This is a genomic window from Sphingomonas sp. AP4-R1 (genome assembly GCF_013113735.1).
GTDB lineage: Bacteria > Pseudomonadota > Alphaproteobacteria > Sphingomonadales > Sphingomonadaceae > Sphingomonas_I.
Genome location: NZ_CP053346.1, coordinates 2330484 through 2385528 on the forward strand (window position 1 = coordinate 2330484; position 55045 = coordinate 2385528).

Consider the following 55045-nt stretch of genomic DNA (forward strand, 5'->3'; position numbering starts at 1 on the left):
TCGCCGATGAAATCGCTGCGCAGCTCCAGTCGGGTTAGATACGTTCGGAAATCGTGCGCGACCGCACCGATGATGCGTGTCCGTTCTTCCATGGAGGCATGCAGCCGCGTGCGCATCTCACGAAAGGCTTCGCCCAACTCGACGAACTCGCGCGCTCCGCCATGCTTGAGAAGGGACAAGTCGTCGTGCCGCACCGCGCGCGCGAGCCGCTCGACCGGCGCCGTGGATTGCGCTGCGAGCCAGAGGATCACGATCAGGTCGAGGATGACGATTGTAAGCCCGAACCACCGGAACCGCGTAATGAAGCGGGTGACGGGTGCGATCGTGTAGCGGGTCACCTCGACGGCGCGGCCATTCGGAAGCGCCACTATCACGCGAACGGGTTCGCGTGAGAAATAGGGTTGCCGGTCCAGGGCTAGGAGCACGTCGTGTCCTTGCGCGTCGATGCGAAAAAGGCGTCCCGCGAGCGCCCGCCGGTATGGGATAGCGGCACGGTTCGCCTCTTGGCTTTCGCTGCTATCGACCGCCATTGGCGAGGGCAGTGACGTCAAGAGCCGCACACCTTGCCTTTCATCCTCGAATGCTCGGGTCAGATCGCCGTAAGTGTCGGGCGGCGCACGCTCGAAGGCCAAGACGATCGCTGCCACCTTGTCCGGTGGCGGGAGGATGTAGAGCCTATCGTTCTCGAGTTGGCCGCTCCGGGTGATCAGCAAGAAGGTCGCATAGACCAATAGAGCGTGAATGATGACGATCGCGCCGATCCGCGCGCGCAGGCTGCTCAATGATCGGGACAGCGTCCTTAGCATCGCACCACCGTCGGCGAGAAAAGATATCCGTCGCCGCGCACGGTGCGGATCAGCAATGGCTCACGCGGGTCATCGCCCAACTTGCGCCGGAGCCTGCCGATCTGGACGTCTATCGCCCGATCGATCAGATCGGCGCCCCGCCCGCGAGTGGCATCGATGAGAAATTCGCGGGACAAAATCCGCTGGGCATGCAGCACGAGCACTTGGAGCAGGTCGAACTCGCTTGTGGTGAGTGTCACCGGCCGCCCCTCCGGATTTAAAAGGGCTCGCGCGCTACCTCTCAGGAGCCAGCCGTTGAAGCGGAAGTTTTCTTCACCCTGATCGTTCGCTGAGGTTGCAAGCTCCCTCGTGCGACGGATGACGGAGCGTAAGCGCGCCAGCAGCTCCCGGGAATTAAAAGGCTTGGCAAGATAATCGTCGGCGCCGAGCTCCAGACCGATCACGCGATCAATGGAATCACTTCTGGCGGTGACGATCAGGATGGGTAGGCGAGGATATCTCGCCCGCAGGGCCCGGCAGATATCGAGGCCGTCTTCCCCGGGCAGCATCAGATCGAGGATAAGACAGTCGAGCCGCTCGAACTCGACCGCGGCGAACAAGCCGGCCGAGCCCTCAAACGCAAGCACCTCGAAGCCTTCCCGCCGCAGCAGCATCGTGACAAGGTCCCGGATCTCCGGGTCGTCTTCCACGATAGCGATGGTGCCTGTCCCCCGTAGGACCGGTTTCGGGTGATCTCGCGCCTGCATCATTCCTCAATCGTATCAAACTCGCCCGATCGCGGTTCGATCAGTTCGAGGCGCCGGATGGTGAAAGGCTTACGACCGGGGCGCTCGTCACCTGCTTTGCCTGTATGCCGCGACCGCTGCCCTGATCTCGGCGGGCGTGACCTTGCCGTTCTTGTCGGCGTCGATGAACTTGAAACCTTCCTCGCGGCGCCCAATTGCCTTCCATTCGGAAAGGCTGAGGGTGCCATCCTTATCCTGGTCGGCCCTTGCGAACATTTGCCGCGCTCGCTCGGCATTGTCACCGGAGGACTCTGCGTTTTGCGCATAGACGCTTGTGGCCGAAAGGCTGGCAATGGCTAGGCCAATTTGCAAAATTTGCCGTAACATAGAAGCTCCAGATGAAGTTGGCTAGCACCGGCATAGAGTTCGGGCTCAATCAGGATGCGCGAGATATATGGCGCTTTGTGTCGGATTGTAACAGTAGTTCCATTTAGCGCTGGCGAGTAACGCCCGCTGCCTTATCGCGGCGGAAGCAGCCTCTGTGCTGCCTAACCGTCGCTTAAGTAGCTTTTTGTGGAAGCTGTGCGGATGACACCCGATCGCACACTGCACATCCAGTATTGTACTTCACCGGGCAGCTACCGCGATTAGTGACCGCAATCGGAGGAATGCTACGGCCGGCTTTTCAGAAACGCGACAAATGCGCGTAGTGCAGCGGATTGGTGACGGCGACTTGGAAAATAAATGTAAAGCGCTTCAATCGGGCAGGACCAAGAAGGCAGAACATGCATTAGTTCTCCGCGATCGACGAGGTCGGTCACCATTGCACTCGGGACGCTGACGATCCCAAGTCCGCGCACTGCGAGATCGATCTGCGAGACGAGGTCGTGGACGATCGTCGTGTCAGAGGGCAAGATCTGTATCGTCTCATCGCCGCTCGCAAGCGTCCAGGGAATGATCGTTCCAGTGATCTGGCTACGGCAAACAACGGCGCGATGTTGCAGCAAAGCGCTCGGGCTGTCGGGCACCGGACGTCTCGCCAGATAGGAAGGTGCGGCAACCAGGATCGCCGTCGAGCGAGGTGCGATCTGGACAGCAACCATGTCCTTCTCGAGGTGGTTGCCGAAGCGCAAACCGGCATCGTAGCCTTGCTTGACGATGTCGACCAGGCGCGCTTCGACGGCAATCTCCAGTTCGATCTCTGGAAAAGCATCCTTAAAGTCGACCAACGCGCTGGCCATGATCAGATCGAAGGGCGCCCGTGGCATGGTGAGGCGCAAGGCGCCGGTCGGACGACCACCTCGGCCAGTTGCGTTCTCAGCAGCCTGCCTGAGTTGTTCGACTGCTGGAGCGGCCGCACGCAGATAGTCGCTGCCGACGTCCGTCAGGCTGATGCTGCGCGTAGAGCGGCGAAAGAGAGGCGTGCCGAGGCGTTCCTCAAGGCTTCGGATCGCCTGACTGACCGCGGACGGGGAAACGCCCAGGCGCCTGGCCGCTTCAGAGAAGCTGCCTGCTTCAGCCACTGTGACGAACATGGCCACGCCATCAAGAGTGTCTCTGTGTCGCAAGCTCGTACCTTGAAGTTCTGCTTACAGCCTCATGCGGGATTACCGCGCTTATCGCGAGTAACTGCTAACCCTATTTGTAGGGCATGCGCAAGAACGAGAGCCCAAGCCGTACGAAATCGCCGACGTCCAATGTCGGCGGCGGACCTGCACTGGATCGAAGGATGATCCTGATGGGACTGGGGGCGGCAGCGACTTTTCCGAAGGGAACATGGGCAGCATCTTCCGCTGCCGTTGTCTCGCGGACGTTCGGCACTGCCCGCCATAAGACCCATTATCTGGAATGCGGGCCGGCCGACGGGCCTTTGATGATCTTTCTCCACGGCTGGCCTGAACTCAGTCTGATCTGGCGTGCGCAGATGGAGTCTTTCGCCGCCGAGGGATGGCGATGCGTTGCACCCGACATGCGGGGCTATGGCGGCTCGTCAGCGCCCGCCTCCAGCGAAGCCTATGCGAACGAGCAGGTCGTCAGCGATATGGCGGAGCTGCACGACCATCTTGGTGGCAAGCCTGCCATCTGGGTGGGCCATGATTGGGGTAGCGTCATCGCCGCATCATTGGCCGCGCACGAGCCGGCTCGCAGCCGCGGCGTTGTGCTGATCTCGGTTCCCTATTTTCCCGACGCGAACGCCCTGCCGACTTTGGTGCCGCTGGTCGATCGCCGGATCTACCCGGCGGATCAATATCCGGACGGACAGTGGGATTATTACCGCTACTACACCACGCACTTTGACGCAGCGGTCTCGGACCTGGACGCGGACAAGGCAGCATCGCTTGCATCGATCTACCGCTCTGGCGATCCCTCAAGCATCGGCAAGCCTTCGGCAAATTCGCTGGTCACCCGCAAGGGCGGCCGCTTCGGTGACGCGCATCGCGCCCCGCCGACCACGCCTGATCCAGCGCTTTGGCCAGCGACAGATTTCGCCGCTCTGGTTGAGGCCTTCGACGACCACGGCTTTCGCTCGCCATGCGCGTGGTATCTGAACGACACGGCCAACATTGCTTATGCCCGCCGCGCGCCGAACGGTGGCCGGATTTCGCTGCCCGTCCTGTTCGTGAATGGCGAGTACGACCAGATCAACAGTATCAAAGGTAATCGCTACGGCGATCCGATGCGAGCGGCCTGCGCCGACCTCACGACGGCAAACCTGCTCGGAGCGCATTGGCTGCCGCTCGAGTGTAAACAGGAGTTGGTTCAGGCGATCCGAGCATGGGTTCAGACCAAAGGCCTGTCTGCGGCGCGGCTTTGAGGATGCAGGCGTGGGTTTGCCGAATCAAGAGATCGGGGGTTTGAAGGCGCGCGGGGGTTGGGCGCAAAGCCGCGTGCTCGTCCTTCTGGCGGTCGGATATCAATGGTTCTACAACGGCGCGAACTTCGTCGCCTTCAAGGTCGGCGGCGATGCGGTTAATCCGCTTCTTCTCGCCGCTCTGCGCTTTGCCATCGCCGCGCTGATCATCCTGCCCTTCGGACTCTGGCGCTGGCATCGGCGGCCAGCCGAACTGTCGGAACTGGCGAATGCAGCGGGGCTGGGTGTGGCGATGCTGGTGGGTAGCCAGTCGGTTGCCATCATCGGAACCCACCTGTTGCCGGCGGGCGTGGCGTCAGTGTTTGGGTCGGCGGCACCCATCTTCCTTGCGCTATTCGCCGGGGTCGCATTGCGCGAGCCGCTTGGCGTCAGGCAGGTTTATGGAATCGGGCTTGGCTTCTTCGGCCTCGTGCTCATGGCCTGGTTCGCCTCGGACAACGGCGGGTTTTCCCTACTGGGCGCTGGGCTGACGCTGGCTGCTTCGGCATGCTGGGCCGCCGGATCTCTGTGGGCACGACGACTGCGCCTCCCGGCTGACCCGGTGGTGGCGCTGACGACGCAACTGGTGGCTGCGGCCGGAGTCCTTGTGCTGGGAGTGGGAGCAAGCGGTATCGCCGGCCGGACCGGCATGACCATTCTGCCGGCTACCGCGTTGTTAGCGCTGGCGTTTCTGATCATCGCCAGCACGCTTGTCGGCTATGCGGTGTTTCTCGCCGTGAACGCCGACGTTTCACCAACGATTGCCAACACTTTCAACTACGCCTCGCCGGTGGTCGCGCTGCTGCTATCGGCCGTTCTGCTGGGGGAATATCTGAACTTATCGAAGCTGTTTGCCGCCGGGGTAGCACTATCCGGCGTGGCGCTCATGGTCCGTGGCTCTCCTTCCCGGCAAGAGGGCCACTCCCAGTGAAAGTGAACATATGGTCGGTGAGCCTTTTCCCGTTGGTCCGACCGATTTCTTGCCCGCGAAATATTGAGTAGGAGCGACATGAAAAACGAGGACACAACTACTCCCAGCGCCGTCGTCAATGCCCTGTATGACGGATTTGAGCGGGCCGACGCTACGGCGATCATGGAACTGCTCGCTGATGAACTCGACTGGCGCGAGTCCGATAATTTTATGCTGGCGGATCGCAATCCGTACCGCACGCCGCAGGCAGTTGCCGACGGTGTATTCGGTCGGCTCGCGGGGCAGTTTCGCGACTACGAGGCCGCCCCCACCGAGATCTTTCCGGTTGGCGAGGTCGTGATCGCAATCGGTCGCTCGAAGGGTGTGGTCGCCGCGACAGGAAAGACGTTCGACGCGCAATACGCCCATGTCTGGCGGGTGCGCGAAGGCAAGATCGTGGGCTTTCGGCAAATCATCGATACGCTGGAGATCTTTCGCGCGCAGCAGGCCGGATGACCAATCGAGAGGCGCTACCGTCGTGGCAGAGCTCGCCACGCAAGAAACGTGAACGAAAGCAATAATGGAGGCGAAGATGGCGTCACCCTATAAGATCAGCATCTCCGACTGCCGGCTATCGATCATCATGGCCAAGGTCGAGGCATATGACTGGAGCCTGCTTCCCGATGCGGGAGGATGGACGGCGGGCGTCGGGATCGAGGACCTGAAGCGCCTCGTCGCTTACTGGAGCGACCGTTTCGACTGGCGCGCCGTCGAGCGCCGCCTGAATGAATTGCCGCACTTCATTTACGATGTGGAAGGCGAGCGACTTCACTTCCTGCACGTTGCCGGCAACGGCGCCAAGCCGCCCGTCCTTCTGCTGCACGGTTGGCCAGGTTCGTTCATCGAGTTCGAAAGACTGATGGCCCCGCTGGCAGCCGACGGACATGACGTCGTCGTACCGTCACTTCCCGGGTTCGGCTTTTCCAGCCCCATAACGCGGCCGATCGGTCCCCGGCGTGCCGCCGACCTGATGCAGGAGCTGATGGGCCAACTCTTTGGAGACGCTCGTTACGTCGTTCAGGGCGGCGACTGGGGACATGGGATAGCGGCGTGGATGGCGAACGACTATCCGAACGCGCTGCTCGGCATTCATCTCAACATGGTCGACCTTCTCGCCAAGGATATTCAACCCAGCACCGAGGAGGAGAAGGCGTTCATCGCCGAGCGGGCCGTGATCCGCGACTGGGAGACTGGTTATAATCACCAACAGGAAACGCGCCCTCAGACGTTGGGCGTGGCGATGGCCGATAGCCCGGTCGGAGCTGCCGCATGGATCCTCGAGAAGTTCGGCAAGTGGGCCGATCTCCCTTCGCGTGCCGATGGCAGCCCCGATCTCTGGAGCAAGTTCAGCGAGGAGCAGCTTCTCACGAACATCATGCTCTACCTTGCGCCGGCCTCATTCGTGACCTCGACCTGGATGTATCACGGCAAAAGGCTCGAGGGCTCACAGGAATTCCCTGCCGGTACACGTATTCACGCGCCGACCGGCGTTGCCGCCTTTCCCGATCCGGTGTTCGTCCCGCCGCCCCGCTCTTACGTCGAGAAAACGTACAACATCGTGCATTGGACGGACATGCCCAGGGGTGGTCACTTCGCGGCGCTTGAAGAGCCAGACCTGATGCTGGCCGACCTGCGGGCTTTTATCGCGAAGGTGTCTGGAGAGGCGTCCTGAGAGCCGAGCTTTCCTTATCCGAGGCGACCCGCATCGCCTTGACCGCACAGGGCTTCAACAGGATGCGTCGGGATGGCGATGTCACACCCTCCCAGCTGAAGAGCGCGCTCCTACGACTTGGGGTCCTCCAGATCGACAGCGTCAACGTCCTTGTGCGGGCGCATTACATGCCCCACTTTTCGCGGCTCGGGAAATATGACTCCCGTTATCTCGATGCCTTGATAGGCCGGCAGCCACAGCGTTTCTTTGAATATTGGGGCCACGAGGCCTCGATACTCCCGATCGAGCTGCAGCCGCTGCTTCGCTGGCGCATGGCCCGGGCACGTCGCGGCGTGGGAATCTGGAAGCAGCTTGAGCGATTTGCGGGCGAGAGCCGCCCGGAAGCGGATGCGATGCTGAGGCGCATCAGGGAGGAAGGTCCTTTATCGGCCTCCAGCGTCTCGGGCAGCAGAGCTGCGAAGGGCATGTGGGTTTGGAGCGAGGCGAAGCATGCGCTCGAATGGTTGTTCTGGGCAGGTCTCGTCGCGGCGGTGGGCCGGCGCGGCAACTTCGAGCGCCTATACGATCTGCCTGAGCGGGTTCTGCCGAAAGACGTCCTCGATGCCCCTACACCAAGCGGGGTCGATGCGCGGCGCTCGCTTCTGTCGCGGGCGGCTAAAGCGCTCGGAGTTGCGACGGCGGATGACCTGCGCGACTATTACCGGATCCCCGCCTCGGACGTACGAGAGCCGCTCAAGCAGCTGGTCGAGGACGGGACCGTCATTCCCGTGCGCGTGCGGGGATGGCGTCAGCAGGCGTATCTTCAAGCGGATGCCAGCGCCGGCCGCAGGCTCGAAGGGGCAGCGCTGCTCTCCCCGTTCGATCCGCTCATCTTCCACCGGCCTCGGACGGAGCGGCTGTTCGGTTTCCGCTATCGTCTCGAAATCTACACGCCGGCGCACAAGAGAGAGCATGGCTATTATGTGCTTCCCTTCTTGATGGACGGCGCGATCGTTGCTCGCGTCGACCTCAAGGCCGATCGCAAGGCGCTGTCGTTGATCGTTCAGCGTCTGCACGTGCAAGCCGGGGCGCCGACAAACTGGGTGGAAAGGCTGCTCTGCGAACTGCGCCTCACGGCTTCATGGCTTGGCATGTCCCGCCTCATGATCGCGCCGGAAGCTGCGGCCGGCGCGTTGCTGGCCATTCTGCCCGGCGGTCGAGAGGAACTCGACGTCGTCGAGCCAGCATCTTCCTTATTCATTCTTAAGGGGGGGACGTAAATGGCTGAGACCACGGTTAAGTATGCCGAGACGTCCGACCTTCGCATCGCCTACGTCGATCGAGGGCCGAGAAATGGCACGCCGGTGATCCTCTCGCACGGCTTCCCTTACGACATCCATGCCTATGACGAGGTGACGCCGATCCTCGTGGAGGCGGGTTTGAGAGTAATCGTGCCCTATGCCCGAGGGTTCGGCCCGACACGCTTCCTGTCGAACGACGCCAAGCGGACCGGCCAGCAGGCGGCTCGCGGCTTGGACATCATTCAGTTCGCTGATGCTTTGGGATTGCAGCGGCCCATACTCGGCGGGTTCGACTGGGGTGGGAATGCGTCCTGCGTCGCGGCGGCACTTTGGCCTGAACGTGTCAGCGGCCTCGTGTCTTACGCAGGCTACGATATCATCGACGTGGCGGCGCAGCGAAGACCTGCCGAACCGGCGTTGGAACGGGTGTGCTGGTATCAGCATCTGTTCCAGAGCGCGCGCGGTCGCGATTGCCTGGACCGGGCCCGTGATGACCTCTGCCGCATGCTATGGCAGGAATGGTCGCCCGGTGGGGCGTTCGACGAACGCATATTTGCACGCTCGGCGGCCGCCTTCGCGAACCCTGACTTCGTCAACGTCGTGATCCATTGCTATCGTTGGATGTCCGGGTTGGAGCCAGGCGATCCTTCTCTTGCGCCGCTCGAAGATCGTCTGGCGCAGCGGCCCAGGATCGCGGTGCCAGCGGTGACGCTGGATGGAGCGCGAGACCCGCTCAAGCCGGGCGGGACCGCAGACCATGCCGCCATGTTCATCGGCCGGCACGAGCATCAGCTGTTCGATACCGGCCACAATCTGCCGCAGGAGCGTCCAGACGCATTCGCCGGAGCCGTGCTGAATGTCTGCGCATGGTCGCAATAAACGACTGACGGCCGACCTTGGCGTCCGATGATGGAAATTACCTGATCTTAAGCCACGAACCGGCCTGGCCCGGGAACTGCGGCAGCGCGGTTGGAGAGTCGGCGGCGCTCTCTATGGACTTCGTTAGCCGTGCACGATGTGCGGCCGTTCTCGCCGGCGGAAAGTATCGTCGCGACGACAAACAGCATGACCGGATAGTCGATACCGCGGTCTCGTCAGGTGCCGCCACGGCTGCGCGCTTTTCTTGACTGGGTCACTCCACTGTTCCGTACATGAACCGGTTCGATCACTCTGCATCGAAGTCACTGTTGCCGACGGATTTGCCGCTCGACCGGCGAGTAGAAATAACGAACCGGCAACGGCATTCCGGACGCCGTGGGCGATGCGCTCTGCGGTTGCGTAGGCGAGCCTTAAGTCCGCGCCATGACTTCGCGGCAGACCCGTCGCCCAACCGTCTAGCACGGCGGGGGCTTATCCTACCCTAAGTCATTTTTGTGCCAGCCGGTCCGCTCGGCTAAAACCCGCGCGACCTCTTCCATGTTTTCGTTCCCCCAGTCACATAACGGTATAAGTGCTTGTGCAAGGGTTTGCCCTCTTGGCGACAATGCATATTCGACGCGTGGAGGTATTTCCTTGAAGTCTTCGCGTGATACGATCCCATCACTCTGCAACTCCTTGAGCTGCTGGATAAGGACCTTTTCGCTGACGCCTTGGACCGCTCGTTTGAGTTCACCGTAGCGGACAGCTCCACGCTGATACAGACCGTAGAGGATAAGCGGCTTCCATTTACCCGCCAGCACACGGAGCGTGGCATCCAGTCCGCAGGAAAAGCTCTTGCTGGGCGGAAAATGCTGAGACCTCATTAGGTTCCTACTTACAAATTAGTGGGTACTTGTCATTAGGTATGGACCGGTGCGAGAAAAAGCACAATCTTTTGAGGAGATGTGCGGATGTCGGACAAGCTAGTTGCGCTCGTCACCGGTGCGAACAAGGGTATCGGACACCAGATCGGAAAGGATCTGGCGGCCAAGGGTTACAAGGTGCTGGTCGGGTCCCGAGACTTGGCAGCGGGGGAAGAAGCCGCCAGCGCTATTGGCGGCGATGCCGAGGCAATTCAGATCGATGTCGCCGATCGGGCATCGATCGCAGCGGCGGCGGCTTCGATTGCTGATCGGATCGGACGGCTCGACGTCCTGGTGAACAATGCAGGCATCGCTCAAGCAGGACCGTCCGATCGTCGGCGAGAAGATGTATTGCCCAAAACACGTATCTCGGCGGTCGACCTTGATGAGCTGCGCCGGGTGTTCGACACGAACGCGTTCGGAACTCTCTCTGTAACGCAAGCTATGCTGCCGCTTCTTCGTGCGGCACCCGCCGGCAGGATCGTCAACATCTCGTCGGGCAACGCGTCGCTTACCTGGAATGCTCACCCGTCAAGTCCGCACCGGGCTTATGTCGGTGCCTACACCGTCTCGAAGGTTGCCTTAAATGCCATGACCCAGGCGCTCGCGTTCGATTTGAAGGATACGGCCATCAAGGTGAACGCTGTTTGCCCAGGATTCACTGCAACCGCGATAAACGGGTTTGCCGGGACCGGGACCGTCGAAGAGGCAGCACGAGAACCGGTGCGACTTGCCACGCTAGGCCCTGATGGCCCGTCCGGCGGGTTCACGAATTCCGACGGCACCATCCCTTGGTAACCGACTCTCCGACGACGGTTGCGGCAGAGGTGGCGGCGGCTGAATGCGATCGCGCCGTTCAACCCCGGGCATCCGGCCGGCGTGTCATGCACGACATCGCATTGGCGCTAGAGTGACTTCAACCACTTGGATGCCGAGCGTTCAGTGGTCGTAGGCACGAGTCCGATAGGGAGGTTTGAGGTTAACGCGGTAGTGGTCACCGCCGCCGCAGCGGCATTGGCAGTTACCGCCAAGAGGTTCGCCGCAACCGAGATGATGGCCTCTCGTGCCGTCTCGACCTCGACCGAGAGCAGCTTCGTCACCAGCAGCGAATTGTATTTCGATGACGGTGGCGCGCAGGTCCGACCGGGCTTCGCTTGATCGCCATGCTGGCAATCGGCGTCATCCGGCTCGCGACAGATGCGTTCAGTCGCGGTGATGGTCAGGACTCCCTCGCGCTGCTGCTTGATGAGGGCTTCGATGCACTCAGGAAAGAGTTCTCGGCGTCGCCATAACCGGGTCGCTCATGGAGGTCTGGCGTAGTTGTGTCTCGTTGCACAGTGGCAGGCACATTCTGGCCGCTGAGCCGACGCATCCCGCAGAACCAAATTCGGCGCAGCGAGGGGCTGCGACCTCTACGTATATTGAGGCGGGACCTTGGACCTTACTCCGGCACCTGAAGAGAGACTCTTCCCCTCGGTTCCCGAGCGGTGGTGCAGACATTTCGTCAAGGAGGAGTATATGATCAAGAAGTCCCTGTTCGCCGCGATTGCCGGCATCTCGATGTTCGCCGCTTCTGTGCCTACGATGGCCCAGGGCATCGGGCACAGCTTTTTCATGCGCGGCTCGATCGTCGATACGGGCAGCACCGGCACCGTGGTCTGCATCGGCAAGGCCGATGGCGCCGAGGTCGGCCAGAAGCTCGAAGTCTATCGCGTCGTCACCCATCCCGGGCCGTCGAAGGGCGTGGCGCCGACCTTCCATCGCCAGCTCATCGGCCATGTGACGATCGACCACATCTTCGATGACCATTTCGCGCATGTGACGATCACCGACGGCACCCCTACCAAACACGATCTCGTCGAGCTTCGCAAGAATTGACCGTGCTCCCGGCACTGGACCGGCAAAGACTGCCCTGACGGCAAGGACGTCGGGGCAGCAGCCGGCCGGTGCGGCGCTTGCGGCGTGACCAGGATCGTTCGGGATCGCAGCAAAACCGCTTGACCCGGGATCATGGTCCAACCGGCATGATCGAGTGGATGTCATGGGCAATTTCAAGATCGGCGAACTGGCAGCAGCCGCGGGCGTGGGCCGCGACACAATCCGTTATTATGAGCGGATGGGGCTGCTCCGCGCGCCTGAGCGCACGGCAGCAGGCTACCGGATCTACGACCAGACGGATCTCGAGCGCGTCAACTTCATCCGCTCGGCACAGGATCTCGGCTTTACGCTGGAACAGGCCAGGCAGCTGCTGGAACTCAGAGCCTCCGACACCGCCAATGCGCAGGCGGTGCTCGACATCACACGGGCCAAGATCGCCGACGCTGAGGCGCGTCTCCAGCGCTTGTCCGACATTCGCGACATGCTTCGGATGCTTGCGGACGAATGCCCGGGCGAGGTGCCGGTGTCCGACTGCCCGATCCTCGCTTTCCTGAGCGCCAGGCGGTCGGCGCGAAGGCGACAACCAGAAAACGAGCAGACGCAGGAAGAACGACCACAGGAAAAGAAAGGGGTCTTATCATGAAGAAATTCGGTTTCGTGACCGCAGTCATTCCGACGCTGCTCTTGACGGCCTGCGTCACGACGCGGCCCACGGCTGCGCAGATCGAAAGCTGCCGGGCCATGGAAGACAATATGGGTCTTCAGACGCCGCACGATCACGGCGAGATGAAGGGGCAGGGGCGCAATCCAATGAGTCTCTCGCACGACCGGTGCCTCCAGATTTTGCGCAACGCGCAATAATCCCATCCGGACGGTGTCATGCCGTCTGGACACCTTCAAAAAGAGGGAAGAAGCCATGTTCGAACATGCGAAAAAGACCCTCCCGCTTGTCGGGGGAAGCCTGTTGCTGGCGCTCACGTTTTCCGGCTGCGACCGCAAGAGCGACCAGACGGTGCCGCCCGCGGCGAACAGCGTCGCGGTCACGCCCGTCGCGACCGCCACGGCGGGTGACGCCGATGCGAACGCCATGGATGCGATGAGCAACCAAGCGGCGATGGAGCAGCATCATCGCCAGGCCATGGATCACGACGCCATGCGCGCGGGCGCTGGCAACCAGAGCGCTCCCGCGCCGGATCCGGCACCGTCCAATTCGGCGATGCCGATGACGGACATGTAGGAGCTCAAGGGGAAACGGGGATGCGGAGCGGGACAGGCCTTGGTCGCTACAGCCTGTTGATAATGCTCGCACTGGGCCTCGCCACGAGTGTGCGGGCACAGGAGGGTGAGGATCATGCGGCTCATCATGGCGGCGGTAGCAGCGCCGCGATGCCGGCGGATGGGAGTATGATCGCCTCGTCGACGCCGAGCGCGTCCGAAATGGCCAAGATGATGAAGCCCATGATGGACCGCATGATCAATGGTGCGGGCGAGAATGAACATGGCCACGATTCACGGCGCGCTGCCTTTTATGCGCAGCTCCTTGCCTTCCCGAGCCTCGACGAGGCGGCCCGGCGACGCGTGGCATCACAAGCCAGCGAGCGGGTTGCCAGCGGTCTCGCGATGGTCGACGCCGCGTCGGCCGAAGGTGCACGCGCGACCACGATCGCGGCTCGCCTGGACGCTGCTCGTCGCCTGCGCGAAGGTACCGACCTGTTTCGCGCGGGTTCCGCCGCGCAGGGCGCGCTCGGTGGGCTGCAGCCGCCCCGCGACGTGGGTCTCACCTGGTTCCGGGACCAGATGGATATCGACGAGGCAGCGTCCGGGCATGCCGGCCATTGGTTCGGCATCTCGCCTTCGCATCTTCTCCTCATGGTGTTCCTGGCGCTCGTCAGCGCCACGCTGATCGCGCTGCAGATGCTGCGCCTGCGGCGGATCGGCGCCATCGTCGCAGGGGTCAAACCGGCGGTTCCGGCGGCGCCTGTTGCGGTCCCGGCAAGCGCTAAAGTGGCGACGCCGCCCGGGCCCGACGTTGACACGCTCGCGCCCAGTGGCACTGCCGCTCCGGCGGGCGCGTCGCTGCGCAAACCGAAAAGCTGGGCGGGACAGCTGCGGGTCGTCCAGATCGTCCGTGAAACGCCGACAGCCCTGACCTTCCGCCTCGCCGATCCCGCCGCCGATCGGCTGCCGTTTGACTTCCTGCCGGGCCAGTTCCTGCAGGTCGAAGTAGGACCCGAGGAAGGGAAGACCGCGCGCCGATCCTACACGATCGCCTCCTCGCCGACCCAGCGCGCGTATGTCGAGCTGACGGTCAAGCGCGAGGAGCAGGGTGTCGTCTCGCGCCATCTGCACGACAAGGTCGCCGCCGGTGATCTGCTGAAAGTGAGCGGACCGTTTGGAGCGTTCACCTTTACGGGTACTGACGCGGAAAGCATCGTGCTCATCGCCGGCGGGGTCGGCATCACGCCGATGATGTCGGTGCTGCGCTACCTGACCGACACCGCCTGGAAGGGCGAAATCTTCTTCCTTTACGGCGCCCGATCGACCGATGAGTTCATTTTCCGCGAAGAGATCGAGCGGCTGGAGCGGCGTTTCGCCAACCTCCACGTCATCGCAACCATGGGGCGCTCGCCCGGGACGGTCTGGATGGGACCGGAAGGGCCGATCACCAAGGAAATGATCCTTGTCGCAGTGCCCGATATCGCGAGCAGGCGAATCCATATGTGCGGGCCGCCGGCGATGATGGGGGCGATGCGGGCCGAGCTTGCCGCGCTCGGCGTTCCCGAGGCACAGCTGCATACCGAAGCCTTCGGCCCGGCCTCACTGCCGGCGCATCCCGAAGACCTCGAAGTGGTGCCTACATCCTCTCCGGCGAAGCCGCACGCTGCGGCACCAGCCGTTGCGCCAGGGACCGTGACCTTTTCAGTGTCCGGCGTGTCCGCGGCATTGCCGGCAGACCAGACCGTGCTTGATGCGGCCGAGGGAGCGGGCGTCGAAATCCCTTATGCCTGCCGGTCGGGTCAGTGTGGTGTCTGCGTCGTCAAGTTACTCAAGGGGGAGGTGACGATGGAGGTCGAGACCGGCCTCGCGCCCGCCGACAAGGCGCAAGGGTATGTCCTCGCCTGTCAGGCCAAGGGAACGGGTACGCCGCTCGTCGTCGAAGCCTGATGCGCGAGCGCGGCGATCTCATCGTCGGACTGCTGGTCGCGTTTCTGCTGCTGTTCCCGCTCGGCTATCTCGTTCATGTGTCGCCGCGGTTTCCCGGTAGCCTTGCGGGCGGGATCATCGGGATCACCGCTCTGGTGCTGATGCTGCTGACGCTCCCCTATGTCGCAGCCAAGCAAATTCCATGGGTCGACAAGAGACTTTCACGGTTTGTCAGCAAGCCGACCCTGCTCGCCATCCATATCTATGCCGGCGTGCTGGCGCCAATCCTCGGGCTGCTCCACGCCGCGCATACGTTCGAAAGCCCGGTCGGGCTGCTCCTCACCGTAATCCTCCTGATGACGGTCATCACCGGCTTCGTCGGCCGCTATCTCCTGGCACAGATCGCAAGAGCGCTGAGGGGGCGCACGTCGGAACTGGCCTCGCTTCGCTCCGCCTTCCTCGACGAGCCGGCCACGGCGGTTGCTCCGGCGGCGCCGAGAGCACCGCTCTCCAACTGGAGGCGTTTTCTGTTTGTCACAGCTGATGCGCCGGGCGGCGATCTACCGGCCGACAAGGATATGTTGGCCGCCGCGCTTGCCGACACCGAATTCGCGGTCCGCGCCGAAGAGGCAACCAACGCGCTGTTCGCCAAATGGAGGCTGCTGCACATCCTGTCGACTTGCCTCATCTTTGCGCTGCTCGCGCTTCACATCGGTGCGGCGATCTATTTCGGGCTGCGCTGGCTATGAGGTGGCAACGCCTTTCCTATGCGATCTTCATCGCGGCCTTGCTGATCATGGTCGCTGCGGTAGCGGTGCGAATGCGATCGGACGCGTCGTGGGATGCCGGGATGGTCGCGCAGCTCGTCGTGCCGGGTCCGCTTTCGAGCGCGCACCAGGCGTTCGCCAGCGAATGCACGGCCTGTCACACACCGGGCAAGGGTGTCGAGACGAAGACGTGTCTGACCTGCCATGCCGGGACGGACTTCGGATTCAAGCAGTCGACGCAGTTCCATGCCCGGGTGACGCAATGCACCTCCTGCCATGTCGAGCATGAAGGCGATCGCGGCATTATCCGCATGGATCATGCGGCGCTTCTCGACCCCATGATATTCCGACAGCCGGCCGATGCCAGCGTCGTCGACCCACATCGCCTCAAACCCGAAGCCGGATTGAATTGCGCCAGCTGCCATTCGTACCGCGATCCCCATCAGGGACTGTTCGGCACCGATTGCGCGAGCTGCCACCAGACCGGCAGCTGGGCGATCGCCAACTACCGGCATCCATCGGTCAATTCGACCGAATGCTCCGAATGCCACAAGGCGCCGCCCAGCCACTTCATGGAGCATTTCAGCATGGTGTCGCAGCGCGCGGCCGGCTCCAAGGCGCGTGTCGACCAATGCTATGCCTGTCACACGACCGACAGCTTCAATAATATCCGCCGCCGAGGCTGGTATGATCACCATTGACGCCAATTGGCTGGGCGGCTTCTTCCGGGCCGCCGTCATCGGCCTCGAGCTCGCGGGGACGCTGACTATCCTGGTCGGCGCGCCGCAAGCAGCTTTCCAGTTCGCAAGGCGACCCAGGGCCAGCGATCAGACGGAAGCCTATAGCGCGTTCCGTTTGGAACTGGGCCGCAGCATCTCGCTCGGGGTCGAGATCAACGGCTACCGGCCCTGGGAGAAAACCGGATGGCGCGGGAGAAAGCGCGCGTGGCCACCAATGGCTCGCCGCCAGGAGGCGACCGGACAATCCGAGCTGAAGCGCGGGTTTAGATGACGGGAGTGGCAAGATGATCGAGAGACGCGAATTGCTGACGGCGGGTGCCGGGCTGGTAGTGGCGGCCACGCTGGCCGCACCGGCAGCGGCGCAGCACCATCGGATGGAGGGGATGGTGATGTCCCTGGCGGAGTGCGTAGACGAATGTGTCGCATCGCACCGTATGTGCTTGGAGACGGCCGCCTATGTCACAAGGCGGGGCGGCGCGCTGGCCATCGCGCCGCTGATCGCCATGCTGACAGACTGTGCGGAACTGTGCCAGACGACGGCAAATTCCATGCTGCGAGAATCTGCCCTCCACCGCATCATCTGCGGTGCCTGCGCGGAGGCTTGCGAGCGATGCGCGCAAGAATGTCTTGCTCGCGGCAAGGACGAGCAGATCGAGCGTTGCTCGGCGACCTGCAGGCGTTGCGCGGCAGGCTGCCGGATGATGGCAGACACGGCGAGCTGAACGCGCCCCTCTTCGCACATTACGTATTCGCCTGGTTCAAAGGCGACACCATCTCATGGGCAAGCTTCGTGAGGAGCGACAATCGATCGGGCCTTCGCGCGGTCGAAAGGAAAACCTCACACCATAAGGATTGGATATTTGCGTAATAAGACGGCAATTATCGCGTCGCTCTCGGCCCTCGGCATCCTTGCCGTCAGCGCCGCGCCTGTTCTCGCCGACGGGATGCCGCCGGGCATGCCGGATCTCGAGGAGCCTCTCAAGGCACGGCCCGCGCCTGCCCCGTTGAACACCGCGCACATGGAGGGCATGCGGCACGGAAAGGAGCAGATGCATAGCCAGATGGTGTAGGGTCATCGGAGGGGAATGCGAGTTTCGGACGGCAGGTCGCGCATGGCGGCTGCCGACTGCTGACCGAACACGTTCCGAAACGCGACGAGTGTTCGACCGATCGGCTCATGGCCGCCGTTGAATGAGCTGACCAATCGAACCGGGCGTTGGCCCGCCGTCCCTACGGCGGGCCGACTGTATTCTACGGGAAGCGAAGACCACCCTTGTGAATTTCGCTTGACCCTGGACCGCGGTCCATCCCGCAGGATCACCTGCGAGCCGGTGCGGAAACACCGGAGATTCGTAACTTACGTATTCAGACCAGAGGCCGAGAGCAGCATGCAGGTGTCGGAAATGCCGGGTTCGAAGCACACGATCCGGCAAGAATTCAATGTTCGGAGATCTTCGATGCCAAAGACGCCTTTTCTGACCGCTACTGTCAGCTGCCTGGCGGCGTTGGCTTTCGCCAGCGCCAGTTTGGCGCAGTCGACGCCAGCAAGCCCGCAATCGACACCCGCACCCGCGCAGCCGGCCCCGACGGACGGTCACGCCCATCAGATGGGCATGGATCATGGCGGGCAACAGATGCACGACCAGATGATGCAGGATCATCAGGCCGGCATGCAGAAGCAGCAGGGTCAACCGGACCAGCAGGGCATGTCGGGAATGGCCGGTATGTCCGGTGGTGCGGCCGCATCGAACGGATCCGGCATGGCCGACAAGCCGATGAGCGGCTGCTGCAAGATGCCGATGAAGAAGGCGAAGCCGGCTCCCAAGAAGAAAGCCGCCAAGCCCATGGCCGACAAGCCGATGAGCGACATGTGAAGTTTCCAGCCCCGAGAACAAACCGCCGGGGCCGAGGGCCCGCCGCCGCCCCCCCCCCGCGGCGGGCCAGTTTTTTTGACGATGAAGCTCGGCCGCCGGGCTCCCCCGGTAACGATTGCCGGGAAACGGGCGCCCGGCGCGAGGTAGGAGACGGTGATGCGGAGATATCCGGGTTTCGGCGCCACGATAGGCCTTTTGCTGTTTGGAAGCACGCCGCTCCTCGCGCAGGGCATCGGTCATACGTTCTTCATGCGAGGCAAAATCGTCCGCATGGATGCGGGCGGATCGGTCGCCTGTCTCGGCAAGGCCGATGGCGCGCAGGTCGGCCAGATCCTCGAAGTCTACCATGCCACGCCGCGCCATCGCCGACTGGTTGGCCGTGTCCAGGTCGACCAGATCTTCGATGACCATTTCGCGCATTTTCAGGTCACGGATGGCACGCCGCAGAAGGGCGACTGGGTCCGGCTGAAGCGGAGCCACTCATAGCGAGCGGGACGACCTCCGTGCGCGGTCGGCTCGAACCGGCAAGAACCCCGACCGCAGCGTGGGCGCGGCGCCAAGTCGTTTGTCTGCGCGGTAGAATATCTTTCCGCGTCCGCCAATGAAAATCCATCCGCTCTTCGACCGCAATGGGTCGCTCATCTTGTGAAGAAGATCTGTTCGACTGGGGAAGCCGGCTGCTGCGGAAGTTACTTATAGGCCCACACCGCACAGAGTTTACCCGTCAAGCGCCAGTGGAGATGGAGTCAGGCTATGTTCGAGAAAGCAATCGGGACCATCAACGCCGCACCGGCTTTCCGGCACCGCTATGACAATTTCATCGGTGGCCGCTGGAGCGCTCCCGCCGGCGGCGAATATTTCACCGACACCAGCCCGATCAACGGCGCCCCGATCGCCGAGTTCGCCTTGTCGACGCCGGAAGATGTCGAGCGCGCGCTCGATGCGGCCCACGCCGCCAGGGATCAATGGGCGAGGGTCTCGCCGGCCGAACGCGCCCGACTGCTCAACCGGATCGCCGATCGGCTCGAGGATAATCTGGAGCTGCTGGCGCTCGCCGAGACGATCGACAATGGCAAGCCGATCCGCGAGACGCGCGCCGCCGACGTGCCGCTCGCGATCGATCATTTCCGCTATTTCGCCGGCTGCATCCGCGCCGAGGAAGGCGCGATCTCGACGATCGACGCCAATACCATCGCCTATCATTTCCGCGAGCCGCTGGGTGTGGTCGGCCAGATCATCCCGTGGAATTTCCCGCTGCTGATGGCGGCCTGGAAGATCGCTCCCGCGCTGGCCGCCGGCAACTGCACCGTCATCAAGCCCGCGTCGCAGACGCCGCTCACGCTGATGATGCTTGCCGAGCTCACCGCCGATATCCTCCCGCCGGGCGTGCTCAACGTCGTGACCGGCCCCGGGCGGACGGTTGGCCAGGCGATCGCCGCCAATCCCCGCATCGCCAAGGTCTCCTTCACCGGCGAGACCGTCACCGGCAAGCAGATCATGCACGCCGCCGCCGACCATCTCATCCCCCAGACGATGGAGCTGGGCGGCAAGTCGCCCAACATCTTCATGGCGGACGTGCTCGACGAGGACGACGCCTTCTTCGACAAGGCGCTCGAGGGCTTCACGCTGTTCGCCTTCAACAAGGGCGAGGTCTGCACCTGTCCTTCGCGCGCGCTGATCCATGACTCGATCTTCGACCGCTTCATGGAGCGCGCCGTGGCGCGGGTCGCGGCGATCCGTCAGGGCGACCCGCTCGATCCCTCGGTCCAGGTCGGTGCCCAGGCGTCCGAGGACCAACTTCACAAGATCCTCGGCTATATCGAGATCGGCAAGGCCGAAGGCGCGCAGTGCCTGGCCGGTGGCGCCCGCGCGCTTCCCGGCGGCGAACTCGACCAGGGCTATTTCGTGCAGCCGACCGTGTTCGTCGGCGAGAACCGCATGCGGATCTTCCAGGAGGAGATCTTCGGGCCGGTCCTGTCGGTGACGCGGTTCAAGACGGTCGAGGAGGCGATCGGACTCGCCAACGATACGGCCTATGGCCTCGGCGCGGGCGTCTGGACCCGGAACGGCAACACCGCCTACCGCCTCGGCCGCGCGATCCAGGCCGGCCGGGTCTGGACGAACTGCTATCATCAATATCCCGCCCATGCCGCGTTCGGCGGCTACAAGGCGTCGGGGTTCGGGCGCGAGAACCACAAGATGATGCTCGACCATTACCAGCAGACCAAGAACCTGCTTGTCTCCTATGACGAGCACGCGCTCGGCCTGTTCTGACACTCTCATAGAAGGAGAAGCAGACATGGCGAAAACCATGAAGGCGGCCGTCGTCCGCGAGTTCGGCAAGCCGCTCGTGATCGAGGAGGCGCCGGTCCCGGAGGTCGGCCCCGGCCAGATCCTAGTCAAGATCGCGGCGACCGGCGTCTGCCACACCGACCTGCACGCGGCCGAGGGCGATTGGCCGGTGAAGCCGAACCCGCCGTTCATTCCGGGCCACGAAGGCGTCGGCCATGTCGCCGCGGTCGGGTCCGGGGTCACCCAGGTCAAGGAAGGCGACCGGGTCGGCGTGCCCTGGCTCTACACCGCCTGCGGTCATTGCGTGCACTGCCTGGGCGGCTGGGAGACCCTCTGCGACCTCCAGCAGAACACCGGCTATTCGGTGAATGGCAGCTTCGCCGACTATGTCCTCGCCGATCCCAACTATGTCGGCCATCTGCCCGACAATGTCGGCTTCATCGACATCGCGCCGATCCTCTGCGCGGGCGTCACGGTCTATAAGGGGCTGAAGGCCACCGCGACGAAGCCGGGCGACTGGGTGGTGGTCTCCGGGATCGGCGGGCTCGGGCACATGGCGGTGCAATATGCCCGCGCCATGGGCCTCAACGTCGCCGCGGTCGACATCGACGATCGCAAACTCGATCTTGCGACACGCCTTGGCGCGGCGCTGACGATCAATGCGCGCAAGGAGGATCCGTCGGCCGCGATCAAGAAGGCCATCGATGGGGCGCAGGGCGTGCTTGTGACGGCGGTCTCGCCCAAGGCGTTCCAGCAGGCGCTCGGCATGGTGCGGCGCGGCGGTACTGTCGCGCTCAACGGTCTGCCGCCCGGCGACTTCCCGCTGTCGATCTTCGACACCGTCCTCAACGGCATCACCGTGCGCGGCTCGATCGTCGGCACGCGGCTCGACCTGGTCGAGGCGCTTGCCTTCGCCGGCGAAGGCAAGGTCCACGCGACGGTGCACACCGAGAAGCTCGAAGCCATCAACGATGTCTTCGCGCGCATGCACCATGGCGACATCGAGGGACGGATCGTCCTCGATCTGGCCTGACCATCCATGGCGAAAGCACCGGTCATGCCTCCGTTTCACAGCCTGCCGGTCGCGCGGCGCCGCTTCGTCCAGGGTCTGGCGATCGGCGGAACCGTTGCCGGCTTCGCTCCCGCGCTATTCGCCAAATCGTTTTCCGTGCCGGCCGCCGAGCTGCGCGGAACCGAGTTCGACCTCGAGATCGCCGAGCTGCCGGTCAACTACACCGGCAAGCGCCGCGTCGCGACGGCGGTGAACGGTGCCGTGCCCGCGCCGGTCCTGCGCCTGCGCGAGGGCGACACCGTCACGCTGCGGGTTCGCAACAACCTCAAGGAGATGTCGAGCATCCACTGGCACGGGATCATTTTGCCGGCCGAAATGGACGGCGTGCCCGGCATCAGCTTCGCCGGCATCGCGCCCGGCGAGACCTTCACCTATCGCTTCGAGGTGCGCCAGGTCGGCACCTACTGGTATCACGCCCACACGCTCGCCGAGCAGACCGGGCTCTACGGCGCGATCATCGTCGAGCCCAAGGCGCCGACAGGGCCGGTTCCCGACCGCGACTACACCATCATGCTGAGCGACTGGTCGGATGAGCCGCCGCTCCAGATCTTCATGAACCTCAAGAAGTCGAGCAGTTATTATAATTTCGCGCAGCCGACCGCCGGCGACTTTCTCAACGATGTCGGCGCGATGGGGCTCGGCAAGGCCCTCAAGCGGCGGCGGATGTGGAACACGTCGCGGATGAATCCGACCGACTACAGCGATATTTCCGCGGCGACCTACACCTATCTCATGAATGGCACGACGCCGGCGGGCAACTGGACCGCGATCGCCGCGCCGGGCGAGCATGTTCGTCTGCGCTTCGTGGGCGCCGGGACGGCGACCTTCTTCGACGTGCGGATTCCCGGCGTCGCGCTCACCATCGTCTCGACCGACGGCCAGCCGGTGGTGCCGGTGACGGTCGACGAATTCCGGATCGGGCCGGGTGAGACCTATGACGTCGAATTGACCATGCCCGAAGGCGGTGCGCGCACGATCTTCGCCCAATCAATGGATCGAACCGGTTTTGCCCGCGGCACGATCGCGCCCCTGCCTGGCATGTCGGCGCCGGTGCCGGCCCTCGACGCGCGGCCCTGGCTCGAGCCGGTCGACATGATGGGTGCGATGACGACCATGGGCAGCATGGGCGGCGAACATGCCGGGCACGGCATGACCGAGATGCCGCCCAAGTCGCGCCATGCCCGCACCGAATATGGCGCTAACACTGACATGCGCGTCGACTATCCCCGCACCAATCTCGACGATCCCGGCGCCGGCCTGCGCGGCCGCTCGTGGCGCGTCCTGACCATGGCGAACCTGCGCACGCCGGACGGCGACCCCGACCCGCGCGAACCCGAACGCGACATAGAGTTGCATCTGACCGGCAATATGGAGAGGTTCATCTGGTCTCTCGATGGGATCAAGCTCAACGATTCCCGGCCGCTGCACTTCAGGCCGAACGAGCGGCTGCGCATCGCCTTCGTCAACGACACGATGATGTCTCATCCGATGCATCTTCACGGGATGTGGAGTGACGTCGAAGGGCCTGACGGTGCCTTCCAGGTCCGCAAACATACCGTGGTCGTACAGCCCGCCCAGCGGGTCAGTTTCCGTGTCACGGCCGATGCGATGGGCCGGTGGGTGTTTCACTGCCATCTGCTCTATCACATGGCGGCCGGTATGTTCCGGGAGGTGGTGGTCGCATGATCCGGCTCGCTTCCCCGCGCACCGCTACGCTCGCCCTCGCCATGCTCGCCTCGACCGAGATGGCGGCACCGGCCCTTGCCCAGGAGCCATCGCCCCAGCAGGCCTCGCCGCCTCCCCAAGCCTCACAGAACACCCCGCCAGAACAACACGTCCATCCCGCGCAACAAGCCGAGGATCATGGAGCGATGAACATGCCCGGCATGGATATGCCCGGCATGGACATGTCGGGCGGGAGCGCGAAGATGGACATGGGCCGCATGCAGGGCGGCAAGGCTCCCCCGGACGCGCGCGACTCCAACAACTATTCGGACGGCTACCGCAATTCGACGCTGCCGGGCTACGAAATGGCCGACAAGCTCTCGATCCCCAGGATCCTGGTCGACGAACTGGAATTCGTCACCGGCAATGAGGGGCAGGGCTTCGGCTGGACGGTGCAGGCCACGAGCGGCCAGGACAATGACAAGCTCTGGTTGCGCAGCCAGGGGCTGAAGAACTCGCGCGACCGGCTCGATCCCGAGAGCAGCGTCGAGGCGCTCTGGTGGCACAGCAAAAGCCCGTTCTGGGGAACATCGCTGGGCGTTCGGCAGGATCTGGGCAAGGGTGCGACGACCTGGCTCGCAGCGGGCATCAAGGGACTGGCGCCCTATTGGTTCGACGTCCAGTTGACCGGCTATGTGGGTGACGATGGCCGCGTTGCGGCGCGCGCGAAGGCGTCTTACGATGTCCTCTTCACCAATTGGCTGATCCTGACGCCGCAGGTCGAGACCAACATTTACAGCAAGCGCTCGACCGACCGCGAGCTTGGCGGTGGCTTCAGCAACGTCGAGCTGAGCGGACGCCTGCGCTACGAATTCTCGCGCAAGTTCGCGCCCTATGTCGGCTTCGTCTGGGAGCGCGCGCTGGGCGGCACCGCCGATTTTCGGCGTGCCGATCGCGAGCTGATCACCGAGCATCGCGTGGTGGTCGGCCTGCGCTTGTGGTGGTGAACCGCGATGTGGCATCGGCACGATCACGGAATGAACCCAAGCCTCGCAAGGAAGGGGCCAACCAGCGGGAGAGGCCGTCCCGCTCGTCCATGATGCTGCTTTTCGCGGTCGCCGCTGCGTCCGCGGGCCAGACCGCCATCCTTGCCTTCCTGCCATCGCTTGTTGACGACGGACAGGTTCCTCTTTCGCTGCGCGCCCATGACTCCCATGTCGCGAGCCTGAGCGTGGCGCATCCCCTCGCGGCGTTGCTCTTCGCACCGCTCTGGGGCTGGCTCGCGGCCAGACGGACTATCGGATCATTTTGCGCGCCGCACTCATCGTTCTCGCGCTGGCGCCGGTCGGGGTCGTAGCGCTACCGACGCGTCGATGATCGCGATCGCCGGCCTCATCGTCGTGGCCGGCTGGAGTTCGGCGAGCCTTCGTCTCGTCACCAGCTTCTGGATCAGCGGCCCCGCGCTCCCGTCTGGCTGGAAGCTCGGGCTGCAGCATGCGGCGGCCAGCATCGGTCAGGCTCTTGCCCCGATGGCGATCGCCGTTGCCGCGCCGGGCGAACAATCGGTCATATTCGTCGGCATCGGCTGGGCTTCGATCCTTCTGCTTGCGGCGCTGCCGCTCCTCTGCCGACCAGATCGGGCACGACAAAAGCCGCTGCCTGATGAGGGGGAGCGGCCGCCGGTGCGTATTGAACGATGTGGGCAAGCGCCTGCCGCTATTCGTCACTGTTTCAGGAACCGGACCATGAAGACCCACCTGCCTGCCGTCTTGCTGTTGCTCGCCGTGCCGGCCGTCGCCTTTGCAGCGAGTGACGTGGTCGTGCACCGGGATCCGGGATGCGGATGCTGTGAGAAGTGGGCACAGGCCGTCCAGGCCAGGCTGGCCCGGAAAGTGGTCATCACCGACGATCCGTCGCGGGCTGGGTTCCAACGTCGAGCCGGCGTTCCGCCCAGTCTTTCCTCCTGTCACACTGCGGTCGTCGACGGCTATGTATTCGAACGGCATGTGCCGGTCGCCGACATGAAGCGACTGCTGGCAACCCATCCGGCCGGCATCAAAGGCCTGGCGGTCGCAGGCATGCCGCTTGGTTCGGAAGGCATGGAGGTGCCCGGCGCGACGCCCCATCCTTATGAGGTGATCGCGTTCGGCAGCGCCGGCCAGCGCGTTTTTGCGCGCCACTGATACGAATATCCTGCCGGGGGCCGTCGCGACAGCGTGACCTAGCCCTCGAAGCCGATCTGCGCACGGTGTCGCCGGATCACATCGAGCAAGGCCCGGCCGATGAGCGGCTTGGCGAGGACGTGATCGAAGCCGGCCTCCCGCGCGCGCTGCGCGAGCGCGAGATCATGAAAGCCGGAGATCATGATCGCGCTTCCCGTCCAGCCCTTTTCGCGGAGCTGCCCCAGAATGGCGAACCCGTCAATGTCGGGCATGCGATAATCGACGATCACGCAATTGGCAGCGAGCGCCTCCGGGTCTGAGACGAGCGCCCGGCCCGTCGTATAGCCGCTCACGTGGTAACCACGCGAGCGCAGCATGAGGTGAAGGCCGCGACGTATCGCGGGATCGTCATCGGAAATCAGAACCCTGTAGAGCCGGTTGCGCGATCGGGAACTGGGGAAAGACATTTCGCGTGACGCACTGCCGAGAAAAAATGGACTGCTCCTTAGCGTCTCACTCCAGCGGCAACCCGTCGCTACGTAGTTCACGCATCATTTGCTCCTGCGGCCCAACCCGGCGGCGAAGGCGATCCGCAGGGCCTCGGAGAGATTGCGGACTTCGAGCTTCGTCATGACGTTTGCGCGATGGACCTCCACGGTTCGCGACGAGCAGCCGAGATCATAGGCGATCGTCTTGTTCGGGAGGCCGTTGGCCATTCCTTCCAACACCTCCTGCTCGCGCGGCGTCAGTGCGGAGATCCTCACCAGGGCTTCGGATTCTTCCAGCGCGCGGATATCGACGTCATTGATGCGCGCGAAGGCGCGATTGATGGCGTCGAGAAGGGCGGCCTTCTCGAACGGCTTCTCTAGGAAATCGACCGCGCCGCCCTTCATGGCCTGGACTGCGACCGACACGTCGCCATGCCCGGTGAGGACGATGACGGGCATGTTGATGCCGCGCTCCGCCATCGCCGCCTGGACGTCGAGGCCGTCCATTTCGGGCATCCGCACGTCGAGCAGCACGCAGCCGGTTTCGGCCGTCCTCGCCGTTTTCAGGAACTCGATCCCGGATGAAAAGGTAGTGACCGCAAAGCCGGCTGTCTTGAGCGTGAAGCTCGCCGCCTTCCGGATCGCCTCTTCATCGTCGACCAGATAGATGATGCGCCTATCCCCCATGATTATCCTCCGCCCGCGCATGGATCAGCGTGAAATGAAATCGCGTGCCGCCCCCGGCAGGATCTTCAACCCAGATCCGGCCACCATGGGCCTCGACGATCGTCCGGCAGATCGAGAGCCCGAGGCCCATGCCGCCTGCCTTGGTGGAGACGAAGGCCTCGAACAGCCTGGCGCGAACCTCTTCCAAAATGCCGGGGCCGCTATCCTCGATGGTCACCTCGATGAAGCCGTCGGGGCACAGATGCGTGGCCACCCTGAGATCGCGGATCGGCGATGACGCCATCGCCTCGACGGCGTTCCGGATGAGGTTGACGAGCACCTGCTGGATCTGGACGCGGTCGACGAGAACGGGCGTCGCGGCCGGATCATAGGTGAAGAAGCTGCGGACACCCCGTTCCCGCGCGCCGACCAACGCGAGCTGGCCCGCTTCCTCGATAAGGCCGGGCACCGCCACCAGGTTCTTGTCGACCTCGCCCCGGGCCACGAAATCGCGAAGCCGTCGCACGATATGACCTGCGCGCAGCGTTTCCTGCGCCGCATCGTTCATGACGGCGCGAAGATCGGCAAATCGCTCGTCCTCCAATTCCTCGAACAAATCCCGGACGGTCTCGAGATAGAGCGCGACGGCCGCGAGAGGCTGGTTCAGCTCATGGGCCAGCGTCGAGGCCATGGTGCCCATCGCGCTCAGGCGCGAGACATGGACGAGTTCGGCCTGCAGCTCCTTGAGCTTGAGTTCGTCCTCCTCCTTGGCGGTCAGGTCGCGGATGAAACCGGTGAACACCCGGTGGCCGTCCTCGCCGGCTTCGCCGACCGACAGCTCCATGGGGAAAGTGGTGCCGTCCTTGCGCTCTCCGACGACAACGCGACCGATGCCGATGATTCGGCGCTCGCCCGTGTGCAGGTAGTGGCTGATATATTCGTCGTGCCGGTCGCGATCGGGCTGCGGCATCAGGCACGAGACGTTGCGCCCGATCAGCTCCGCTTCCCGATAGCCGAACAGGCGCTCGGCGGCCGCGCTGAACGAGGTGATGCTCCCCACCTCGTCGATGATGATCATCGCGTCCGGCACGGTCGCAAGGATGGACTGCAGGTGCTGTTCGCGCGTCTCGATCGAAGCGCGGACCGCGGCGTCATCGGTGATGTCGCGCGTGATGCAGGCGAAGCCGCAGTGCATGTCGCCATCGAGCAGCGCCGTGATGGTCAGGCGCGCCAGATATTCGGAGCCGTTCTCGCAAACGCGCCAGGCTTCCCGCTCGAATGTCCCGTCGTGCAAGGCTGCCGACAGGTCGGCCTGTGGTCGACCTGCCGTGATTTCGTCCGGCGGGTAGAAGAGATCGTGGGCGTTTCCGAGCACGCGGTCGAGCGGCCAGCATTCGATCCGCTCGCCCTCCTCATTGTAGCTCAGCACCCGGCCCGCAGGATCGAGCAACAAGAGGACATAGCCACCGACCTGTCGCAGGAGGAGCGGAGCGAGCCGCTTGACCTCAGCGGCGACGTCCGGGGCGCTTGAATCCTTTTTGTCCATGACGTCCCTCAGCCTAGGAACCGGGGCCGCCGGCGGACCCGCGGTTCAGACGACGCATTCAGCGGCGCGCGAGAATGGCCTTCATCTCGTCGATCTCCTGACGCTGCGACTGCTCGATCGCTTTGCAGAGCCGGATCACCTCCGGATCGCTCAGCCGGGCCTCGCGACACATCAGGATCGCGCCGGAGTGATGCGGGATCATCGAGCGCAGGAATTCCGTGTCGCCGATCGTGGTCTGCGTGCGGATCAGGGCGAAGCCGCCGAAGAAGGCGATCAGCGATGCCGCGATGAGCGCGATATTGGCGGCTTTCGACGGGAACATGTGCCGCATTGCGAGGATCATCAGCACCACCACCGGCGCGACCATCATCAGCGTCATGTAGAACATGTTCAGGTTGTTGTAGACGCTGTCGAGGCCGCCGATCATGACGAACATCACCAGATACATGATGACGCCGCCCACGACCGTCTGGAGCCCGAGGCTCTAATAGGCGGCTTTCTGTTGGCTCGCGTGTCTGCCCAAATGGTCCATCGATCGTCTCCTTCCGACAGGGAGAATGCGCTGCCCGGAGAGGATCGCGGTGCCGTCCCGCACGCGGCCGATGAGGGCGGGGGCGCACAGCGCGCGCTCCGCCTTCGCCCTCGGAACCGGCCTGCCGCCTTCCTGACAACCATGCCCTTTTCTCTCGCCCCGCCACCGGCCGTCTCCCGCGCTAGAACCAGAAGCGGACGCCAGCGACGAAGCTCGTGGCATGGACGTCCTCGCCGGCAAGGCGGGAAAGGCGAGCCGTGTCGCCGGTCTTGCGCAGGTAGGAGACGCCGGCATAGGGCGCGAACTGGCGGCTGAACTCGTAGCGCAGCCGGGCACCGAGCTCGACGTCGACCAAGCCCGATCCGATGTCGTTCCTCGGCACATCCTGCGCGGCGAGGTTCAGCTCGACGCGTGGCTGGAGGATCAACCGCTGGGTGATGCGCTGGTCGTAATAGCCCTCGACGCGCCCGAGGAGATCGCCCTTGTCGGAGAGGAAGAGCGCGCCTTCCACCTCGAACATACCAGGCGCCAGGCCCTCGAAGGCGACCGTCGCATAGGTGCGGTCAGGACCGCGCCCGAAGTCCTGCCGGACGCCAGCCTGCAGATTGAAATAGGGATCGATCGCATGGCTGAAGAGTGCCTGCACCTCGGCCGTGTCGATGCCGCGGCTGAACTCGCCTTCGCCTTCGCTCTTGAGCCAGAGCCGGTTGATGTCGCCGCCGTAAAAGGCTTCGCCGTCCCAGCGATAGCCGTCGCGGCCGCTATGCGCCTGATACTCGAAGATGTTGAGGATTGCCTGGGCGAACCGGCCATCGCCATTCTCCTTCATCATCGCCTTGCGAGCGCGCGCCATCTCGGCGCCCGGAAAATCGCGATCGGCATAATGATCGTGCGGAACGGGCGGGGGCGGGGCGTTGCCGGCGGGTAGGGCCGTCCCGGTCATCTCCATGCCCGGCATCGCTCCCTGGCTGTGCTGCGCGTGGTCCGTGCCCGGCGTATCGGGCATCGCGGCGTCCTGATGCTGCGAATGGTCCATCCCCGGCATATCCGGCATCGTATCGGACGACGGTTGCGATGGGTTCGCGTCGGGCATGCCCGGCATGGCCCCCGCCTGATGCCGGGAATGATCCATACTCGGCATGTCGTCCGCCGCGGGCGCCTGGACCGGCAGGCGCGATCGCGGCTGCGCCGCGGACGGCTTGGCCGGCGGTTTCTGCTGTGCGCGTTGCGGACGCGGTTTCACCGGCTTCCTCGCAGGCTTGCTCTGGGCCGGCTGCGCCATGCCAGGCATGTCGTGCATCGAGTGATCCTGGGCGAACGCGGGCTCGGCAGCTATGAGGGCGATGCCGCTCACCAGCGGCGCGAGGGAGCGGATCATGCCGCGTCTTCCTTCGAACGAACGCTCACGACCCGCATCATGCCGGCATGCATGTGGTAGAGGAGATGGCAGTGGAACGCCCAGTCGCCGATGGCATCGGCGGTGAAGTCCCAGCTCACCTTGCCGCCGGGCTGGACGATGACCGTGTGTTTGCGCGGAGAATGATCACCGTGCCCGGTCACCAGCTCGAAGAAATGGCCATGGATGTGGATCGGATGGCCCATCATCGTGTCGTTGATGAGGTTGATCCGTATCCGCTCGCCTTCGGTGAACGGAATCGGCTCGTGATGGTCCGACATCTTCTCGCCGTCGAACGACCACATGAAGCGCTCCATGTTGCCGGTCAGGTGAATATCAATGCTGCGGCTCGGCGCCCGGACGTCGGGATTGCGCTCCAGCGCCATCAGATCCTTGTAGACGAGCACCTTGTGCCCGGCATCCTCCAGACCCTGGCCGGGCTCCCCCGTGCGGTCGACCGGCATTGGCGAGATCGTCTGGACACCGGGATCGCGCTTGACCTGGGGCGCGTTCGAGAAGTCGCGCATCTTCATCGAGCCCATCGCCATGTCGCTTCCGCCATGGTCCATGCCCGCCATTTGGCCGCCGGCTCCCGCCGCCATCGCCGAATGGTCCATCCCGGTCATGGAGCTGTGGTCCATTCCGGCCATGGCCGAGTGATCCATTCCTGCCATCACACCGGGGTCCATGCCGGGCATCGTCGCTGCCGTTGCCGCGCTGCCGAGACGCGCTGAGGCATTTTTCTCGGCGCTGGGATCGATAGCGCGAGCGGGACCGCCCGACATATCCATTCCCTCCATGCCGGGCATCGAGGACATGTCCATGCCCATGTCCTTCATGGTGGCGAGCGGGCGCTTGCGTAAGCGTGGCACCTCGGCCGCCATGCCGGCGCGCGGCGCGAGCGTGGCGCGGGCCATGCCTGAACGGTCGACCGCCTCGCCGACGATCGTGAAGGCCTTGTCCTCGCTCGGGTCGACGATGACGTCGTAGGTCTCAGCGACGCCGATCTGGAATTCGTCGACCGTCACCGGCATTACATTCTGACCGTCGGCCTGGACGATGGAGAGCGGCAGGCCCGGAATGCGGACGTTGAAGGTGGTCATCGCCGAGGCGTTGATGAAGCGCAGCCGCACGCGCTGTCCGGGCGTGAACAGCGCCGTCCAGTTGTCGAACGGACCATGGCCATTGACGAGATAGGTGTAGGCGGAGCCGGTGACGTCGGAGATGTCGGCGGGATCCATCCGCATCTTGCCCCAGTCGAGCCGGTCCTTCGCCTTCTGGTCGCGGCCTCCGATCAGCCCGGCCAGGGTCTGGCGCTGGAAATTGAAGTGACCCGGATTGACCTTGAGACGGCGGAAGATCGCTTCCGGCGATAGCGGGCTGTGGTCGGCCAGCACGATGACATGCTCGCGGTCATAGGCGATCGGATCGGCGCCGGCCGGATCGATGATGATCGGACCGTAATGGCCTTCCTGCTCCTGCAGACCTGAGTGGCTGTGATACCAATAGGTGCCGCTCTGGATGACCGGAAACTCGTAGAGATAGCTGCCGCCCGGCGAGATGCCCGGAAACGAGACGCCGGGCACGCCGTCGTGCTTCGCCGGGACCAGCACGCCATGCCAGTGGATCGAGCTGCCCTCCTCGAGCTGGTTGATGACGTTGAGGCGAACCCTTTGCCCCTCGCGCAGCCGGATCAGCGGCGCGGGGACGGTGCCGTTGACGCCGATCGCCTTGAAACGCCGGCCGTCGATCGTCATCGACTGCCGCGCAATGGTCAACGCGATGTCCTCGCCCGAAACGGTAGGAAGCGCGGGCTGCAGCCCTTGCGAAACCGTCTGCGCCCAGGCCGGCAGCCACGCGGACAGCGCTGCGCCGCCGCCTACGATCGCGGCGGCGCGCAGGAACTGGCGGCGGTCGAGCACTGAGTTCATGAAGCGCTTCTCTGCTCACATCCAAAAAGGCGTTACTGGGATTACGCAGCGCGGGCGCTTACCCCTCAGGATTTTTGCAAGATTTCCGAAAGTCGTGTGCGGGCGCGATAAAGTCTTGTTTCCACCGCCTTCTGGCTGATGCCGAGGATCCGGGCCGTCTCCGCTTCGGAGCTGCCCTCGATCGTCCGCAGGATCAGCACCTCCTTGAGCGCGGCGGGAAGCGTGGCGATCGCCGTCATCGTGCGCTCCAGCTCGGCTTCGCCGGAGACGGTCCTGTCCACGTCTGGCGTGTCGTCCGCCACGTCACGGGCCTCGCCGAGCGGCAGGGCGAAGGCGAGCAGCCTGCGAACGGCGCGCCGGCGGCGCCAGTCGGTGCATTTGTTGAGCGCGATACGCGATAGCCACGCCCGGAAAGATCGTTTGTTGTCATAACGGCCGAGCGCGCCAAACGCCGAGACGAAGCAGGCCTGTGTAAGATCGAGCGCTTCTTCGCTGTTGCCGATATGGCTGCGCACGAGCCGATAGACCCAGCCCTGGTGGCGCCGCACCAGCTCGCCGAACGCCGCCTGCCGGCCGCCACGCGCCAGAGCCGCAAGCTCGCCGTCCGAGCAGTCGGCGAGGTTAAGCGTCATTTTTTCTGGGCCGTGAGCGCCTTTACCACGGCATCGTCGAACTTGCCCGTCTGGTCCGGCCTGAGCACCGCGCGCATCGCGAAGATGTGCTCCAGTGTTTCCTTCTGCAGCGCGCCCATCGCCTGGTGCGAACGGTCTACGGCCGCCGCCACCTGCGGTCCATAGCCGTGCTCGGACCGGATGGCCTGGGCAAGCCACGCATTGTCGGCACGCAGTTCTGTCTCGAGCGCTTGGCGGCGGATCGCGTAGCGCGCCTCGATGGCTTCTAGACGCGCGTGCTGCCCGGCATCCAGCTTGAGATCGCGGTGGAGCAGCTCGTGGAGCTCGTTTTCGACCGGCCGATCGGGCACCAAATAGAGCCTCCCGATCACGACGCCGGCGATCGCCGCGGCGAAGGTCAGCACGACGAGAAGGACCAGCCGGCGAGGATCGCGCATCATCGCGGTCCAAGCAACGTAGATGGCGCCAGCGCCAACCGCGCATCGAATGGCGTGATGGTGCTTGCGCCAGCGGATGCCGCCGGCAGCGCGGAACCCCCGATTCCGATGAACAGCGCCACGACCGCCGCAATGCCGAACGTAGTGTTGCCGACGCTCGGACTTGCCTGGATGCGCGCGATCTGCGCCATCACGCGATCGTCGAGACCGTGTAGCCGCGCATCGAGCGGTGCGTCGCGCAAGCGCGCGAGAAGTGTGTCGAGATCCGTCATCTGAATTCTCCTTCAATCCTAGAATACGCAATAACCCATCATTCCCCTCACGCGAGACGCTCGCGAATATTTCGAGGGGTCGGCCGCAGCGCTGCGTATTCAGTAATACGTTCTTCAAGATGGAGTTGCTTTCATGCCTGCACCGCACCGCTTTGCGCTGGACGCGCTCGCCGCCAGCGTGCTCGTCGCCTCGCCCGCCTTCGCCCATCCCAAGCTCCTGTCCTCGACGCCGGTGGCCAATGCGAGCGTCGCGGCGCCGTCGAAGATCACGCTCACCTTCAGCGAGGGCCTGATGCCCAAGCTGTCCGGCGCGAATATCGTCATGACCGGCATGCCGGGCATGCCCAACCATCGCATGGCGGTCACCGGGTTCGAGACCGCGACCGATGCCGACGGCAAGACGCTCGTTCTGACCCTCGCCAAGCCGCTTTCGGCCGGAAGCTATCAGGTCGCCTGGCATGTCGTCTCGACCGATACCCACCGCGTCCAGGGCAATCTCGCCTTCGCCGTGAAGTGACCTCGTGAGCGACGTGGCTCTCATCTGGGTCCGCTGGGCGCTCTACGTCGATCTCGGGCTGCTGTTCGGCCTGCCGCTGTTCGCGCTATACGCGCTGGGAGGTGGGCGGGCAGGGCAGCGACATCTGCCGCTTGCCGTTCCGCTCATCGGCCTCGCCGTGCTGGGCCTCATCCTGTCCGCGGTGGGGTTCGTGATCCAGGGGGCGGCCATGGCCGGTGTGCCGCTCACCCGGGCGGACATGTCGATCCTCAGCGATCTGTTGGGCACGACGGCGCTGGGCCTCGCGCTCAAGATACGGGTGCTGGCGCATCTTGTCGTCCTGATCGGCTCCGCGCTGCTGGGCCGATGGCCGCGTGCAGCGACCGTGGTGGCGACGCTTGCAGGCGCGGTCGCGCTGGCGACGCTTGCCTGGGGCGGCCACGGCGCAGCGGGCGAAGGCAACGCCGGCTGGCTGCAGCTTGCCGCCGACCTCATCCATCTCTTCGCCGCAGGTGCGTGGGTAGGGGCGATCGCTGCCTTCCTCATCCTGGCGCTTCCGCCGATCGCTTTCGGCGATATGGAGCGCCCGACGCTGGCCGAGCGCGCGTTGCGCGGCTTCGCAGGCGTCGGCACGCTAATCGTCGCTTTGCTCATTCTGACCGGCGCCATCAACGGCTTCTTCCTGGTCGGTCCAAATCGCGTCGCGGCCCTCGGGCAATCGACCTACGGCCTGCTCCTGATCGCCAAACTGCTCCTTTTTGCCGCGATGCTCGCCCTGGCCGGGCTCAACCGCTTCCGCCTGACCCCCGCGCTCGGTCTTGCGATCGAGCAGAATGATGCGCCGCGCGCCATGGCGCTGCTGCGCAGGAGCCTCTTCGTCGAGGGAAGCCTGGCGATCGTCATCTTCGCGCTCGTCGCATGGCTGGGGACACTGTCTCCACCCGTGTCGGCCTAGCGCAATTCCGTCCGCCCTGAGCGGAGCGCGTCATGCAGCCTACACGCCGCCCCTGGGAACCGGATCCACCCAAGGCTATGATCGGGCCATCCGCCTGTGGACCCGCGAGCGTCGTTGGCGGGGAGCGATGCTGGAGGCACTCGCACCCCGGACCGGAGAGACGGTGGTCGACATCGGTTGGGGCACCGGCAGCTTCGCGCTGATGCTCAAGCGCGCCCGGCCGGACCTCGCGGTGGTCAGCATCGATCCCGATGCAGAGGCGCGCGCCAAGGGCGCAGCGGCGCATCTGGACATCGAATGGCGCCAAGGCTTTGCTGAGGATCTCGTCAACCAGACGGCCGACGCGGTCGTGTCGAGCCTGGTACTGCATCAGGTGCCACTCGCCGGAAACGCCGCAACCCTTTGCGCCATGTACCGGATTCTGCGCCCGGGCGACCGTCTGCTCATCGCCGATTACGGTCGGCAACGCGGGCTGATGAGATTGCTCTTTCGCCTCACCGTCCAGCATCTCGATGGCGTCAGCGATACGCACCCAATGCCGATGGCTGCTTCCCCGGCCCATATCGACAGCAGGTTTCGAAGACGTCGCCGAGCCCTTCGCGGTGCCGACGGTAACAGGGACGATCCGCCTGATGACGGCGCGGCGTTCGCGCTCAGCTTGAGGCATATCCCGGCCGCGAGCTGCCGGGTGTCGAGCGTGGTGGCGTCGAGCGCCAGCGTGGCCGCTTAGGAGAATACGTATTGACCCTGACACGGTGTCAGACCCTACATCGTCAGGCGTCGAAAGGAGCAAGGCGATGAATGAGACACACTCAGCGGCGCATGGCGGTGTTTGCTGCGGCGGCCATGGGCCTGCGAAACCGGCAACGGGCGTCAAGGATCCGGTCTGCGGCATGACCGTCGATCCGGCGAAAACCGAGCATCATGCAGAGCATGACGGCAAGACCTGGCATTTCTGCAGCGCGGGTTGCCGCGCCAAGTTCATCGCCGACCCCGCACGCTACCTCAGCCCACCCGCGCCGCCGGTAGCAGCGCCCGAAGGGACGATCTGGACCTGCCCGATGCACCCGGAGATCCGGCAGGACCATCCCGGCGCCTGCCCGATCTGCGGCATGGCGCTCGAGCCGGCGACGGTGACGGCCGACAGCGGCCCCAGCCATGAGCTGGTCGACATGACCAGGCGCTTCTGGATCGGTCTCGTTCTCGCCATTCCGGTCCTGATCCTCGAAATGGGCGGGCATATCTTACCAACGCTTCATCACATCGTGCCCATGTCGGTCTCGATCTGGGTCCAGTTCGCTCTTGCGACCCCTGTGGTGCTCTGGGCCGGCTGGCCCTTCTTCGAGCGGGGCTGGGCCTCACTCAAGACGCGTAACCTCAACATGTTCACGCTCATCGCGATGGGCACCGGTGTCGCCTGGATCTACAGCGTCGTCGCCACGCTTGCGCCACAGATATTCCCGCCCGCGTTCCGCAACGCCGACGGCGCGGTCGCGGTCTATTTCGAGGCGGCTGCGGTCATCACCGTGCTGGTGCTGCTGGGCCAGGTGCTCGAACTGCGAGCGCGTGAGCGCACGTCGGGCGCGATCAAGGCGCTGCTCAATCTCGCGCCCAAGACGGCGCGGCGCATCGGGGCCGACGGAAATGAAGAGGAGGTGAGCCTCGATCTCATCGCCGTTGGCGATCGGCTGCGGGTGCGTCCCGGCGAGAAGGTGCCGGTCGACGGCGTCGTCGAGGATGGCCGCTCCTCGCTCGACGAATCGATGGTGACCGGCGAATCCATGCCCGTCACCAAGTCCAGGCAAGACAAGGTCATCGGCGGCACACTCAACCAGACCGGCGCGCTCGTAATCGTCGCCGACAAGGTCGGGCGCGACACCATGCTCGCGCGCATCGTCCAGATGGTCGCCGAGGCGCAACGTTCGCGCGCGCCGATCCAGCGCATGGCCGACCAAGTCGCGGGATGGTTCGTGCCTGCGGTGATCCTGGTGGCGGCGCTCGCCTTCATCCCGTGGAGCATTTGGGGGCCCGAGCCGCGCTTTGCCTATGGGCTCGTCGCCGCGGTCGCCGTGCTGATCATCGCCTGTCCCTGCGCGCTGGGTCTCGCGACGCCGATGTCGATCATGGTGGGGGTCGGCCGGGGCGCAGGGCTCGGCGTCCTCATCAAGAATGCCGAGGCGCTCGAGCATATGGAGAAGGTCGATACACTTGTGGTCGACAAGACCGGGACGCTGACCGAGGGACGGCCCGCTGTCACGCAGATCGTGCCGGCTCCCGGCTTCGACGATGCCGAGTTGCTGCGTCTGGCTGCGTCGGTGGAACGCGCGTCGGAGCACCCGCTGGCGCTGGCGATCGTCGAAGCGGCGAAAGGCCGTGGCATCGCTACGAGCGATGTGAGCGACTTCGACTCCCCGACCGGACGCGGCGCGCTCGGCACCGTCGATGGCCGCAGGATCGTGCTCGGCAATGCCCGCTTCCTCTCGGAGGAGGGGATCGCGACCGAGGCGCTGGCCGAGCAGGCTGACGCGCTTCGCCGCGATGGCGCCACCGCGATCTTCATCGGCATCGACGGCAAGGTCGGCGGCGCCTTCGCGATCGCCGACCCGGTCAAGCAGACGACACCGGAGGCCCTGGCTGCGCTCAAGGCCGAGGGTATCCGCGTGGTCATGCTGACCGGTGACAACCGCACGACCGCCGAGGCGGTCGCGAGGCGTCTCGGGATAGACGATGTCGAGGCCGAGGTGCTGCCCGACCAGAAGAGCGCCGTGGTCGCGCGCCTCAAGAGCGAGGGCCGCGTGGTCGCGATGGCCGGCGACGGTGTCAACGACGCGCCGGCACTGGCTGCCGCCGATGTCGGCATCGCCATGGGCTCGGGGACGGACGTTGCCATCGAGAGCGCCGGCGTGACGCTGCTCAAGGGCGATCTCATGGGCATCGTGCGGGCACGGCGGCTCAGCCAGGCGACCATGTCCAACATCCGCCAGAATCTGGTTTTCGCCTTCATCTACAATGTTGCCGGCGTCCCCGTCGCGGCGGGCGTCCTCTATCCGCTGTTCGGCATCCTCCTCTCGCCGATCATTGCCGCGCTGGCGATGGCATTGTCCTCGGTGAGCGTCGTCACCAATGCGCTCAGACTCAACCGGAGGGCGCTGTGAATATCGGCGAGGCGTCGAAGCAAACCGGCGTCTCGGAGCGGATGATCCGCCACTATGAGAAGATCGGCCTCATCCCGCCGCCACCGCGCCGGGGTGCGGGCTATCGCGACTATGGTGAGCGCGACCTTCATCGTCTGCGGTTCATCGCCAATGCCCGCGATCTCGGCTTTCCGATCGACGAAATCCGGACCCTGCTTGGCCTGTGGGCCGACACGGGCCGCAGCAGCGCTGATGTGAAGCGGGTAGCGTTGGCGCGGGCGTCGGAACTTCAGCGCAAGGCGCAAGCCCTGACGACGTTGCGCGAGACCCTCGTTGATCTTGCCGAGCGGTGTCACGGCGATGAGCGGCCGGATTGTCCGATCATCGCCGAGCTGACTCTTGATAGAAAATGTTAAGGCAGGCGGCCTCTCGGAGCAGACCCGTTCAGGCGGCCGGGGTGCTGATCGCACTTGGCATTCTCACGATAGGGCTTGCGATATATTTTCTCGCAGTACGCCCGCCGCTGTTGCCCGAGGATCTTCTATATCGGCGGCAATCCGCAGGCCCTGTCGCCAGCCTTGCAGGACTGCTCGGCATCGTCTTGCACACCTGGGGAGGTTTTATCGCGGGCTACGGCATCATGTTGACAGGCGCCGGCCTTTTCATGCTGACCGGGCGGAATAGCTGGCTCGGCAGGGCGACCGCATTGAGCGTCGTGATCGTGTTTGGCCGCTTTCTGTACAGCAATGTCGTGCTGGGCTCCGACTTCTTGTGGGCTGTTGTCGGCTTCTTCGCATTGGCACTGACTGCCCTTTGCCTTCTGGGGCCGGCATATGGGAGCAATTCCTCCGTAGGACTACGGAGTGCGCGGACGCTTCCCAAGCTTCAGGGCTTGTTGCACCGCAGCAGGAGCGTGAGTGTGGAGAGTCGAAGTAATATCCCTGACCCGTTGGACGGTCTGGCCACGACGCTGGATCGATCGAGCTTCGCCGCCATCGCGCAGCTGACGTCCGGCCAGTCGCCCGCCACGCTGGCGCAATCCTATTCCGACTGGTGGGGGCATCTTCTCTGCTCGCCCGGCAAGCAGCTGCAGCTCGCCGCCAAAAGCGGGCGCAAGCTGGTGCGGCTCGCCGACTATGTCATGCGCAGTGCATCCGGCAGCGATCCCGAGCCGGCGATCGATCCGCTGCCCCACGACCGGCGCTTCGCCGACGCCGCCTGGAAGCGCCACCCGTTCGACCTGATCGAACAAGCCTTCCTGCTCCAGCAGCAATGGTGGCATGCCGCCACCACCGGAGTGAGTGGCGTCACCGGACACCACGAGGCAATTGTCGAGTTCGCGACCCGCCAAATGCTCGACATGGTGTCCCCGACCAATTTCATCTTGACCAACCCCGTGCTCCAGCAGCGCATCCTCGAAACCGGAGGACAATGCCTTGTCGAGGGCGCGCGCTATTTCCTCGAGGATCTCGAACGCATGGTGCGCGGGCAGCCTGCAGCGGGCGCCGAGGCCTATCCGGTGGGCGAAAAGGTCGCCGCCACGCCTGGCAAGGTCGTGGTTCGCAACAGGGTCATGGAACTGATCCAATATGCGCCGACCACCGAGACGGTGCGTCCCGAGCCGATATTGATCGTGCCGGCATGGATCATGAAATATTACATCCTCGACCTGTCCCCGGAAAATTCGCTCATCCGCTGGCTGGTGGGGCAGGGGTACTCCGTCTTCTGCATCTCCTGGCACAATCCCGACAGCGCCGACCGCGATCTCGACATGGAGGATTATCGCCTGCTCGGACCGATGGGCGCCGTGGATGCCATCCAGGCGATCACCGGCAGCGACAAGATCCACGCGGCCGGCTATTGTATCGGCGGCACGCTGCTTGCCATCACCGCGGCGGCGATGGCGCGCGATGAGGATCAGCGTCTGGCGAGTGTTACGCTGTTCGCCGCCCAGACCGAGTTCAGCGAGCCGGGCGAGCTTGGCCTGTTCATCGACGAGGCGGAGATCAACCTGATCGACGCGATGATGTGGGCGCGCGGCTTTCTCGACAGCAGCCAGATGGGCGGCGCCTTCCAGATGCTGCGATCGAACGATCTGGTCTGGTCGCGCATCCTCTCGACCTATCTCATGGGCGAGCGTGAGCCGATGATGGATCTCATGGCATGGAACGCCGACGGCACCCGCATGCCCTACGCCATGCACGCGCAATATCTGCGTCGCCTGTTCCTCGACAACGATCTCGCCGAAGGGCGCTACGAGGCCGGCGGCCACCCGGTCTCGCTCTCGGCGCTGCGCATGCCGATCTTCATGGTGGGCACGGAGACCGACCATGTCGCGCCGTGGCGCTCAACCCACAAGCTCCACATGCTGACCAGCGCCGAGATCCGCTTCGTGCTGACGAGCGGCGGCCACAATGCCGGCATAGTCTCCGAGCCCGGGCATCCGCATCGTCACTATCGCATCGCGACACGGACGCAGGATGGCCCGGCGCCAAGTCCCGATGCTTGGGTGGAGCGGGCCGAGCAGCACGAAGGGTCGTGGTGGCCCGAATGGAGTGCATGGCTTGAAGCGCACTCCGGCGAGGCGGCGCCGCCGCCGGCGATGGGTGCGCCCGAGCGGAGCTATCCGCCGCTCGGTGATGCCCCCGGGCGCTACGTGCTGGAGCGCTGAGCGATGGCCGCCGCCAACCTCATCGAAAACCGCACGTTTGACGAGATCGCCGTCAGCGACACGGCCAGCCTCACCCGCACGCTAACAGCAGAGGATATCCAGCTCTTCGCGGCGGTGTCAGGTGACGTCAATCCGGCGCATCTGGACCCTGCCTATGCCGAAACGGACATGTTCCACAGGGTCATCGCCCATGGCATGTGGGGCGCGGGGCTCATCTCGGCGATCCTGGGGACCGAGCTGCCCGGGCCCGGCGCAATCTATCTCGGCCAATCGCTTCGCTTCACCCGCCCGGTCGGACTCGGTGACACCATCACGGCCTGCGTCACCGTGACGGAAAAGCGTGCCGAGCATCATGTCATCGTCCTCGACTGCACCTGCGTGAACCAGAAGGGCGAGACCGTCATCAGCGGCCAGGCCGAGGTCAAGGCGCCCACCGGGAAAGTCAGCCGGCCGCGCATGCCGCTTCCCGACGTGCGGATCGCCAGCCACGACCGGTTTCGCCAGCTGATGGAGCGCGCGAAGGAAGGGGCCGCGTGCGTCACGGCCGTGGTCCACCCCTGCAGCGCCGACGCCATGCGCGCCGTGGTCGAGGCTGCCGACGCCGGCATCATCGTTCCGATCCTCATCGGCCCTGTCGCGCGGATGGCGAATGCGGCGAAGGACGCCGGCGTCGATATTGCCGCCTTTCGGGTGATCGACGTTCCCCACAGCCACGCCGCCGCCGCCGAAGCCGTCGCGCGCCTGCGGGCCGGCGAAGCCGCGCTGCTGATGAAGGGATCGGTCCATACCGACGAGCTCATGGGCGCGGTCGTATCTCCCGACACGGGCCTTCGGACCGAACGCCGGATCAGCCACGCCTATGTGATGGATGTGCCCGGCTATCCGCGGCCGCTGATCATCACCGACGCCGCGATCAACATCGAGCCGACACTCGAGGACAAGGCCGACATTGCGCGCAACGCGATCGATCTTGCCCATGTTATCGGGATCGAGCAGCCCAGGCTCGCGATGCTCGCCGCCGTCGAAACGGTCAATCCGAGGATGCGCACCACCTTGGATGCTGCGGCGCTCTGCAAGATGGCGGACCGGGGCCAGATCGAAGGCGCGCTGCTCGACGGCCCGCTCGCCCTCGACAATGCGATCAGCGAGGCGGCCGCGCGCGAGAAGGGCATCGTCTCGCCGGTCGCCGGCCAGGCGGATATCCTGCTGGTGCCCGATCTGGAAGCCGGCAACATGCTCGCAAAGCAGCTTACCTTCCTAGGCGGCGCCGATGCCGCCGGCGTGGTGCTCGGCGCGCGCGTCCCGATCATCCTCACCAGCCGGGCAGACAGCGTGCGCACGCGCCTCGCGTCTTGTGCGCTCGCGGCGCTGCTGGCACGGGCCGCGACCAAGGCGGCTCCCGGCGTTGCGGGACAGCGCCGCTATGGCTGAAATCCTGTGCCTCAATGCCGGCTCGTCGAGCCTGAAGTTCGCGCTCTACGCAACGCCGGATACTGGTGAACCCACTTTGCTCGCGAACGGCAAGATCGAGAATATCGGCCTTGAGCCGCACCTGATCGCACGCGATGCGAAGGGCGAAGTCCTTGCCGAGCGGCGCTGGACGAAAGATGGCACGGTCACGCACGAGACGCTGCTCGAGGATTTGCTGCGGGAGATCGAAACCTCGGTCGGCGACGATCTGATCGGGGTCGGCCATCGGATCGTCCATGGCGGGGCCGATCATTCAGCGCCGGCGCGCGTCGACGAGGCACTCCTCGCAGCGCTCGAGGCGCTTTGCCCGCTGGCGCCATTGCACCAGCCCCATAATCTCGCCGCGATCCGCGCCGTCTCCAGGCTGCGCCCCGCTCTCCCGCAGGTCGCCTGCTTCGACACCGGCTTTCATCATGGCCAGCTCTCGGTTGCGACGCGCCTCGCCCTGCCGCGTGCGCTCAGCGAAGAGGGCATGCGGCGCTACGGCTTTCACGGCGTCTCCTACGAATATATCGCGCGGCAGCTGCGCTCGATTGACCCCGGCGCAGGGGGCGGGCGGACGATCGCCGCGCATCTTGGCAACGGGGCCAGCCTTTGCGCGATGGACAGGGGGCGGAGCATCGACACGACGATGGGGTTCACCGCGCTCGACGGGCTGGTGATGGGCACGCGCTCCGGCGCGCTCGACCCGGGCGCGGTGCTCTATCTTTTCCAGCAGAAGGGCATGACGGCGCGCGAGGTCGAGCATCTCCTCTACAGCGAGTCCGGCCTTTTGGGCGTGTCCGGCATCTCCAGCGACATGCGCGCGCTTCTCGGCAGCGAAACGGCCGCTGCCCAAGAGGCGATCGACCTCTTCGTCTGGCAGATCGCGCGCCAGGCCGGCGCTCTCGCGTCCTCGCTCGGGGGGCTCGATAGCTTCGTGTTCACCGCCGGGATCGGCGAGAATGCGCCTGAAGTTCGCGCGCGCGTCGCAGAGCGCCTCGGCTGGCTCGGCGTGGAACTCGATGTAGACGCGAACCTTGGGGGAGCGGCGGTGATCAGCGCGCCGTCCAGCCGTGTCGAAGTCCGCGTCATCCCGACCGACGAGGAAAGGATGATCGCCATTCACACCGCCGATCTTCTGCGTGAGGAGCCGAAATCATGAAATGTCTCGTCGACCTTACCGGCAAGCGGGGCCTGGTGATCGGTATCGCCAACGAGCACAGCATCGCGGCGGGTTGCGCCCAGGCCTTCCACGACTGCGGCGCGAGACTGGCGGCGACCTATCTCAACGGGAAGGCAGAACCGTTCGTGGCGCCTGTCGCGGAGACCTTGGGAGTCGAATGGCTCGCCGCGTGCGATGTCCGTGTGTCGGGCGAGCTGGAGGCGTTGTTCGAGCGCGTGAGGTCCGAATGGGGTGGGCTCGATTTCCTGCTCCATTCGATCGCCTTCGCGCCGAAGGAGGATTTGCACGGCCGTGTCGTCGACAGCTCGGCCGAAGGCTTCGGGATCGCCATGGATGTCTCCTGCCACAGCTTCCTGCGCATGGCGCGGCTTGCCGAGCCGCTGATGTCGCAAGGGGGCTGCCTGCTGTGCGTCACCTTCTATGGCTCGGAGCGGGTGGTCGAGCACTACAACCTGATGGGGCCGGTCAAGGCGGCGCTCGAGAGCGCGACCCGTTATGTCGCGGCCGAGCTCGGTCCCAAGGGCATTCGTGCTCATGCGATCTCGCCAGGTCCGATCGCGACCCGCGCCGCCAGCGGCATCGACCGCTTCGACGAGCTGCTCGAGCGCGCGGCGGCATCGGTCCCGCAGCACCAGCTCGTAACCATCGAGGATGTCGGGGGGCTCGCCGCTTTCCTGGTGAGCGATGCCGCCCGCCATATCACCGGCACAATCATTCCGGTCGATGGCGGTCAGCACCTGCTCGGCTAGGGCGGCTCGGCGCGATCGAGGGTCGTCTAGGGGCGGCTGCCGCCCTGCTTCTCGCCGTCGCCCGGGCTCTTTTGCCCGAACCATGGCCCGACCATGGCGGCGAAAGCATCCAGCGCGGGAGCCGTCGGGGCACTCGCCACGTCTTGCCAGGCCTGCTGCCATTCCTGGAAGGCCGATCTTGTGCCGGCGATCATATGCTCGCGCACCGTGGCCATGTCCTCGAACAGCGCGCGCGGTCCGGCCGTGCTGACCGCGCCGGCGTCCGACGGTTTGTCCGTTGCGCGCGCGATCGAGGCACGCGCCTCTTCGGAGAAGCGGCCAGCGGCCCGGTTGCCGACCTCGAGCGACTCTTCGCCGCCTTTGCGAGCGACCTCGGCGAGTTTCAGCATCAGTCCGACATTCGCTTTGGCGAGCGCGGCAAGTTGATCAACGGGATAGGGCATGGGATGATGAACCTTTCTCTTCGCGTCTAATCTCTACCGTATCGGGCATGCAGCCCTGGCCTGAGGCTCATCGCGTCGCGCCGCCGTTATTCGGCGAGGCTGAATCAGAGAGAATCGGTAACTCTACGTATGCCGAATCTGCGGCGTGCCTGCGACGCTCAGCCAATGCACTTTTGCCTTGCTGTCCATGTCGTGCCCGCGGGCAGCGACTTCTACCCGTACCGTCATGATCGCGGCACGGTCGGGCGTGATTATTGCCTGACCCGGCAGCCGGCATGGGCGTGATACCGCCCACGGCCAGGCTCGGCCGGATTGCGGCGCTGCGCGGTCCCGTCCTCGACGTCGAGTTCGACGAAGGGCCGCTGCCCGCGGTCAACGAAGCGCTGCGCGTCGATGCGGCATTAGGCCCGCTGGTCGCGGAAGTGCAGAGCCATATTGATGATCGAACCGTCCGCGCAGTTTCCCTTCAGCCGACCTCCGGTCTCGCGCGCAATGTCGGCGTGACGGCATTGGGCGCACCCATCGCGGTTCCGGTCGGAGACAAGGTTCTCGGGCGACTCCTTACGCCGACGGGGCAGGCGGGGGACGGCGGCGCGCCGCTTGGGCCGGATGTGCCATTGAGGCCGATTCATCGCGCACCACCGCCGCTCGACAAGCAGAGCACGGCGACGGCGATGTTCGAGACGGGCATCAAGGTCATCGACCTCCTCGCGCCGCTCGCCCAGGGCGGCAAGGCGGCGATGTTCGGCGGCGCGGGGGTCGGCAAGACCGTGCTGGTGATGGAACTGATCAATGCGATGGTCGCGCGCTATGAAGGCGTTTCCGTCTTTGCCGGGATCGGCGAGCGATCGCGCGAGGGCCATGAGCTGCTCACGGACATGCGCGGCTCGGGCGTGATCGACAAGACCGTGCTCGTTTTCGGGCAGATGAATGAGCCGCCGGGCGCGCGCTGGCGGGTGGGGCTGACCGCGCTCACCATCGCTGAATATTTCCGCGACGAGCAGAAGCGCAACGTCCTGCTCCTCATGGACAACGTCTTCCGCTTCGTCCAGGCCGGCAGCGAGGTCTCCGGCCTGCTTGGACGCATGCCCTCGCGCGTCGGCTACCAGCCGACGCTGGCGAGCGAGGTGGCCGCTCTGCAGGAGCGTATCGCCTCGGTGCATGGGGCGGCAGTGACCGCGATCGAGGCGGTCTATGTGCCTGCCGATGATTTCACCGACCCGGCGGTCACCGCGATCTCCGCCCATCTCGACAGTTCCATCCTGCTCTCGCGCGCCATGGCCGCCGAGGGCATCTATCCGGCGGTCGATCCTCTCGGATCCTCGTCGATCCTGCTCGATCCGCAGGTGGTGGGCGATCATCATTACGCGCTCGCCCAGCAGGTGCGCGAGACGATCGCGCATTATCGTGAGCTCCAGGACATCATCTCGCTGCTCGGCATCGAGGAACTGGGCCGCGAGGACCGGCTGATCGTCGGCAGGGCGCGGCGGCTCCAGCGCTTCCTGACCCAGCCCTTCATGGTGACCCAGGCCTTCACCGGGCAAGCCGGCCGCTCGGTGGCGCTGGCCGACACGCTGAAGGGCGTCGCGGCGATTCTGTCGGGCGAGACCGACGACTGGCCCGAGAGCGCCTTCTACATGGTCGGCGATATCGAGGAAGCGCGGTCCCGCGTGGGGCAGGCCGCATGAAGCTGCGCATCACCGATCCGACCGCGATCCTCGTCGACACCGACGTCGCGTCGGTTCGCGTCGAGGACGCCAGCGGCAGTTTCGGCATCCTGTCGGGCCATGCCGATTTCCTGACCGCGCTTGGCGTTTCAATCATCTCCTGGCGGACCATTGATGGCGCTCCCGGCTATTGCGCGGTGCGCAATGGCATCCTGACGGTGAGCCACGGTACGGACATTGCGGTCGCGACGCGCGAAGGTCATGTCGGCGATGACCTGGGAACGCTCGAACATGACGTGCTCGCCCGCTACCGCGAGCGCGACGAGGGCGAACGGTCCGAGCGGACCGCGTCGGCGAAGCTCAGGATGCAGGCGATCCGCCATATGGTCGAGGCCCTGCAGGGCGGCCGCGGGGAGATCGGTCTGTGACCGCGGACAAGCCCGAGCAGCCGATCGTCGAAGCCATCCGGACCCGCGCGGAACGGCGGCGGCTCGCAGAGCGGCTTCCCTCCGTCGCGCGCAATCTCGGCCAGATCGGCGTGCTCGGCTGGCAGATCGTCCTGCCCGCCCTGGTCGGTCTCGCGATCGGCCGCTGGCTCGATCACCGGCTGGCAAGCGGCATCTTCTGGACCGCGCCGCTCCTGCTCGTCGGGCTTGCTATGGGCTGCTGGTTGGGCTGGCGCTGGATGCACCGGCAATGAGCACCTTGACCTCTCTTCTTTTCCTCGCGCTCGGATTTGCAGCTGGGCTCGGCCATTTCTGGGCCATCGCACGCGAGGCCGACGATCTCGTGCGCGGCGGCCCGGCATGGCGGCTGATCCTGCTCAGGCTGGGCCGTCTGGCCGTCACCATCCTCGTGCTGGTGATCGCCAGCCTGCAGGGATGGCCTGCGCTGTTTGCCGCAACGCTCGGGTTCATGGCCGGGCGCCAGCTCGTACTCTATAGGCTGGGAGGCGCCCGATGAAATTCGCGTCACCGCTCGAAAGCCATGTGCTGTTCTCGATCGGTCCGGTGCCGATCAGCCAGCCCGTGGCGACGACCTGGGGCATCATGGTGGTCCTCACGGTCGGAAGCTGGATCCTGACCCGCCGGCTTGCCCTGCGCCCATCGCGAGCCCAGGCGACGCTCGAGCTGGTCGTCGAGACCATCGCCGGTCAGATCCGCGAGACGATGGAGACCGAGCCACGGCGTTATCTACCACTGATCGGCACGCTGTTCCTGTTCCTGCTGGTCGCCAACTGGTCCTCGCTGATCCCCGGCGTCGAGCCGCCGACGGCGACCCTCGAGACCGACGCGGCGCTGGCGCTGATCGTCTTCGGCGCAACGCTGTGGTTCGGCGTTCGCGCGCTCGGGGCCAGGGCCTATCTCGCGACCTTCGCGCGACCCTCGATCCTGCTCGCGCCGCTCAACATCGTCGAGCTCTTCACCCGCAGCTTCTCGCTGATGGTTCGCCTGTTCGGCAATGTCATGAGCGGCGTCTTCATGATCGGCGTCGTGCTGAGCCTGGCCGGCCTGCTCGTCCCGATCCCGCTCATGGCGCTCGAAATGCTGACCGGCGCGGTCCAGGCCTACATCTTCGGCGCGCTCGCCATGGTCTTTATCGGCAGCGCGATCAGCGAGAACGGCGATCGCCCGCCATCCAAACAGGAGTCCCCCGCATGAACTGGATCCATCTCGCCAGCATCCTCGGCGCCGCGTTCGCGATCTCGATCGGCGCGATCGCCCCGGCGCTCGGGCAGGGCCGCGCTGTCGCCGCCGCGATGGACGCGATCGCGCGCCAGCCCGAAGCCGCCAACACCGTCTCGCGCACGCTGTTCGTGGGCCTCGCGATGATCGAGACGATGGCGATCTACTGCCTCGTGATCGCGCTGCTGCTGCTCTTCGCCAACCCGTTCGCCTGACATGCGGATCGACTGGTGGACGCTGGCGCTGCAGGCGGTCAATGTCCTCATCCTCGTGTGGCTGCTCGGGCGCTTCCTATTCCGTCCGGTGTTGGATACCATCGCCGCCCGCCAGGCGTCGGCCCAGGCGCTACTTGACGATGCGGGGCAGGCGAAGGATCGGGCCGAGGCCGAAGCGCAGGCGCTCAAGGAGCAGAATGAAGGCTTCCTCACCGAGGCGGCGGCGCGCCGCGCCGAGATCCGAACCGAGGCCGAAGCGGAGCGCCAGCGCCTCCTCGCGCAGGCCAGGCTCGCGGCGGACGCCGTCGTCGCGCAAGGCCATGTCGCGATCGATGCCGAACGCGGGCGGGTGGCGGCGCAGTGGCGGGAAAGGGCAGGGAGCCTCGCCGCCTCGATGGCGGGCACATTGCTCGCTCGTCTCCCGCCCGAGCAGACAATGCAGGCCATGGTCGACGCGCTCAAGGCGCGGCTCGGGGACCTTTCCGAGGCGGATCGCCGCAGCCTGACTGCCGCCGGCCCTGTCACCGTTGCCACGCCCGCGCCGCTTACCCCCGATCTGCAGGCGGAGGTAGCGCGCGCGCTTGGCGACATCCTGCTGGATACCACGACCCCGATCTTCGCGGTCGATCCCGATCTCATCGCCGGCGCGGAGCTTCGCACGCCGCACGCCGTCGTGCGCAACAGCTGGCGCGCCGATCTCGACGCTATGGTGGACAGCCTCAATGAGGACGATTATGCCCGGATCGCCTGAAGACTGGCTGACGCAGGCCCAAAGCCGTATCGCGCGCGCCAATCTCGGGCCGCGTGTCGATGCGATCGGTCGGGTGGAATCGATCGGCGACGGCGTCGCCATGGTCTCGGGCCTTCCGGACGCGCGCCTCGACGAATTGCTGTATTTTGCCCGCGGCCAGACCGGGTTCGTCCACACACTCGACCGCGACCGGATCGGCTGCGTGCTGCTCGACGATGCCGCACAGGTGGAGGCAGGAGACATCGTAACCGGCTCGGGGGAGGTGGTGCGCGTGCCTGTCGGCGAGGCATTGCTCGGCCGCGTCGTCGATCCGCTCGGCCGTCCGCTCGATGGCGGCGCGCCGATCCGGGCCAGGCGCCTCGATCCTGTCGAACGGCCCGCGCCGGCGATCATCGAGCGCGATCTCGTCGTCCAGCCGGTCCAGACCGGCACGCTCGCGATCGATGCGATGTTCGCCATCGGCCGGGGGCAGCGCGAACTCATCCTCGGCGACCGCGCCACCGGCAAGACGGCGCTCGCGGTCGACACGATCATCAACCAGCGCACGAGCGACATGATCTGCGTCTATGTCGCGATCGGCCAGAAAAGCTCGGCGGTCGCGCGCGTGATCGATCAGGTGCGGCGGCATGGCGCACCGGACCGCACCATCTTCGTCGTCGCGAGCCCCGCCGCGGCGCCGGGGCTGCAATGGATCGCGCCATTCGCGGGCTTCACGATGGCCGAATATTTTCGCGATGGTGGCGGCCACGCGCTGGTCGTGCTCGACGATCTCACCAAGCATGCCGCGACCCATCGCGAGATCGCCCTGCTGACCGGACAGCCGCCTGGGCGCGAGGCCTATCCCGGCGACGTCTTCTTCCTCCATTCCCGCCTGCTCGAACGCGCGGCGCGTCTCTCCGCCGAACGAGGGGGCGGTTCGCTCACCGCTCTGCCGATCGCGGAGACCGATGCCGGCAATGTCAGCGCCTATATCCCGACCAATCTGATCTCGATCACCGATGGCCAGATCATTCTCGACGCCAAGCTGTTCGCGCAAGGGCACAAGCCCGCCATCGACGTGGGCACGAGCGTGAGCCGGGTCGGCGGCAAGACGCAGCTGCGCGTCCTGCGCGACGCGAGCGGGACCATGCGCCTCGACTATGCGCAGTTCCTCGAGCTCGAGATGTTCACCCGCTTCGGCGAACAACCCGAGCCGCGGGTCCGCGCCCAGATCGAACGCGGCAAGCGCTTGCGCGCCCTGCTGGTGCAGCCATTACTCAGCCCGCTGCGGGTCGTCGACCAGGTGGCGCTGGCCCTGGCGCTCGGCGAAGGGTTGCTCGACGACATGGCGGTCGCGGAGATACCTTCGCTGCGCGCGCGGCTGCCCGCCTGGATCGACGATTATGTCCCCGATCTGGGCCCGCAGATCGAGCGGACCGGGCAGATCGACACCGCGCAGCGGGCCGCACTCGTGGCGGCGGTGAAAGCGCTGATCGAAAGCCGGCCACACGGCTCTGCATCATGAGCGATCGTCTCGCCGAGATTGGCCACCGGATCGAGACCGTCCGCCAGCTCGGCGCGGTGGTCAATGCCATGCAGGGCATTGCCGGGCAGCGGGCGCAGCAGGCGCGCGCGCTTCTGCCCGCGGTGCGACGCTATGCGGAGACCGCCCGCACGGCTATCGGCCAGGCGCGCCGCCTTGCCGGGCCACTGGCGCGTTCTCCGACGCGGGCGGATGGTGCTGGAAGAGGCGGCCTTATCCTGTTCGGTGCGGAGCAAGGCTTTGCCGGCGCCTTTCCGGAGCAGCTGCTCGACGGCGCCGCGGCCGAGATGCAGGACAGGCATATCCTCCTGATCGGCGCGCGCACCGCGGCGCTCGCGGCCGAGCGCGGTCTGCGCATCGCATGGAGCGCGAGCATGCCGAGCAAGGCCGACGCGCTTCCCGCTCTGGCGACAAGCATCATTGACGCGCTGTACGACTATCTGGACGAGGCCGGCGCGGTGCCTATCACCATGGCCTATCCGGTCTGGAGCAGCGGCAAGGGCGTCTCGATCGTGTGCACGAGCCTCCTGCCGCTCGACCTCGCCACTTTCCCCGCGTCCACGGCAGATTTGCCGCCGCTCATCAACCTCAAGGCGGCGGATCTCATCGGCTACCTGACTGTGGAATATGTCTTCGCCCAGATCTGCGCGGCGGCGGTCGAGACCTTCGTCGCCGAGAATGAGGCGCGGCTGCGCACCATGGCGACCGCCCGCAGCCACATCGATCGCAAGGGCGAGGCCCTGCGCCTCGAGGAACGGCTCACGCGTCAGGATCAGATCACCAGTGAAGTCGTAGAACTGAGCGGTGGGCGTCAGCGGCGAGAATGAATGCAGAGCGGCCATTTTCGCTTTTCAGCAAGAAAGCGCAGAGCTGCTATTGTCTTTGGCCTCGAAGGAAGAGTTTATCATGCGCTATAGTAGTGGCAACTACGAAGCTTTCGTGCGCCCCCGGAAACCCGAAGGCGGCGATAGGAAGACGGCCTGGTTCGTCGGCTCGGGTCTTGCCGGACTCGCCGGCGCGGCGTTCCTGATCCGCGACGGCGGCGTCGCCGGCGAGCATATCTCGATCCTTGAGGAGCTTGCAGTTCCCGGACCTTTATCGCTCGATCCCCTCGCTGGAGATAGAGGATGCGAGCGTGCTCGATGAATTCTACCGGCTCAACAAGGATGATCCCAATTTCGCTGCGGCGCGTGACGCAGAACTAGGACCAGGATGTGCCCGACAAGGCGCTGCTGACGCTCGGCGACCGCGCGAAAAAAGACCTGCTCTCCGTCTTCCTCGCGACGCGGGAGGAGATGGCGAACAAGCGGATCAACGAAGTCTTCGGCGATGATTTCCTCAAGAGCAATTTCTGGCTCTACTGGCGCACCATGTTCGCCTTCGAGGAATGGCATTCCGCGCTCGAGATGAAGCTCTATCTCCATCGCTTCATCCACCATATCGGCAGTCTGGCGGATTTCTCCTCGCTCAAGTTCAACCGCTACAATCAATATGAATCGATGGTTCTGCCGCTGGTCAAAGGGCTGCAGGATCGCGGCGTCAGATTTCGCTACGGCGTCGAAGTCACCGACGTCGATTTCGATATCCGGCCCGGCCGCAAGGAGGCGACCCGGATTGACTGGATCGAAAACGGCGTCGATCTCGGCGCCGATGATCTCGTCTTCATCACCATCGGATCGCTGACCGAGAATTCCGATAATGGCGATCACCATACGCCGGCCGGGCTGAATGAAGGACCCGCGCCGGCCTGGGACCTGTGGCGCCGGATCGCGGCCAAGGATCCTGCTTTTGGCCAACCCGACGTGTTTGGATCCCATATCCCGGAGACCAAATGGGCGTCGGCGACCATCACCACGCTCGACGCGCGCATCCCCGCATACATTCGCAAGATCGCCAAACGCAATCCGTTGAGCGGCACGGTGGTGACCGGCGGCATCGTCACGGTCGAGCTGGCTCCTGAGCTGGACGGTGAGCCGGCAACCCCACTTCAAGAAGCAGCCGAAGGACCAGATCGTGGCGTGGTTCTATGCGTTGTTCGTTGACCGGCCGGGCGACTATGTGAGGAAGCCGATGCAGGACTGCACGGGCGAAGAGATCACGCAGGAATGGCTCTATCATCTCGGCGTGCCGGTCGAGGATATTCCCGGGCTCGCCGCGACGGGGGCAAAGACCGTGCCGGTGATGATGCCCTACATCACCGTCTTCTTCATGCCGCGCAGGTCGGCGACCGGCCGGACGTGGTGCCCGAGGGCGCGGTCAACTTTGCCCTTATCGGTCAGTTTGCCAAGTCGAAGCAGCGTGATTGTATCTTCACGACCGAATATTCGGTGCGCACGCCGATGGAGGCCATCTACACGCTGATTAAGGTCGAACGCGGCGTGTCGGAAGTGTTCAACTCAACCTATGATATCCGCACGCTCCTGGCCGCGATCGGGCCGCTCAGGGACGGCAAGGGGATCAACATTCCCGGCCCGTCCTTCCTGCGCCGGCTGCTGAGGAAGAAGCTCGAAGGGACAGAGATTGCTAAGTTGCTGGAGGAGTTTCACCTTATTTCTAAATAACGATCGAGGGACATCTGGCCCTTTTGGGTGGCGCGGAGGAGAGGGGCACAATGCGCTTGCGCCCATGCAGTTCATTTTTTCGGCGCTTTCCCCATGCCGGCCGCGAAGGCGATCCGTAATGCGTCGGCCTGCGTTTGCACGCCGAGCTTGAACATCAGGTTGGCACGGTGAACCTCGACGGTTCGCGATGAGATGCCGAGGTCATAGGCGATGGTCTTGTTCGGATAGCCTTGCGCCATACCTTCCAGAACATCCTGTTCGCGCGGCGTCAGCACGGCGACCTGAGCTTGCGCCTGAGCTTGTTCGGTCGCGCGCACGTCGGCGCGGTTTATCCGTGCGAAAGCGCGCTCGATCGCATCGAGCAGCAGTGCCTTTTCGATCGGCTTCGCCAGGAAATCGACCGCGCCTCCCTTCATCGCCTGCACGGCCAGCGCGATGTCGCCATTGCCGGTGAGCACCACCACCGGCATGTCGATCCCGCTCTTTGTCATAGTCGCCTGCACCTGCAGACCGTCCATGTCCGGCATATGCACGTCCAGCAGCACGCAGCCGATCTCCGCTTCGTGCGCGCCCTTTAGAAATTCGGGTCCCGATGAATAAAGTTGGACGACGAAGCCCGATGTGCGCAGCGTGAACCCGACCGATTTACGTATGGCTTCATCATCGTCGACGAGATGAACAACGCGTCTATCCCCCATGATCCCCCTGAGACTAGCAAATGAGCAAAGTGCTTCGGCGGGGGCGCGCCACCGCTTCGTGCTCGCCGCTTCTGCGGGTTGGACCATGGTCCAGGGTCAAGAGGGAATTTGCTGCCTCGGTGCTTGCACCCCTCGATCGCAGGAAGGGCAGCGCAGAAGCTATCCTCAGCGACCGATAGCAGACGCGATTGACGATCGCCGTGAAAGCCCACTGTCCCTGGCCGAGCGGGGGAACACTGGTTCAGACCGGACGCCCTAAAGAAACGTCCGTACCGCCTCGGCGATCGACCCGGCCATGTCGATGCTGTTGGTCGCATGAACGATCGTGTTGGTGCTGACGATGCGGCGCAAGGAACTGCTCAACACTTGTGCGGCGTCGTCCGCGAAGAGCGGATGGACCACCACGCAGTCGGCTGGGCCGAAGCCCCGCTCGCCGAGCTGCCTCGCCGCGACTGCCAGCGTGCGGCCCGATGATGCGATATCATCCACGAGCACCGGCTGGCGGCCGACGAGGGCCTCGGTGCGCGGAAGCGAGATTCCGCACCTCTCGGTCGCCCGACCGCTCCTTTTCGCAGACGAGGAAGGAGCACCGGCGTCCGCCGCGACCCATTGCTGGCTCTCTTTGTCGGGTCCGATGATAACCGGCTGCGCCACATTTTCCCGGATCCAGTCCGCCATCGCGAGCGCGGCATGAACGACGCGGCTCGGAATTCGATAGGTTTCGTCCAGCGCATGATAACGGTGGAGGTGCAGGGCGACGGTCACCAGCCAGCCGAGATGGCGCGAGACGATGGCGGCAAACGTGCGCGACGTCACGGCTTCTCCGGGATGGAAGCGAACATCCTGGTGCATATAGGCCAGACAGGGGCCACAAGGCCGATCTTGCGCGCGTAAAGCTCGCGAAGCGTGTCCGCTGCGAACAGGAGCGGGAGCAGCTTGGCATCCGGACGGTCGAGGCTGGACAGAAGGGCAACGTGCCGACCGGCGACATCGCTTTCGATCCTGAGATAAGTCTCCCCGTCAGGGAAACTGGCGATGTTCCAGTGCTCCCGGCTCTGCGTCGAGGGCGGTGCACAAGGCCTGCAACAGCGCCTCGCCGCCGGGAAACATGAAGACGATCGGCCGGCTCATTCGGCGATGATCCCGAAGATCGCACCATCGCTCACGGCGAAGGCCGCCGCATAGTCGAGCTCGCCCGGGCTCTGGGCATGGATAGTGCACAGCGGCGCGCCTGCCTCGACTGTCTGGTGAAGGCGGCTATGCAGCGCGACCCCTGCGGCCTTG

The 55045-nt window shown here is 64.8% G+C and carries 62 protein-coding genes and 2 pseudogenes (2 of these 64 only partly in view); 45 read left to right on the top strand and 19 right to left on the bottom strand.

Annotated elements, in window-relative coordinates; all coding sequences use genetic code 11:
- The 4 genes from HL653_RS10955 to HL653_RS10970 form a co-directional block, all read right to left on the bottom strand.
- Window positions 1-782, bottom strand: partial view of an ATP-binding protein gene (locus HL653_RS10955; RefSeq protein WP_171744557.1) — the 5' portion only. It extends 568 nt beyond the left edge of the window; the window shows 782 of its 1350 coding nt (coding positions 1-782); its start codon is at window positions 780-782; its stop codon lies off the left edge, out of view.
- Window positions 783-799: 17 nt separating this feature from the next.
- Window positions 800-1555: a response regulator gene (locus HL653_RS10960; protein WP_253717885.1), complete on the bottom strand. Its 756-nt coding sequence runs from the start codon at window positions 1553-1555 to the stop codon at window positions 800-802.
- 84 nt (window positions 1556-1639) lie between these two features.
- Window positions 1640-1918, bottom strand: a complete 279-nt coding sequence (locus HL653_RS10965) for an EF-hand domain-containing protein (protein WP_171744558.1) — start codon at window positions 1916-1918, stop codon at window positions 1640-1642.
- A 284-nt stretch (window positions 1919-2202) separates the two neighbouring features.
- Window positions 2203-3066 carry a LysR family transcriptional regulator gene (locus HL653_RS10970; protein WP_171744559.1) on the bottom strand — a complete coding sequence of 288 codons (864 nt, stop codon included), beginning with the start codon at window positions 3064-3066 and terminating at the stop codon, window positions 2203-2205.
- A 194-nt stretch (window positions 3067-3260) separates the two neighbouring features.
- On the opposite strand from HL653_RS10970, the gene HL653_RS10975 reads away from it, so the two are divergent.
- The 6 genes from HL653_RS10975 to HL653_RS11000 all read left to right on the top strand — a co-directional run bounded on the left by HL653_RS10975 (window position 3261) and on the right by HL653_RS11000 (window position 9183).
- Window positions 3261-4346 (top strand): alpha/beta hydrolase, encoded by a 1086-nt coding sequence (locus HL653_RS10975; protein ID WP_216599976.1) that lies wholly within the window; start codon window positions 3261-3263, stop codon window positions 4344-4346.
- 10 nt (window positions 4347-4356) lie between these two features.
- Entirely contained in the window at window positions 4357-5313 is a 957-nt protein-coding gene (locus HL653_RS10980; protein WP_171744560.1) for a DMT family transporter, read from the top strand.
- Window positions 5314-5391: 78 nt separating this feature from the next.
- Complete coding sequence (locus HL653_RS10985) at window positions 5392-5808, top strand: nuclear transport factor 2 family protein (protein WP_171744561.1); 417 nt, start codon at window positions 5392-5394, stop codon at window positions 5806-5808.
- 76 nt (window positions 5809-5884) lie between these two features.
- Window positions 5885-7024: an epoxide hydrolase family protein gene (locus tag HL653_RS10990; protein WP_171744562.1), complete on the top strand. Its 1140-nt coding sequence runs from the start codon at window positions 5885-5887 to the stop codon at window positions 7022-7024.
- A gap of 38 nt (window positions 7025-7062) precedes the next feature.
- Complete coding sequence (locus tag HL653_RS10995; protein ID WP_253717887.1) at window positions 7063-8283, top strand: winged helix-turn-helix domain-containing protein; 1221 nt, start codon at window positions 7063-7065, stop codon at window positions 8281-8283.
- Window positions 8284-9183 (top strand): alpha/beta fold hydrolase, encoded by a 900-nt coding sequence (locus tag HL653_RS11000; RefSeq protein WP_171744563.1) that lies wholly within the window; start codon window positions 8284-8286, stop codon window positions 9181-9183.
- Window positions 9184-9659: 476 nt separating this feature from the next.
- On the opposite strand, the gene HL653_RS11005 is transcribed toward HL653_RS11000, so the two are convergent.
- On the bottom strand, window positions 9660-10046 hold the full coding sequence (locus HL653_RS11005) for a helix-turn-helix domain-containing protein (RefSeq protein WP_171744564.1): 387 nt from the start codon (window positions 10044-10046) through the stop codon (window positions 9660-9662).
- A gap of 87 nt (window positions 10047-10133) precedes the next feature.
- Here HL653_RS11005 and HL653_RS11010 point away from each other — a divergent pair, with 87 nt between their 5' ends.
- The 19 genes from HL653_RS11010 (at window position 10134) to HL653_RS11105 (ending at window position 25700) form a co-directional block, all read left to right on the top strand.
- Entirely contained in the window at window positions 10134-10883 is a 750-nt protein-coding gene (locus tag HL653_RS11010; RefSeq protein ID WP_171744565.1) for an SDR family NAD(P)-dependent oxidoreductase, read from the top strand.
- A gap of 356 nt (window positions 10884-11239) precedes the next feature.
- Window positions 11240-11377, top strand: coding sequence for a hypothetical protein (locus HL653_RS11015; protein WP_171744566.1), 138 nt, complete (start codon window positions 11240-11242; stop codon window positions 11375-11377).
- 226 nt (window positions 11378-11603) lie between these two features.
- Window positions 11604-11963 carry a hypothetical protein gene (locus tag HL653_RS11020; RefSeq protein WP_171744567.1) on the top strand — a complete coding sequence of 120 codons (360 nt, stop codon included), beginning with the start codon at window positions 11604-11606 and terminating at the stop codon, window positions 11961-11963.
- A 163-nt stretch (window positions 11964-12126) separates the two neighbouring features.
- Window positions 12127-12606, top strand: coding sequence for a heavy metal-responsive transcriptional regulator (locus HL653_RS11025; protein WP_171744568.1), 480 nt, complete (start codon window positions 12127-12129; stop codon window positions 12604-12606).
- Complete coding sequence (locus tag HL653_RS11030) at window positions 12603-12824, top strand: hypothetical protein (RefSeq protein WP_171744569.1); 222 nt, start codon at window positions 12603-12605, stop codon at window positions 12822-12824. Before HL653_RS11025 ends, HL653_RS11030 begins: the two co-directional genes overlap by 4 nt.
- Before the next feature lie 55 nt (window positions 12825-12879).
- Entirely contained in the window at window positions 12880-13200 is a 321-nt protein-coding gene (locus tag HL653_RS11035) for a hypothetical protein (RefSeq protein ID WP_171744570.1), read from the top strand.
- 62 nt (window positions 13201-13262) lie between these two features.
- Entirely contained in the window at window positions 13263-15128 is a 1866-nt protein-coding gene (locus tag HL653_RS11040) for a 2Fe-2S iron-sulfur cluster-binding protein (protein WP_367613601.1), read from the top strand.
- Window positions 15128-15856 (top strand): hypothetical protein, encoded by a 729-nt coding sequence (locus HL653_RS11045; RefSeq protein ID WP_171744572.1) that lies wholly within the window; start codon window positions 15128-15130, stop codon window positions 15854-15856. The genes HL653_RS11040 and HL653_RS11045 overlap by 1 nt, the downstream gene beginning before the upstream one ends.
- Window positions 15853-16575, top strand: coding sequence for a cytochrome c3 family protein (locus tag HL653_RS11050; RefSeq protein WP_171744573.1), 723 nt, complete (start codon window positions 15853-15855; stop codon window positions 16573-16575). The genes HL653_RS11045 and HL653_RS11050 overlap by 4 nt, the downstream gene beginning before the upstream one ends.
- The gene (locus tag HL653_RS11055) at window positions 16562-16885 is read left to right on the top strand and encodes a DUF1622 domain-containing protein (protein ID WP_253717891.1); all 324 of its coding nucleotides are present in this window, start codon (window positions 16562-16564) and stop codon (window positions 16883-16885) included. Before HL653_RS11050 ends, HL653_RS11055 begins: the two co-directional genes overlap by 14 nt.
- A 13-nt stretch (window positions 16886-16898) precedes the next feature.
- On the top strand, window positions 16899-17336 hold the full coding sequence (locus HL653_RS11060) for a four-helix bundle copper-binding protein (protein WP_171744574.1): 438 nt from the start codon (window positions 16899-16901) through the stop codon (window positions 17334-17336).
- Window positions 17337-17474: 138 nt separating this feature from the next.
- The gene (locus tag HL653_RS11065; protein ID WP_253717893.1) at window positions 17475-17684 is read left to right on the top strand and encodes a hypothetical protein; all 210 of its coding nucleotides are present in this window, start codon (window positions 17475-17477) and stop codon (window positions 17682-17684) included.
- A gap of 318 nt (window positions 17685-18002) precedes the next feature.
- The gene (locus HL653_RS11070; RefSeq protein ID WP_253717895.1) at window positions 18003-18488 is read left to right on the top strand and encodes a hypothetical protein; all 486 of its coding nucleotides are present in this window, start codon (window positions 18003-18005) and stop codon (window positions 18486-18488) included.
- Window positions 18489-18644: 156 nt separating this feature from the next.
- Window positions 18645-18974 (top strand): hypothetical protein, encoded by a 330-nt coding sequence (locus HL653_RS11075; protein WP_171744575.1) that lies wholly within the window; start codon window positions 18645-18647, stop codon window positions 18972-18974.
- 267 nt (window positions 18975-19241) lie between these two features.
- Window positions 19242-20762: an aldehyde dehydrogenase family protein gene (locus HL653_RS11080; protein ID WP_171744576.1), complete on the top strand. Its 1521-nt coding sequence runs from the start codon at window positions 19242-19244 to the stop codon at window positions 20760-20762.
- Window positions 20763-20787: 25 nt separating this feature from the next.
- Complete coding sequence (adhP, locus tag HL653_RS11085) at window positions 20788-21813, top strand: alcohol dehydrogenase AdhP (protein WP_171746911.1); 1026 nt, start codon at window positions 20788-20790, stop codon at window positions 21811-21813.
- A 24-nt stretch (window positions 21814-21837) separates the two neighbouring features.
- Entirely contained in the window at window positions 21838-23538 is a 1701-nt protein-coding gene (locus tag HL653_RS11090; protein WP_171744577.1) for a copper resistance system multicopper oxidase, read from the top strand.
- Window positions 23535-24524 carry a copper resistance protein B gene (locus tag HL653_RS11095; protein WP_171744578.1) on the top strand — a complete coding sequence of 330 codons (990 nt, stop codon included), beginning with the start codon at window positions 23535-23537 and terminating at the stop codon, window positions 24522-24524. Before HL653_RS11090 ends, HL653_RS11095 begins: the two co-directional genes overlap by 4 nt.
- Before the next feature lie 738 nt (window positions 24525-25262).
- A complete protein-coding gene (locus HL653_RS11105; RefSeq protein WP_171746912.1) occupies window positions 25263-25700 on the top strand; it encodes a DUF411 domain-containing protein in 438 nt (145 codons plus the stop codon).
- Window positions 25701-25738: 38 nt separating this feature from the next.
- Here the strand turns inward: HL653_RS11105 and HL653_RS11110 are convergent, their stop codons facing one another.
- The 9 genes from HL653_RS11110 to HL653_RS11150 form a co-directional block, all read right to left on the bottom strand.
- Complete coding sequence (locus HL653_RS11110; RefSeq protein ID WP_171744579.1) at window positions 25739-26146, bottom strand: response regulator transcription factor; 408 nt, start codon at window positions 26144-26146, stop codon at window positions 25739-25741.
- A gap of 84 nt (window positions 26147-26230) precedes the next feature.
- Entirely contained in the window at window positions 26231-26854 is a 624-nt protein-coding gene (locus tag HL653_RS11115; RefSeq protein ID WP_171744580.1) for a response regulator transcription factor, read from the bottom strand.
- On the bottom strand, window positions 26844-28379 hold the full coding sequence (locus tag HL653_RS11120; protein WP_171744581.1) for a PAS domain S-box protein: 1536 nt from the start codon (window positions 28377-28379) through the stop codon (window positions 26844-26846). The genes HL653_RS11115 and HL653_RS11120 overlap by 11 nt, the downstream gene beginning before the upstream one ends.
- Before the next feature lie 58 nt (window positions 28380-28437).
- The gene (locus tag HL653_RS11125; RefSeq protein ID WP_171746913.1) at window positions 28438-28827 is read right to left on the bottom strand and encodes a DUF305 domain-containing protein; all 390 of its coding nucleotides are present in this window, start codon (window positions 28825-28827) and stop codon (window positions 28438-28440) included.
- 265 nt (window positions 28828-29092) lie between these two features.
- Window positions 29093-30289, bottom strand: a complete 1197-nt coding sequence (locus tag HL653_RS11130; RefSeq protein WP_171744582.1) for a copper resistance protein B — start codon at window positions 30287-30289, stop codon at window positions 29093-29095.
- The gene (locus HL653_RS11135; RefSeq protein ID WP_171744583.1) at window positions 30286-32238 is read right to left on the bottom strand and encodes a copper resistance system multicopper oxidase; all 1953 of its coding nucleotides are present in this window, start codon (window positions 32236-32238) and stop codon (window positions 30286-30288) included. The genes HL653_RS11130 and HL653_RS11135 overlap by 4 nt, the downstream gene beginning before the upstream one ends.
- A 65-nt stretch (window positions 32239-32303) precedes the next feature.
- Entirely contained in the window at window positions 32304-32870 is a 567-nt protein-coding gene (locus HL653_RS11140) for an RNA polymerase sigma factor (RefSeq protein ID WP_171744584.1), read from the bottom strand.
- Window positions 32867-33307 (bottom strand): periplasmic heavy metal sensor, encoded by a 441-nt coding sequence (locus HL653_RS11145; RefSeq protein WP_171746914.1) that lies wholly within the window; start codon window positions 33305-33307, stop codon window positions 32867-32869. The genes HL653_RS11140 and HL653_RS11145 overlap by 4 nt, the downstream gene beginning before the upstream one ends.
- A complete protein-coding gene (locus tag HL653_RS11150; protein WP_171744585.1) occupies window positions 33307-33579 on the bottom strand; it encodes a hypothetical protein in 273 nt (90 codons plus the stop codon). Before HL653_RS11150 ends, HL653_RS11145 begins: the two co-directional genes overlap by 1 nt.
- Window positions 33580-33712: 133 nt before the next feature.
- On the opposite strand from HL653_RS11150, the gene copC reads away from it, so the two are divergent.
- The 9 genes from copC (at window position 33713) to fabI (ending at window position 44219) form a co-directional block, all read left to right on the top strand.
- A complete protein-coding gene (gene copC, locus HL653_RS11155) occupies window positions 33713-34096 on the top strand; it encodes a copper homeostasis periplasmic binding protein CopC (RefSeq protein ID WP_171744586.1) in 384 nt (127 codons plus the stop codon).
- 4 nt (window positions 34097-34100) lie between these two features.
- Entirely contained in the window at window positions 34101-35030 is a 930-nt protein-coding gene (gene copD, locus HL653_RS11160; protein ID WP_171744587.1) for a copper homeostasis membrane protein CopD, read from the top strand.
- A gap of 127 nt (window positions 35031-35157) precedes the next feature.
- Window positions 35158-35760, top strand: a complete 603-nt coding sequence (locus HL653_RS11165) for a class I SAM-dependent methyltransferase (protein WP_253717899.1) — start codon at window positions 35158-35160, stop codon at window positions 35758-35760.
- Window positions 35761-35827: 67 nt separating this feature from the next.
- Window positions 35828-38185, top strand: coding sequence for a heavy metal translocating P-type ATPase (locus HL653_RS11170; protein ID WP_171744588.1), 2358 nt, complete (start codon window positions 35828-35830; stop codon window positions 38183-38185).
- Window positions 38182-38580 carry a Cu(I)-responsive transcriptional regulator gene (gene cueR / locus HL653_RS11175; protein ID WP_171744589.1) on the top strand — a complete coding sequence of 133 codons (399 nt, stop codon included), beginning with the start codon at window positions 38182-38184 and terminating at the stop codon, window positions 38578-38580. Before HL653_RS11170 ends, cueR begins: the two co-directional genes overlap by 4 nt.
- A gap of 533 nt (window positions 38581-39113) precedes the next feature.
- Window positions 39114-40835 (top strand): alpha/beta hydrolase, encoded by a 1722-nt coding sequence (locus tag HL653_RS11180; protein WP_171746915.1) that lies wholly within the window; start codon window positions 39114-39116, stop codon window positions 40833-40835.
- A 3-nt stretch (window positions 40836-40838) separates the two neighbouring features.
- A complete protein-coding gene (locus HL653_RS11185) occupies window positions 40839-42266 on the top strand; it encodes a bifunctional enoyl-CoA hydratase/phosphate acetyltransferase (RefSeq protein WP_171744590.1) in 1428 nt (475 codons plus the stop codon).
- Entirely contained in the window at window positions 42259-43449 is a 1191-nt protein-coding gene (locus HL653_RS11190) for an acetate/propionate family kinase (protein ID WP_171744591.1), read from the top strand. Before HL653_RS11185 ends, HL653_RS11190 begins: the two co-directional genes overlap by 8 nt.
- Complete coding sequence (fabI, locus tag HL653_RS11195; RefSeq protein WP_171744592.1) at window positions 43446-44219, top strand: enoyl-ACP reductase FabI; 774 nt, start codon at window positions 43446-43448, stop codon at window positions 44217-44219. The genes HL653_RS11190 and fabI overlap by 4 nt, the downstream gene beginning before the upstream one ends.
- Window positions 44220-44245: 26 nt before the next feature.
- On the opposite strand, the gene HL653_RS11200 is transcribed toward fabI, so the two are convergent.
- Window positions 44246-44662: a hypothetical protein gene (locus HL653_RS11200; protein ID WP_171744593.1), complete on the bottom strand. Its 417-nt coding sequence runs from the start codon at window positions 44660-44662 to the stop codon at window positions 44246-44248.
- A gap of 275 nt (window positions 44663-44937) precedes the next feature.
- On the opposite strand from HL653_RS11200, the gene atpD reads away from it, so the two are divergent.
- The 11 genes and pseudogenes from atpD (at window position 44938) to HL653_RS11250 (ending at window position 53063) form a co-directional block, all read left to right on the top strand.
- The gene (gene atpD / locus HL653_RS11205; protein ID WP_171746916.1) at window positions 44938-46350 is read left to right on the top strand and encodes a F0F1 ATP synthase subunit beta; all 1413 of its coding nucleotides are present in this window, start codon (window positions 44938-44940) and stop codon (window positions 46348-46350) included.
- Complete coding sequence (locus HL653_RS11210; protein ID WP_171744594.1) at window positions 46347-46757, top strand: F0F1 ATP synthase subunit epsilon; 411 nt, start codon at window positions 46347-46349, stop codon at window positions 46755-46757. The genes atpD and HL653_RS11210 overlap by 4 nt, the downstream gene beginning before the upstream one ends.
- The gene (locus HL653_RS11215; protein WP_171744595.1) at window positions 46754-47029 is read left to right on the top strand and encodes an AtpZ/AtpI family protein; all 276 of its coding nucleotides are present in this window, start codon (window positions 46754-46756) and stop codon (window positions 47027-47029) included. Before HL653_RS11210 ends, HL653_RS11215 begins: the two co-directional genes overlap by 4 nt.
- Entirely contained in the window at window positions 47026-47292 is a 267-nt protein-coding gene (locus HL653_RS11220; RefSeq protein WP_171744596.1) for an ATP synthase subunit I, read from the top strand. Before HL653_RS11215 ends, HL653_RS11220 begins: the two co-directional genes overlap by 4 nt.
- A complete protein-coding gene (locus tag HL653_RS11225) occupies window positions 47289-47990 on the top strand; it encodes a F0F1 ATP synthase subunit A (RefSeq protein WP_171744597.1) in 702 nt (233 codons plus the stop codon). Before HL653_RS11220 ends, HL653_RS11225 begins: the two co-directional genes overlap by 4 nt.
- Window positions 47987-48229, top strand: a complete 243-nt coding sequence (locus HL653_RS11230) for a F0F1 ATP synthase subunit C (protein WP_017501321.1) — start codon at window positions 47987-47989, stop codon at window positions 48227-48229. Before HL653_RS11225 ends, HL653_RS11230 begins: the two co-directional genes overlap by 4 nt.
- 1 nt (window position 48230) lies before the next feature.
- Entirely contained in the window at window positions 48231-48980 is a 750-nt protein-coding gene (locus HL653_RS11235) for a hypothetical protein (protein WP_171744598.1), read from the top strand.
- A complete protein-coding gene (locus tag HL653_RS11240; protein ID WP_171744599.1) occupies window positions 48964-50484 on the top strand; it encodes a F0F1 ATP synthase subunit alpha in 1521 nt (506 codons plus the stop codon). Before HL653_RS11235 ends, HL653_RS11240 begins: the two co-directional genes overlap by 17 nt.
- Window positions 50481-51329, top strand: coding sequence for a F0F1 ATP synthase subunit gamma (locus HL653_RS11245; RefSeq protein ID WP_171744600.1), 849 nt, complete (start codon window positions 50481-50483; stop codon window positions 51327-51329). Before HL653_RS11240 ends, HL653_RS11245 begins: the two co-directional genes overlap by 4 nt.
- A gap of 79 nt (window positions 51330-51408) precedes the next feature.
- Window positions 51409-51835 (top strand): annotated as a pseudogene (locus tag HL653_RS24195) (oleate hydratase).
- Window positions 51717-53063: pseudogene (locus HL653_RS11250) on the top strand (oleate hydratase). The pseudogenes HL653_RS24195 and HL653_RS11250 overlap by 119 nt, the downstream one beginning before the upstream one ends.
- A gap of 71 nt (window positions 53064-53134) precedes the next feature.
- On the opposite strand, the gene HL653_RS11255 reads toward HL653_RS11250, so the two are convergent.
- From HL653_RS11255 to HL653_RS24210, 4 genes are all read right to left on the bottom strand, one after another.
- Complete coding sequence (locus tag HL653_RS11255; protein ID WP_171744601.1) at window positions 53135-53761, bottom strand: response regulator transcription factor; 627 nt, start codon at window positions 53759-53761, stop codon at window positions 53135-53137.
- 255 nt (window positions 53762-54016) lie between these two features.
- The gene (locus HL653_RS24200; protein ID WP_253717901.1) at window positions 54017-54577 is read right to left on the bottom strand and encodes a hypothetical protein; all 561 of its coding nucleotides are present in this window, start codon (window positions 54575-54577) and stop codon (window positions 54017-54019) included.
- Window positions 54574-54798 carry a ribose-phosphate pyrophosphokinase-like domain-containing protein gene (locus tag HL653_RS24205; RefSeq protein WP_367613610.1) on the bottom strand — a complete coding sequence of 75 codons (225 nt, stop codon included), beginning with the start codon at window positions 54796-54798 and terminating at the stop codon, window positions 54574-54576. The genes HL653_RS24200 and HL653_RS24205 overlap by 4 nt, the downstream gene beginning before the upstream one ends.
- A gap of 90 nt (window positions 54799-54888) precedes the next feature.
- Window positions 54889-55045: the 3' portion of a hypothetical protein gene (locus HL653_RS24210; protein WP_253717903.1), read on the bottom strand. Its footprint extends 86 nt past the window's final position; only the last 157 of its 243 coding nucleotides appear in the window; its start codon lies off the right edge, out of view — the gene reads right to left on this strand; the stop codon is at window positions 54889-54891.

Excerpts from the sequence above, each read along its gene's own strand:
- HL653_RS10960 (WP_253717885.1), bottom strand. The coding sequence starts at position 1,555 with ATGATGCAGGCGCGAGATCACCCGAAACCGGTCCTACGGGGGACAGGC.
- HL653_RS10965 (WP_171744558.1), bottom strand. The coding sequence starts at position 1,918 with ATGTTACGGCAAATTTTGCAAATTGGCCTAGCCATTGCCAGCCTTTCG.
- HL653_RS10970 (WP_171744559.1), bottom strand. The coding sequence starts at position 3,066 with ATGTTCGTCACAGTGGCTGAAGCAGGCAGCTTCTCTGAAGCGGCCAGG.
- HL653_RS10975 (WP_216599976.1), top strand. The coding sequence starts at position 3,261 with ATGATCCTGATGGGACTGGGGGCGGCAGCGACTTTTCCGAAGGGAACA.
- HL653_RS10985 (WP_171744561.1), top strand. The coding sequence starts at position 5,392 with ATGAAAAACGAGGACACAACTACTCCCAGCGCCGTCGTCAATGCCCTG.
- HL653_RS10990 (WP_171744562.1), top strand. The coding sequence starts at position 5,885 with ATGGCGTCACCCTATAAGATCAGCATCTCCGACTGCCGGCTATCGATC.
- HL653_RS11000 (WP_171744563.1), top strand. The coding sequence starts at position 8,284 with ATGGCTGAGACCACGGTTAAGTATGCCGAGACGTCCGACCTTCGCATC.
- HL653_RS11005 (WP_171744564.1), bottom strand. The coding sequence starts at position 10,046 with ATGAGGTCTCAGCATTTTCCGCCCAGCAAGAGCTTTTCCTGCGGACTG.
- HL653_RS11010 (WP_171744565.1), top strand. The coding sequence starts at position 10,134 with ATGTCGGACAAGCTAGTTGCGCTCGTCACCGGTGCGAACAAGGGTATC.
- HL653_RS11020 (WP_171744567.1), top strand. The coding sequence starts at position 11,604 with ATGATCAAGAAGTCCCTGTTCGCCGCGATTGCCGGCATCTCGATGTTC.
- HL653_RS11025 (WP_171744568.1), top strand. The coding sequence starts at position 12,127 with ATGGGCAATTTCAAGATCGGCGAACTGGCAGCAGCCGCGGGCGTGGGC.
- HL653_RS11030 (WP_171744569.1), top strand. The coding sequence starts at position 12,603 with ATGAAGAAATTCGGTTTCGTGACCGCAGTCATTCCGACGCTGCTCTTG.
- HL653_RS11035 (WP_171744570.1), top strand. The coding sequence starts at position 12,880 with ATGTTCGAACATGCGAAAAAGACCCTCCCGCTTGTCGGGGGAAGCCTG.
- HL653_RS11040 (WP_367613601.1), top strand. The coding sequence starts at position 13,263 with ATGCTCGCACTGGGCCTCGCCACGAGTGTGCGGGCACAGGAGGGTGAG.
- HL653_RS11045 (WP_171744572.1), top strand. The coding sequence starts at position 15,128 with ATGCGCGAGCGCGGCGATCTCATCGTCGGACTGCTGGTCGCGTTTCTG.
- HL653_RS11050 (WP_171744573.1), top strand. The coding sequence starts at position 15,853 with ATGAGGTGGCAACGCCTTTCCTATGCGATCTTCATCGCGGCCTTGCTG.
- HL653_RS11055 (WP_253717891.1), top strand. The coding sequence starts at position 16,562 with ATGATCACCATTGACGCCAATTGGCTGGGCGGCTTCTTCCGGGCCGCC.
- HL653_RS11060 (WP_171744574.1), top strand. The coding sequence starts at position 16,899 with ATGATCGAGAGACGCGAATTGCTGACGGCGGGTGCCGGGCTGGTAGTG.
- HL653_RS11070 (WP_253717895.1), top strand. The coding sequence starts at position 18,003 with ATGCAGGTGTCGGAAATGCCGGGTTCGAAGCACACGATCCGGCAAGAA.
- HL653_RS11075 (WP_171744575.1), top strand. The coding sequence starts at position 18,645 with ATGCGGAGATATCCGGGTTTCGGCGCCACGATAGGCCTTTTGCTGTTT.
- HL653_RS11080 (WP_171744576.1), top strand. The coding sequence starts at position 19,242 with ATGTTCGAGAAAGCAATCGGGACCATCAACGCCGCACCGGCTTTCCGG.
- adhP (WP_171746911.1), top strand. The coding sequence starts at position 20,788 with ATGGCGAAAACCATGAAGGCGGCCGTCGTCCGCGAGTTCGGCAAGCCG.
- HL653_RS11090 (WP_171744577.1), top strand. The coding sequence starts at position 21,838 with ATGCCTCCGTTTCACAGCCTGCCGGTCGCGCGGCGCCGCTTCGTCCAG.
- HL653_RS11095 (WP_171744578.1), top strand. The coding sequence starts at position 23,535 with ATGATCCGGCTCGCTTCCCCGCGCACCGCTACGCTCGCCCTCGCCATG.
- HL653_RS11105 (WP_171746912.1), top strand. The coding sequence starts at position 25,263 with ATGAAGACCCACCTGCCTGCCGTCTTGCTGTTGCTCGCCGTGCCGGCC.
- HL653_RS11110 (WP_171744579.1), bottom strand. The coding sequence starts at position 26,146 with ATGTCTTTCCCCAGTTCCCGATCGCGCAACCGGCTCTACAGGGTTCTG.
- HL653_RS11115 (WP_171744580.1), bottom strand. The coding sequence starts at position 26,854 with ATGGGGGATAGGCGCATCATCTATCTGGTCGACGATGAAGAGGCGATC.
- HL653_RS11120 (WP_171744581.1), bottom strand. The coding sequence starts at position 28,379 with ATGGACAAAAAGGATTCAAGCGCCCCGGACGTCGCCGCTGAGGTCAAG.
- HL653_RS11125 (WP_171746913.1), bottom strand. The coding sequence starts at position 28,827 with ATGTATCTGGTGATGTTCGTCATGATCGGCGGCCTCGACAGCGTCTAC.
- HL653_RS11130 (WP_171744582.1), bottom strand. The coding sequence starts at position 30,289 with ATGATCCGCTCCCTCGCGCCGCTGGTGAGCGGCATCGCCCTCATAGCT.
- HL653_RS11135 (WP_171744583.1), bottom strand. The coding sequence starts at position 32,238 with ATGAACTCAGTGCTCGACCGCCGCCAGTTCCTGCGCGCCGCCGCGATC.
- HL653_RS11140 (WP_171744584.1), bottom strand. The coding sequence starts at position 32,870 with ATGACGCTTAACCTCGCCGACTGCTCGGACGGCGAGCTTGCGGCTCTG.
- HL653_RS11145 (WP_171746914.1), bottom strand. The coding sequence starts at position 33,307 with ATGCGCGATCCTCGCCGGCTGGTCCTTCTCGTCGTGCTGACCTTCGCC.
- HL653_RS11150 (WP_171744585.1), bottom strand. The coding sequence starts at position 33,579 with ATGACGGATCTCGACACACTTCTCGCGCGCTTGCGCGACGCACCGCTC.
- copC (WP_171744586.1), top strand. The coding sequence starts at position 33,713 with ATGCCTGCACCGCACCGCTTTGCGCTGGACGCGCTCGCCGCCAGCGTG.
- HL653_RS11165 (WP_253717899.1), top strand. The coding sequence starts at position 35,158 with ATGCTGGAGGCACTCGCACCCCGGACCGGAGAGACGGTGGTCGACATC.
- HL653_RS11170 (WP_171744588.1), top strand. The coding sequence starts at position 35,828 with ATGAATGAGACACACTCAGCGGCGCATGGCGGTGTTTGCTGCGGCGGC.
- HL653_RS11185 (WP_171744590.1), top strand. The coding sequence starts at position 40,839 with ATGGCCGCCGCCAACCTCATCGAAAACCGCACGTTTGACGAGATCGCC.
- HL653_RS11190 (WP_171744591.1), top strand. The coding sequence starts at position 42,259 with ATGGCTGAAATCCTGTGCCTCAATGCCGGCTCGTCGAGCCTGAAGTTC.
- fabI (WP_171744592.1), top strand. The coding sequence starts at position 43,446 with ATGAAATGTCTCGTCGACCTTACCGGCAAGCGGGGCCTGGTGATCGGT.
- HL653_RS11200 (WP_171744593.1), bottom strand. The coding sequence starts at position 44,662 with ATGCCCTATCCCGTTGATCAACTTGCCGCGCTCGCCAAAGCGAATGTC.
- atpD (WP_171746916.1), top strand. The coding sequence starts at position 44,938 with ATGGGCGTGATACCGCCCACGGCCAGGCTCGGCCGGATTGCGGCGCTG.
- HL653_RS11210 (WP_171744594.1), top strand. The coding sequence starts at position 46,347 with ATGAAGCTGCGCATCACCGATCCGACCGCGATCCTCGTCGACACCGAC.
- HL653_RS11220 (WP_171744596.1), top strand. The coding sequence starts at position 47,026 with ATGAGCACCTTGACCTCTCTTCTTTTCCTCGCGCTCGGATTTGCAGCT.
- HL653_RS11225 (WP_171744597.1), top strand. The coding sequence starts at position 47,289 with ATGAAATTCGCGTCACCGCTCGAAAGCCATGTGCTGTTCTCGATCGGT.
- HL653_RS11230 (WP_017501321.1), top strand. The coding sequence starts at position 47,987 with ATGAACTGGATCCATCTCGCCAGCATCCTCGGCGCCGCGTTCGCGATC.
- HL653_RS11235 (WP_171744598.1), top strand. The coding sequence starts at position 48,231 with ATGCGGATCGACTGGTGGACGCTGGCGCTGCAGGCGGTCAATGTCCTC.
- HL653_RS11240 (WP_171744599.1), top strand. The coding sequence starts at position 48,964 with ATGCCCGGATCGCCTGAAGACTGGCTGACGCAGGCCCAAAGCCGTATC.
- HL653_RS11245 (WP_171744600.1), top strand. The coding sequence starts at position 50,481 with ATGAGCGATCGTCTCGCCGAGATTGGCCACCGGATCGAGACCGTCCGC.
- HL653_RS11255 (WP_171744601.1), bottom strand. The coding sequence starts at position 53,761 with ATGGGGGATAGACGCGTTGTTCATCTCGTCGACGATGATGAAGCCATA.